This window comes from Microcoleus sp. LAD1_D3 (genome assembly GCF_036702135.1).
Classification (GTDB): domain Bacteria; phylum Cyanobacteriota; class Cyanobacteriia; order Cyanobacteriales; family Microcoleaceae; genus Microcoleus.
The window spans coordinates 56,917-111,135 of record NZ_JAUBSB010000018.1; the positions used below are offsets into that span (position 1 = coordinate 56,917).

Sequence of the window (54,219 nt, forward strand, 5' to 3'; positions counted from 1 at the left end):
TCCAAGGCTTTTCTGGTATAATCACAAAAACTTCAACTTCTTCGCCCACCGATCCAGGCGGCACTTGAATTTCAAGTTTATTTCCTGCCAGAACTTTGGTTGTAATCCGTATTGCTGACTGCATACTTCCTCCTTTGCGACGATTAATTTTCCACAGCCCCTAAAGCTTTGAGCGTGGCTTTCTCAACTTCAGTTAAACCCGTAACGCCCGTGATATTCATCTCCTCATAAGGTCTATCACTTTTAAGTATTTTGAGGCACTCACCCGTCTCAACATCCCAAAGTATAATTGTGCCATCCCGACTACAAGCAGCAATAATTTTTTCATTTGAACTGAAGGCAACTGAGTTAATTCTACTGGTATGACCTTGCAAAATTTTTAGACATTCACCTGTACGGATATCCCATATTCTTACCGTTCCATCTACACTTCCACTAGCAACTATTTCACCAGAATAACTAAAGGCAACTGAACGTATCCAATCAGTATGCCCATGCAAGATTTGGAAACATTCACCACTGCGGACATCCCATAGTCTTATTGTTCGATCGATACCTCCACTGGCAAGTATTTCACCGTTATGGCTAAAGGCGATCGCCCGCGCCCAACCCGTATGCCCCTGTAAGATGTGGAGGCATTCACCAGTATGGATATCCCACAGCCTCACCGTTCCGTCAAAACCTGCACTGGCAAATATCTCGCCCAAAGGACTGAAAGCAGCCGAGTGTACAGAATTGTTATGCCCGTGCAACGTTTTGAGGCATTCGCCAGTACCGATATCCCACAGCTTCACCGTTTGGTCATAACCTGCACTGGCAAGTATTTCACCATTTGGACTGAAGGCTATCGATCGTGTTTCATTGCCAAATTCTGGCAAAGTATGAAGGCATTCACCACTGCGAATATCCCACAGTTTCAGTGTTTGGTCATAACTAGCGCTGGCAAGTATTTGACCCGAAGGATTGAAGGCAACTAAGTTTACCCGATCGAGATGCCCGTGCAAAATTTGGAGGCACTCACCGCTGCTGACATCCCACAGCTTGACTGTTTGCGCGTCATCGCCGCTGGCCAGCCTTTCACCGTTGGGACTGAAGGCGATCCACCTTACTTGATTGCTATGCCCTTGCAGTGTATTCAAGCATTCACCGCTGTTGATATCCCACAGCTTCAGCGTTTTATCGTAACTGCCGCTAACAAGTATTTCACCCCCAGGATGGAAGGCAACTGACCCTACTCGATCGTTATGCCCTTGCAAAGTATTCAAGCATTCACCGCTGTTGATATCCCACAGTTTTGCTGTGCGATCGTGACTGCCACTTGCAAGTATTTCGCCATTTGGGCTAAAGGCGATCGACTTTATTTGATCGAAATGTCCCTCCAAAGTTTTGAGACATTCACCGCTACCAATATTCCACAGCTTCACTGTTTTGTCGCCGCTGCCACTAGCAAGTATTTCACTAGCAGGATGGAAAGCTATTGAAAACACGGTTTTAGTATGACCGTGCAAAATTTTGAGGCATTCACCAGTACCGACATTCCACAGCCTTACTGTATTGTCGCCGCTGCCACTGGCAAGCATTTCATCAACAGGATGGAAAGCAACTGAACATACAACTTTAGTATGACCCTGCAAAATTTTGAGGCATTCACCGGTGCGGATATCCCATAACCTTATCGTGCGATCGAAACTCCCGCTAGCGAGTATATTTCCATCGGGATTGAAGGTGACTGACATTACTGATTCGGTATGTCCCTGGAAAACTTTTAAACATTCACCAGTCTTGACATCCCATAACTCGATCGTTTTGTCATAACTGGCGCTAGCAAGTATTTTGCCGTCAGGACTGAAGGCGACTGACTCCACCACGTTGGTATGTCCTTTACAGGTCAATATTTCTCTGCAACTGCTAGCTTCCCACAAGCGAACTATGCTATCAGTATCACCTGTAGCTAACAGTTTCCCATCAGGGCTAAATATGACCGATCGCACGCTGCTGAAGATTTTAGTAAAATCAGAATTAGCCAAATTAGCTTCAGCAAAGTTGACGCGACGCAGCGTCGCATTTGTAAAATCAGCGCCTAAAATAACCGCACGAGAAAGGTCTTTTGCTTCTAACGCAGTGCGATCGATTTTCACCAACAGCGTCGCCGCATTCCCTCCCACATAACCTACCTCACTTTCTGTTTTTCCCCGCGTTGCTTCCACAATTTCCAATAATTTCTCCGTAGCTGCCCCTACATCGAGGCAGGGCCGGCACGAGGACACCGCCCCTACCATTGGTAACAACAAATCCATCACTGCTTTTGTCAGCGGCGCGTGTCCAAAACTCTGACGGAGTTGCCCTACATCTTCAGCAACAAATCCCTGCAAAGCTGCTATAAGTTCACCCTTATTTCTCTTCTGGGCTTGCAATGGACAATAATTAGACCAAGTGTATTCTTGAGGCGCTGCATTAGCATCTAAACAAGACTGTTCCGGCGCAACTAATTCGGTAAAATCTGCGGCCAAAACTCCCAATTCCGCTGCAAATTTATAAGCGACAAAAAACTCTAACAACGAACGGTGCGCCGGAGCATAATCGCCATCTGCATTGCGGATTAGCATCGTTTGACCCATCATGTCGTAGTGCCAGTGGTCTAAGTCTTTTTCCTCTTGTACGACGGAACCAAACAGGCCTCGAATGCGATCGGGAAAACTGCGATAATTGATACTCATTTGGTTGGTAGACAGCATTTCCCAAGACAGTTCGCACAAAAAGTAAAGCTTATCTGCTACAGAAGTAAAAGTACGTTCTGCTTTGATATCTCTCTCTATCTTCCGCCGCACCGCATACAGATAAATCCGCGACATATCGACTGGTTTTCCAGCTTCAATATCGGGCAATGCTTCCAAAATTAACTCGGTCATCACCGGGCGACGCGCTAAATCCAATAACTGCGGGTTTCCCATCACTTTTTCGACAGTCGCGGCTTCTGTTTGAAATGACAGCGCTTGCCCAATTTGCTCGTCGTTAAATTTCTCTAATTCTAAGACTTCAAATTGGGGAGTTTCGCCCGTTAAAATGGTTGTTGATGCTTGCAGTTCTGCATTGAACAATGCCCGTCCTTCCTTGCCTTCAGGAAAGTGTTCGGTACGGCAAGTGAGGATGACTTTTGCGCCGGGAACGACGGCTTTTGCTAGTTCCCAGAAGTTGTTGATGGTTTCCTGCCGATCGCACTTGGCGGCCATTTCATCAAAACCATCGAAAATTAGTAGAAATTTGCCCATGCGATTCAGTTGTTCAAAAGCCGAATAACCCGCTAAAGGTATCTCGTGTTTCCGAAAGAAAAACTCGGAAAACAGCGACTCGACACTAACTGCTTTGGCGTAATCTCGCAAAGGAATTACTAACGGTAAACGCGGACGTTCTAAACCGCGCTTTTGAGCCTCTCGATAGCGTTGCAATGCCATCCAAGCATAGTGCATCGCAAACCAAGTTTTCCCGGTTCCAAATTCTCCTAAAACTGAAATATGTTCTTTTACTGGGTCATTCAACCAGAGGTCAATATAACCTTCAATCCAGCCATCTCGCCCGTCATAATGACTCACGCCTATCTTGCGGTGAGTATCGGGGTCAATTTCTTCTTTTGTACAGGCTAGCGGCACATATTTGGTATCAATTTCTCGGCTGGTAATTTCTGTTTCTAGCCAATCCAGATAAGCGGTAAAATCGGCATCTTGGTCGAGTAATTCATCAAACGTATAGCAAGCTAAATTACGATTTTCGGCTTTCTCTACCTCATCCCGCGCGGCGCGACTGATGCGGCGGGCTGTGACTAACCACCCTTCATCGGTGCGCTGTTTTTCCACCGAGTCGCGCAAGGCTGAGATGTCTCTGAGTCCCGCTTCTCCAGCAATTCCGCGCACTAAAATGCGATCGTACCGATTGCGTCTAACCGGGACATTGATAATCCATTCAAAATAGTTATCTTCCGAGATTTGATAGGTTTCAAACTTATAACTTAATGTTTCAAACCAACCACGAACTTGTTGTGATAAAATAAAAGCTTGAGACTTTTGAATATTCGTTGATGCTGCGGGAAGTGCGGGATAATCTTCAGCTTCCAACCGCGCAAATTCGGTGCGAATTCCTTCGATAGTGGGGAGGCGTTCGATGCGATCCATTACCATAGATAGGCGTTTTTGCAAAGAGGCGATCGAATTTCCCATCATCACATCTCCCAGCGTCCGCGTCCGCTTTGCTACTTCCATAAACACGGCCGCAAATGCCATGAATTCCCGTCTGGGGTCAATGCCTAAATCTCGAATTTCTTTGCCTAAAGCACTCTCATTCAGATATTCATCGCCTGCTTTAATTAAAATGGCTGGGCTATCGGACTCGAAGGCTTTGCGAAATGCTGATTCAATCTCTTTTTGGCGAAACAGTTCTAAAATCTGCTTGGGTTTGCCAGCGCCGTATTCTACTAAAGTATAAACATAAACTCCGCTAAAATCTGCGGGCGGAGCATCGGGGTCAAGGTTAAATTTTTTTAAGATTTTGATGACAGTTTCGTTGCGTTGAAACTTGTCTTTGATAGTGCCGAAGGGAATTGTAGTCAGGAGGCTGATAACTAAGTCGAGACTAATTAACATGATTTAGGCTTTCCTGTTTTTCCGGGGAAGTAATGCTCAAATCTAGAATCGGTAGGCTGTGTCCCTGAAATGCGCTGCGGGCGATCGCAAACTGCTCTATTTTTATGTTAACAGGATTTACGCGCTCCGACTAAAGAAACCGGGTTTTTACCGAATCTGCTGGTAGGAGCGAAGTATTTTCCTAAAAAACCCGGTTTCTGACCCACCCTTGGTAAGTTATATCTAGTTAATTAACTTAGCATATTTTAGAAAAATTGACAACTATAAAACACCGAAAAAACCGACACATATGGTAGTATAAATAGCTCTAAAATTAGTTGTTATATCATAGTGCAAAAGTTAAAATATAGATAACTAACAAATAAATTTTGCGGTCTATGAAAATACAATCTTCTGTCTTAGTCCACCTGGGATTTGGCAAATATGTACGCTCCGATCGAGTAACAGCAGTAATACCAATTGAAGATGAACGGGGGCCTGGTAGGCGCACTTTTGTGCATATAGACGGCGAAGCAGACCCGATCGTTGCTTCGCGTGGTGAAGATACGATCGTGCGCGATTTGGTGCAGGAACCGCGCGAAATAACTCAAGCTCGGCAGCAACAAGAAATTCTGCAAGATTTGCTGGCAGATTTGAGCAATGTTAACGTCACCGTGCGCCGCATCAGCCGCGATGAAGGCGGACTCGATCTCGAACTTTTAGAGCGCCGAATTCGCCAAATTTTAGACGCATAAAAATTAAAGACCGCCCGGGCGGTCTTTCTTATTTTTTGGGTCGCTAAAAGTTTTAAGTTACGGGTTTCAATGTAATTTCGATGTCCGCTAAACCAGTGAGTTTTTCTACCACGGGCTCTTCTTCAACTCGCGGTACAAAAATAGTTAAACCTCCCGGAATGCACTCAATAGAAACCGGAGTCATGCCGAAGATTTCCCCGTCTACAACCACTTTTTGAGGCGGATCGGCACTAATAGTTACTTTTTTTGCCCGTAAATAACCGATGTCGTCGCGATCGGTAGGATTGCCGCTCAAAGCTGTTTGCAATAGATGATAAGAAGCTGCGATCGCCCCAGCTTTATTCTGAGGCGCCACCAGCGTCACATCCAGCAAGCCGTCATCAACAATAATCCCGGCAGGCCCTTGAGCTAAAATGGAAGTAGCCGGCGCTGCATTCGCCACCGTCACCGCCACAGCAGTAACGCTGATAATTTTATCTTCGGTTTCGATTTCCGCTTCAAACCTTTCTAAATTGTTTAACTGTTTAATTCCCGATAAAATGTAAGCCAGCATTCCCCAGCGATTCTTCATTTCGCGATCGGCTAGTTCGACAGTTTCCGCCTCAAAACCCACTCCAGCCAACAAAACCATCGGCATTTTACCGTTGCAAATCGCCGCATCTACCACCCGCGTCAACCCTCCCAAAATAGTTTCGCAGGCGGTGTCAATAGTATTGGGAATGTCTAAAGCATTAGCAAAAGCATTAGCAGTTCCCCGCGAAATAATTCCTAAAGGAATATTTGTGCTGACAATCGCCCCAGCGACCGCGGATAATGTGCCGTCGCCCCCGGAAGCAATAATTGCCTCAACTCCCCTAGCAACTGCTTCACGGGCGATTTGATCGGCGTCTAATTCTGGGGTTGTCAGCCGAATGTCTAAGTCAATAAAAGGCTCTAAAAGTTCCTGAATTCTAGCTAAGTCTTGGTCGGGGTCGCTGTTGCCGGCGACGGGATTAAAAATTAGGCAAGCTGAACGTTTCATATTTGGTAATAGGTAATTGGTAATGGGTAATGGCTGAACTGAAACCCTCGATTTTTTTTCGTTGGTATCGAAGTTTCGATCCCCCTAAATCTCCATTAATAAGGGGAGTAGGGGTTGACTGTGAGTGTTCTTGTCCCCCCCTTATTAAGGGGGGTTAGGGGGGATCAAGACTCAACTATAACCCTGATTTAGACATGGTTGTAACCTTAAGTTTACACACGTGCAAGGCCCGCCAAACTCCGACAACAACCCTCACCTATTTTTCAAAGGCTTAATTAAGACTTGACAAAAGTCCACTCTAAGACTTCGCGCGGAGCTTTGTGCAGCGCTTCTTTGATTTCCTCGTTGCTGTCGAACTGGACTCGATCCAAATGGCACGCTTCGACGTTCACAGTAAACTTATCTTCTTCAAAAGGCCAAGGAGTTACAGTCACGAGTTCGTTGCTGTTCTGTACAATATCGTAGCGCTTGCCGTCGGGGCCGACACTAATTTCTAAAGCTCGTTCGCCGGCGGGTAACTCGCGGCTGCAAAGAATTAATGATAGCCGATCGCACCACTGGAAAAAAGCATAAGCTGATTCGGCCTCTTCTTTATAAATCTTCAACTCCTCGCGCCATTTTTTTTGATTTTCCAGTTGTTCGTCCAAAAACTCGTCGAGTTCCTTCGACTCTCCCCGCTTTCCTTCAGTGAGAAAGCTCATGTGCATAGAAATCAGCATTGCTACCCACCTACCGCGATATAGCGCATTCTGCGTCATGGCTTTAATTTTCGGCAGAGACGTTTCCGTCTGCAAGGTAAAATCTAAGGGCGCGCCCGCTTCAGTCAATATATGTTCTTCCCACTCTTTCTCCAAATCGTCGTGATGCGAAATCGCCGCTATGGTTTCGTACAAGCGAATAGGAGATTTCGAGCGCTTCCAGTGTCCGCCAAGTTGGGCCGCGAGCAAAGCGTGGGCGCGGTGGTAAATAATTTCCCAGCCAGTAGGGGTTAAGTTAGCAATCATTGAATTTTTGTCCTGAATTAAGTTGATACGAGTATTTTGTGCGAGCATTCGGCTTTCGATCTCCCCCAGCCTAAAAAAGGGGGGAACCGGAATCGGTCAAAGTCCACCTTTTTAAGGGCGATCGAGACTTACAGAAAAACGAAAGTTAAATCACAAAAGGTTCGATCGAGATCTCCTGCCATTTCCCCTCAAATCGTTCGACAACCAAAGGTCTGACTCTAAATTTGGGGGGACACCCGTCGAGAACATCAATCCGCAAACACGAATAAGGACGGCGTTTGTGGGAACCTTGGCCGCTGCGGCCGACAAATAACAAAGATTCCGCTATCCGCCGATCGCCTTTTTGCGATCGCCCGCCCTCACGCGCCAACCGATAAGCTTCTGGACTCGATGGTTCCTCCAACACCGGCCCTTCCGGGCGCTGGCGGCGGAGACTGTGGCCGCTTCCCCCGCAGACAATCCAATTAATCCCAGAGTCGCCGTGGCCCGTATCCCCAGTCCGCAGGTATTCCAAACAGTGAGCGTGGCCAGTCAGTACCAAATCTACTAGCGGACGACCGCGCGCCGCCCCCCCAATGGCATCGGCCACCCCGTCGAGCACCTCGCGCAATCGCAACCGAACCGCCAAAGTTTGAGCTTGATTCCACTTTGTCGCCTCGGTCACGTAGGGGGGATGGTGCAGGTAAATTACCCGCCCCCGCACCTCGGAATCGCGCCAAGAGTCAATCAGTCTTTTTTTCAGCCATTCGAGCTGTTCAACGTCAGTGGCGGCTGTTTTGTGGGACGACAGTTGTTTGTCAATATCCATCAACATTTCGTCAACTTGCTCTAACTTGGCGGCCAAGTCGTCTAGCTGTTCGGCTTCCTCGGGAATTTCGGGGTTGAGCCGATCGCACATTTCGAGCATTGCCAATTTTTCTTGTTCCAACTTCTGCCGATCAAATTCCAAATTCTGGCGGCGAATGTCGCCCTGTTTGGTTTTCGGGATCGGTAAGGGCTCGTTGAAGGTGTTGGAGTCGAGGGCGAAAAAGTCGATGCCGCCGCTGCGGAACGTGTAATAGCGGTTGGGTAAGCGGGTAAAACGTCCGGGTTGGTAGCGGATGCAGCGGCCTGTGCTGGTGCTGGCGGTGTAGTGGGCGTCTAGGTGGCGATCGAGCTCTCCCGGCATTTTGTGAGCTTTGAGGTAGTCCAGAAAGGCTTTGGCGTAGGTATTTCCGCGATCGGAACCGTGCCAGCCGACATCGAGATCCAACTTGGCACCCAACAGCCGCCGCAGCGGCAAAGCTGTCGCTGAGAGAAGGCCGTAGACTATCGGCAAGTCGTAATAGTCGTGGTTTCCTGGTACGGGCAAAAACGGAAAATTAAACACCATGCGATCGTAGGCAATCCGAGAGGGATGCTCGCCCCCGACTATAAATTCTCGGTAGGGGCGAATAAAGTTTTGCAAGTAATATTCGCTGGAACCTACGAGATAAACGACATCGCCGGTGTGGAGGACAAAACGGCAATTTTCGCGCTCGGAGACCATCTGTTCGGCAATCTGCCGCTGGGGATTGTGCCCGCGGTGGTTGCCCGTGCCGCTGTCGCCTACGACTAAAAACGAAAACTCTGCAGAGTCGGTGGTTGGAGATGCCAAAACTATCCGAGTTTGGTCGATTCCCCGATCGACGATCGACTGTTCTTGCCACCGCACCCGCTCGTTCATTTTGCGGATTTTGACTTTTATTTGCGGGTCGGAAACGAATTTCAATTCACCTCTTCTCCAAAATTGCTGAGTTCCTAGTTAATAGTGTAGCGATCGGTCGAGTTTTTACATCTCTCTAAAAGCTGAAAATCGACGCACGGGTGGTCAGAAACCGGGTTTTTGACGACAATACTGCCTGACAACTGACATATTACACGATTCTCAATCAGCCTGTTATGGGCGGGTTCTGGGGTTCACCCCACAATAAAATTCACTCTTTGTGGAACAGGTCGTCGGGCCTTTTAAGCGAGAATGGTGCAATATGTGAGACGATCGCACTCTCCGACTCCAAGCGCGATCGAACCCTACACCCTGCCCCAAGTGGGCAACATCAGATAGAACGCAGTAAACAAATATAAAATGGAAGCAATACAACTGTCTTTGTTCTCAAATGAGTCAGAACCAATTCCTGCCAAAAAGCAGAAGAAAGCAAAATTAGGGCGTTACGAACGCATCCAACGCGAACTAGAAGCAAATGACTGCGACCCCTACAAGATATTCATTGATGTTGAATCTCAGTCACTGCCAAAATCAGACTATACATTTGTCGATCTTTTTTGCGGTGCGGGCGGCATGAGCCAAGGTTTATTGCAAGCAGGTTTTCGACCAGTAGCAAGTGTTGAAATTAATGCGATCGCCTCGGCAACTCATACAAAAAACTTTCCCGATTGCCATCACTTGTGCGACGATATAAAAAACTTAAATCCCCAAAAGTTGCTCGCTGAAATTGGTTCGCCAGAAGTTCATGTTGTTGTAGGCGGGCCGCCGTGTCAAGGCTTCTCAGTTGCAGGAAAACGCGACCCCAACGACCCTCGAAATCGCCTATTTAGAGAGTTTGTCCGCGGAGTCTCTGAAATACGTCCTTGGTATGTTGTCATGGAAAACGTACCCGGAATATTGACTATACAAAAAGGAGCTGTTAAGCAAGCCATTTGCGAGGCTTTTCAGGAAATTGGCTATCCCCATATGTCCGTTGCTGTTCTGGAATCACCCGCGTATGGAATCCCACAAATCCGCCCGCGAGCCATTTTTATTGCCAATAGATTTGGGCTGCCAAACCCCTATCCCAAGCCGCAATTGTTACCAGAACAATACAAAGCGATTGAGTCAGCAATTGATGATTTAACAGAGTATACTCCCATAGCAGAAATTAACCACGAATGGACTCGTCATTCTGTTGAGTACATGGAAAGACTTGCTCAAGTTCCACCAGGCGGTTCTTTGTATGAAAGCTACGCCGATGCTTTCAAGCGACAGTATCCGGGAAAACCGAGTATGACTGTTAAGGAAAATCACGGCGGCACTCATATTCATCCTTATCTCAACCGCGTTATTTCAGCTCGTGAAATGGCTAGATTGCAAACTTTCCCGGATTCATTTATTTTTGAAGGTTCTATGAAAAAGGCAATGTGGCAAATTGGAAATGCCGTGCCACCCCGTTTAGCAGAGTGTATCGGCTTGGCACTTATTCCATATTTGGCCGATATTACTTTGAACAAAGCTAGCAAAGTTACTATGAAATTAGCCTTTTAATTAGCTTGTTGCTCATCAATCTGATTGATTGTTAATTCTTCGTCCAATCGTTGAGCAAATATTTGGAATAATTTGATATCTTCCGCTGAAATATCACCCTCAATTTCCTCATTTTGAACTAACAGAATTTCTCCTCTACCGTCTTTAGCAGTAATTCTTATAATTTGCCCTTTCATCCAGAGCCGATATTTTTCTCCTTCATAACATCGACCGCCTTCTGGTGCAGGTTCTCCTATTTTTTGCACGGCTTTTTTCGCAGTTTCTATTACAAAATCACAGTATTCATAGAAACGAACTTTACTAGCGAATTCGTGTACCCTATTATTTTTCTCTAATCTTTCAATAATTTCGGCAACATTATGAGGAGGGTTTTTTAGATCCTCAACCTGCTGCCGAATTACTTCGACCATCGACTCGGGATCGTTATCGAAAAGCTCAGTTAGAAATACATCCGGGTGCTGTGCCTCAATGCCATAAGGTTCCAAAGCCTCCTTTGGGAAATGTTTGAGGTTATCTGTAACGATGACCTTAGCATTTGCTACAATCGCAGCAGCTACAACATGACGATCGCCCGGATGATTTGTCATTGCTTCCACCAAACTTGCAGGCACTTCGATAATTCCTTCAGGAAAGGTGTTCTTTATCACCTCCTGAAAACGTGCTGCTTTGACCTCTGTCATTCTTCCTTTTTTTACCAGATTGCGGGTAGCACCATCTAAAATTTCTTGTGAAAAGTGAACCTCGTATAACTCAGCCTCAGCAGCACGTAGTAGTGTATCGCATAAAGGCATAGGGAAGATGACACAGGAGTCTAGAATAACGGATACGACTTCCATTCTACTCCTGAGTTATTGGGTCAACACCAGCTTCGTAAAACCCCTCATCCTGAATAAATTGGGTTAATTCCTTTAGTCCTTGGCGACGTTTCACTTGACGCTGTTCTTTGTAGTTAATTACATCTTGAAAAAGGACACGCCGATGTTTTCCTACTTTACTACAAGGAATTTCTCCCCGATCTAGTAACTTGACGAGAAATGGTCGCGATACATTAAGGATATTAGCTGCCTCCTGCGTTGTCAACTCGCAATTGTGAGGCATCAGAGAAATAGCTTGACCTGATGCCATTGCACCTACAATCTGACGCAAAAAGTTGTAGACTGATTCGGGAAGCAGGATCTCTTCTCCGTTACTTCCGACTAATTTTGGCTGTGCAGACTCTCTGCTCAGTATTTGCTCTAACTGAGCTATTGATTCCTTTTCTTGTTCTTGAACCAAAACTGACTCAAGTGATGTTTTTTGGTTCAACATAATTAATCTCTTGTTTGATGTGATTGTTTTTGAAGCACAGAGTAAATATGGTGGTATAAGTTGGTATAATCAGCGGTTTAAACCGCTGATTATACCAGACCCCGTTTTATTGGTCAGCAGACAGAATCTGCGATCGGGCAAAACCTGTGCACCCATTACTGGAAGGGTATGTAAGTATTGGGCCGGCATATACTTGGTTGTTTCCTTCACGATAACACTTACCGTGCCATAAACGCAATATCCGAAACAAACGAAATATTCAAATTCCCCAAAGGGACAGTTCGATCGCCCGAAATTCCCCATCCCGACTGAAGACGGATGCCTCGCAGAGGTACAATAGGACGATCGCATTCCCCAACTCCCACCGTGATAGAGCGCTACACTTTGCCCGAAATGGGCAACATCTGGACTGAAACCGCCAAGCTTAAAACCTGGCTGCAAGTAGAAATCGCTGTCTGCGAAGCTCAAGCCGAACTCGGCTACATCCCCGCCGCCGCAGTCGAAGAAATCAAAGCTAAGGCTAATTTTGACCCCAAACGAGTCCTCGAAATTGAAGCCGAAGTCCGCCACGACATGATCGCCTTCTTGACAAATGTCAACGAATATGTAGGCGATGCCGGCCGCTACATTCACCTCGGCTTAACCAGTTCCGATGTGCTCGATACTGCTTTGGCGCTGCAATTAGTCGCTAGCGTCAATATCTTGTTAGAACGTGTCGAAGAATTGAGTCAAGCTATTCGCTATCAGGCTCAACAGCATCGCAATACCGTCATGGTGGGCCGATCGCACGGAATTCACGCCGAACCCATCACCTTTGGCTTTAAACTAGCAGGATGGCTGGCAGAAGTCTTTCGCAACCGCGCCCGATTGGTGAATTTGCGATCGTCCATTGCAGTCGGCAAAATCTCCGGCGCAGTCGGAACCTATGCTAATATCGATCCGCGAATTGAAGCGATCGCCTGTCAAAACCTCGGACTCGAACCGGATACTGCATCCACTCAAGTCATTTCGCGCGATCGACACGCCGAATACGTCCAAACCTTAGCACTCTTAGCAGCATCGATCGAGCGTTTTGCAGTAGAAATCCGCAACCTGCAACGCACCGACGTTCTCGAAGTCGAAGAATTCTTTTCCAAAGGGCAAAAAGGCTCATCCGCCATGCCGCACAAACGCAACCCGATTCGATCGGAAAGACTGACAGGAATGGCGAGAATCGTCCGCGCCAACGCCGTCGCAGCCTTAGAAAACGTGGCGCTTTGGCACGAAAGAGACATCTCTCACAGTTCCGTAGAACGGATGATTTTGCCCGACAGTTCCACTGTCACCCACTTCATGTTAGTAGAAACCACAGACTTAGTAAAACACCTGCTAGTCTATCCCGAAAACATGAAGCAAAACATGAATCTTTACGGCGGAGTCATCTTCAGCCAGCGCGTGATGTTAGCCTTAGTAGAAAAAGGCACGAGTCGCGAAGACGCCTACAAAATTGTGCAATCTTGTGCTCACGAAGCTTGGAACAAACCGGGCGGCAATTTCTACAATTTAATTGCTAAGGACGATCGGGTAACAGCTAAGATGACGACCAAAGAAATTGATGATTGTTTCGATCCGCAGTATCAATTGAGGCACTTAGATTTAGTGTATCAGCGGTTGGGAATTTAAAAATCTTTTGAATTTCCGACTTTGGATCTGGATAGTGTAGGTTGGGTTGAGGAACGAAACCCAACTCTTCTAACTAAAATAAGGTGTTGGGCTCTAGCGTTGCGTAGGGTTCGCTTACACTCAACCCAACCTACCCAACTCAATAAGACTAAAATAAAGCGATCGGTGATATGGTGCTTTGGGATGAGAGTTTTAATAACTGGCTTTGAGCCAAATGATGATGGTTTGAATGCCTCAGAGTTGGTTGTGGTGTCGTTACGCGACAATCCTACTCAGGAGATCGGTCAGTACGTTGATTGCATTGACTTCAAGATTCTGCCTGGTAATACCAACACCCTCGGACACGTAGTTGATGAAACTCTCAAAGCATTTTCACCGGATATTTGTATTGGGATCGGTCAGGCGCGGGATTACAACAAAATAGCTATTGAGCGAATGGCAAAGAATTTAAGATATTTTGTGACTTTGGATGCAGCAGGAAACGCACCCAAGGGAAAGCCGATTGTCCCCAATGCTCCTATTGCCTATTGGGATTGTCTAGCAGATCCCGAAGATTTGGTTTCCCTGTTAGAAAGCCACAACATTCCAACTAGGATTTCAAATGATTGTGGAACTCATCTATGCAATCAAGTTTTTTATCACTTTCTTCATTGGAAGGAGATTCATAATTCTGATATGAAGGTTGGTTTTATTCACATTCCAGCATTGCCGGAGCAAGTCATTAAATACTGGTCAGAGTCACCATTTATGCCAATAGAAATGACCCGTAAAGCTCTGTCCCTAATTATTAGTAGGCAAATTCAGTCTGTCGATCCAAGTCTATACGTGGGTTAATAAAGCCCATGCACGCCGACCGCCGAAAGTTTTTTTGTCTAGTAGCAATTTCAATAGCCGAACCCGGACTTGGTATTACCAATCCTCATGCGGTAAGGACATAAATTGCATCTTTGCCAAGACAGGATCTAGTTCAGAGGACTCTTCAGAATAGACTTGATTTAGTTTGCTCAAAATTCGAGATCGGTTGTGTCGCTGCAGATACGCCTGCAATGCTTTTGTATAAAGCTCACTGCGCGATAACCCTAACTGACTAGCCAAAGCCTCGGCTTCTTCAAAAACTAAATCTGGAAGTGAAATTGCAGTTTTCATAGCTCCCCTTGCTGTCACGGTGACATCATAACATTGGTTATAGCATAGAACAACGACCTCAATCTACTTTTTAACACTCACAATCAGAACAGCTATGAAATTTAAACGTTTTGGAAAATACCCGATCGCATTTATGCTAGTGTTGCTATGTGCGATCGGTCTGCACCATACAACATTTGTCCGCGCCCAGGAGCCGCCACAAGTGCAAATTACCCAACCAGGAACAAACCCAGTAGTACCTGAAAGTATTTTCATGAGTCAACTTCCCAGTGGGGCGCGACTGGTTGATATCCGCACCGTAAATCCCAACATTCGCCTCGATATCCGATACGCCACTACTAACAACTTTTTGAAACGAAAACTTTACCCTATATCGAAATGCGCCTTGAGAAGTTCTGTTGCTCAAAAGTTAGCGCTAGTTCAAACAGATTTGGAAAAAATCGGATTGGGTTTAAAAGTTTACGATTGCTACAGACCTTTCTCAGTGACTAAGCAAATGTGGGAAGTTTGGCCAGATCCGCGCTATGTTGCTAATCCTGCTAGAGGTTCGCGGCACAATCGCGGTGCTGCTATTGATTTGACTTTAGTCGATCGCACTGGCAAAGAATTAGAAATGCCCACACCTTACGATGATTTTACCGAAAAAGCTCACGCAGATTATCAAGGTGGCAGCGCCGAATCTCGGAAAAATCGTCAAGTGCTTAAGAATGCGATGAAAAAACACGGATTTATGGGTATCACAACCGAATGGTGGCACTTTGATTCGGAAGATTGGCAGAAGTTTGCAATTCTTGATATATCGCTTGGGGCGATTCCTTAATTCTACTATTTATTAAAACTCGCCGATAGGGGGAAGACAAGGCACTGCTGTATCCCTAAAGATGTCAGGAAAATTATCGCAATTCAACAGAAAACTCGTAGTCGTATCCCCGGAAATTGGAGTCTAATTGTAATGTGTAATTGCCTGTTACTGGCACTTTTCCCGTCCACTCTGTTTCATTGCCTTGATAAGGATCTCCGGCTAAAAGTTTGCCACGAGGAGTTATAATTTGCGGGAAAACCTCTTTCCGAGTCCTAACAGTCATTGTTTGACCTTTTCTGGCGCGAATCCGGTAAGAGTGGCTGCCGCCGCCGATGATTCGACCTTTGACGATCGCCTCATCTCCTCCCGGCAGAAAATTAATCTGCTGGTTGACGTTAGAACAACTGCTTTCGGTGCGTTTTTTCGCAACCCAACCGGGGGGATCGGTAATTCGCAGCCAACCGTTTTGTTCTTCGGCGACTGAAACAAAGGTATTATTTTTAAGTTTTCCTACTATGTTGCTGCCCCTTACTTGCGGGTTCGATCGCACATTTAGCGGTGGATTCGGATCGCTGACTACAGCTTGGGTGATTTTGCAACCCGAATTTGGCGGTGTGACAACTACTGGCTCAACTTTTCGCGGAGAGACTCCTGAAACTCGCGAGGATTGAAGTGCTGGGGTTTTGGCTGGTTGAGATTGAGATGGGGGAGATTCTGCGGCTTGGGTTTGTGCTGGCAGAGGTTCTGGTTGCCGAGATTCAGGGTTGTTCGTCGGCCCTGCAATCTGGTTTCTGGTGGATGCCGGGGATTCTGCAAGAGGAGGATTGGATTGTTTCATCGCACCCGACTGTATAGTTGCAGCAGCCACTCCCACCGCTGTTGCCAGTCCTGCTAAGCTTACCGTGATGATTTGAGCTTTCGTAAATGACATAAAAAACCCTCTCTGTATCTATATTGATAATTTTTATTTGGGAGTTGGGGCGATCGCCAGTTAATTTATAGTGGAAATACCTAGTGCGGGCCACAGGGTCAGGATTTTTAGATAAAATTTCAGATCCATAATTGTCGCAATAATTTGAGTCAATATATACTGGACACCTATACTGATGGTAATCTTGCTCTGGGTTATTTGCGCGCAAATTTGCGAAGGTAAGCGTTCAGCGCGAGGTATATAAAATGTCAAAATTGATTCCTCTAAGATTACAACCGCCTCGCGATCGATTATTGGAGGAGGTGAAGCAGGAAGTCCAAGCAGGACGATCGCAGTCTTTGCACGCCGCTGTGCTGGCTAACCTCAGCCAAGACTCGCCGCCTGTTGGTGTTAACCGCTGTTGGGATGTGGAAGTGAAAGCCGGCAACCGTCCGAGTTTTCGGCTTCCTCCCAAAGCAAGCGTTGCTAAAGTGTTCGATCGCAGCGGCGGCAAATTGGTAATTTTGGGAGCCACGGGTGCAGGCAAAACTACGACGCTGCTAGAATTAGCTCGCGTGTTAGTTTCCCGCGCCCAAAAAGATGCTAGTTTGCCAGTACCAGTGCTGTTTGAACTCGGATCGTGGAAAGCAGAATCCGGGGCGATCGCCGATTGGTTAATTGCTCAACTTCAGTTCAAATACGGCATCTCTCCTGCTGTCGGCAAAAAATGGCTCGCCGAACAAAAATTGCTGCCTCTCCTCGACGGCTTGGACGAAGTGGAAACCCACCGCCAAAATATCTGCATTCAAGCAATTAATCAATTTGTTGAAAGCGAATTTAAACCCAAACATTTAGTAGCTTGCAGCAGTTTTGAAGCTTACAAAAACTGCGAGACTAGATTTCGCCTGCAAGCAGCGGTTTTATTGAAACCTTTAACAGAAACTAAAATCCAAAATTATTTGCTAGAAGCCCGAAGCCGCGAACTTTGGTACAGCATTGAGCATGAGCCGGAGTTGTTGAAATTGGCAAAAGCTCCCTTGCTTTTGAGCATGATGGCTCTGGCTTACGACGATATTTTAATTGAAGCTTGGAAGCGCATAAGTTCTGCAGAAGAACAGCGCAAATATCTGTTAACTGCCTATATTCGCCACCAAATGACCGGGCAAGTCAAGCAGTATCCCAGAGGTAAGGAACTGCGGCCGGAACAAATTCGCCACTGGCTGGGATGGTTGGCCAGAAGGATGGAACAGCAAGGAATTCAAGAATTTTACCTCGATCGCATACCGTCTAGCTGGCTGCAAACAGAGGAGCAACGGCGCAAGTATCAGCTTGGAGTTAAGCTGGTTGGCGGGCTGATTTGGGTGCTTTTGGGATTAATTGCCAGCCTAGTCTCCGGGTCAATTTGGGGATTAATGGCCGGTGCTGTTGCTGGGGTAATTAGTGCTTTGTTGCCGGGAATTCCGGGGATTGAAAGGTTTATATTGCACGTCGTGCTGTGGTCGAAGGGCTACATTCCTTGGGATTACAGGCGTTTTCTTGATGCTGCGGGCGATCGCTTGTTGCTGCAAAAAACTGGCGATCGGCGTTATCGATTTATTCACGATTTATTGCAAAAACATTTTTCCGAGATATAAATGCCGGAACTTGACAAAATTAAATAATTATGATATATGTCTTGCCAATTCTGCCTGGTTCAATTGCCGAATTTGCGATCGCATCCTCATCCACACCCCCAAAAGGTTAAGATTCTAATCTGACCCTCCTGCAATCATTGCTTCACCTACTATGGCAGAAACCTTATTGTTCAACGCCCTTCGCGAGGCGTTAGACGAAGAAATGGCCCGCGACTCCGCCGTATTCGTACTCGGCGAAGACGTAGGTCAATACGGCGGTTCCTATAAAGTCACCAAAGACCTCTACAACAAATACGGCGAACTTAGAGTGCTCGACACCCCGATCGCCGAAAATAGCTTTACAGGCATGGCAGTAGGCGCAGCAATGACGGGATTGCGGCCGGTCATCGAAGGCATGAACATGGGGTTTTTGCTGCTGGCCTTCAACCAAATTTCCAACAACGCCGGAATGCTGCGCTACACATCAGGCGGCAACTTCAAAATGCCAATGGTAATTCGCGGGCCAGGCGGCGTGGGCCGGCAACTCGGCGCGGAACACTCCCAGCGGTTAGAAGCATATTTCCAAGCAGTACCGGGTTTGAAAATAGTCGCCTGTTCGACTCCCTACAACGCCAAAGGACTCTTAAAATCAGCGATCCGCGACGATAACCCCGTTCTGTTTTTCGAGCACGTCCTTCTTTACAACCTCAAAGAAAATTTGCCAGAAACAGAATATTTAGTGCCGCTGGACAAAGCAGAAATCGTGCGATCGGGCAAAGATGTCACTATCGTGACTTATTCCCGGATGCGGCACCACGTCATGCAAGCCGTGCCCGCCCTGGTAAAAGAAGGTTACGATCCAGAAGTAATCGACCTAATTTCTCTCAAACCCCTGGACATGGAGACCATCGGCGCATCCATTCGCAAAACTCACAAAGTAATTATTGTAGAGGAGTGCATGAAAACAGGAGGCATCGGTGCCGAACTAATTGCTTCGATTAGCGATCGATTTTTTGATGAACTCGACGCACCGGTTTTGCGGCTGTCTTCACAAGATATTCCCACACCTTACAACGGTAATTTAGAAAGACTGACAATTGTTCAGCCCACTCAAATTGTCGAAGCCGTCCAAAAAATGGTAGCATTGCGAGTATAAATAGTCATCAGTCATTAGCCATTAGTCATTAGTTATCACTCTTTGGTTGTTCTCTAAAACTAACGATATCTGCCAGCAGGACATTAATGCTAAAACACGGATGCACAGATTGATTATTTCTTCCACCTAACTACTGACAAATGACTAATGGCTAATGATTAATGATTAATGACTAATAATTAAGTATGCAAAAACAACGTTCAATATTAGCCCTAATTTTTGTTTTAATCATCGCCGCCATTACTGTAATAGTAACCATTCCGACGCGGCTGGGATTAGACTTGCAAGGAGGGTCGCAACTCACCATTCAGGTAAAAACTACCCCCACAATTCCTAAAATAGACCAGGGAATGTTAGAAGCAGTGCGGCGGATTGTCGAAAACCGCGTCAACGGTTTGGGTGTTTCCGAAGCATTAGTGCAAACAGTAGGAGAAGACCAAATTCTCGTGCAGTTGCCCGGAGTAAATGACCCGCAGCAAGCAGAACGAGTTTTGGGCGGCACCGCCAAGCTAGAATTTCAGGAACAACTGCCCGGAACAGAAGCACAATTAGGCATTGAAAGGCAGTTGCAGCAGGAATTGCTGGTCAAACAAGAAGAATTGAAAATTAACCCGAATGAGGCTGCTATTAAAGAAAATCAGGCTGCTTTGAAAAGAAGTAATGAGGCGATCGCCAAACTATTCAAAAGCAGCGGCCTCGGCGGCGAAAACCTCAAAGACGCTCAACCTCAACCCTTGGCGGCTGGGAACAACTGGAACGTTGCTCTCGTTTTCGATACCCAAGGAGGCGAACTCTTTGCCCAACTCACTAAAAATTTAGCCGGCACCGGACGCAGTATCGGTATTTTCCTAGACGACAGAATGATCAGTTCTCCAGTCGTCGGCGTTGAATTTGCCCAAGCAGGAATTACTGGTGGGAGTGCCGTGATTCAAGGCAACTTTACAACGCAAGAAGCTAACGATTTGGCAGTGCAATTGCGGGGCGGCGCTTTGCCGGTGCCTGTCGAAATTGTAGAAAACCGCACGATCGGCGCTAGCTTGGGTAGAGACAGCATTCAAAGCAGTATTAACGCAGGTATCGGCGGCTTAATTTTGGTCTTGATTTTCATGGTTGCCTACTATCGACTCCCTGGCGTAATTGCTAATATTGCTCTGTTAATTTATGCTCTGTTAACTTGGGCAGCTTTCGTGCTTTTGGGAGTGACATTAACGCTGCCGGGAATTGCTGGTTTTGTGCTCAGCATCGGGATGGCCGTGGATGCTAACGTGCTGATTTTTGAGCGCACGCGGGAAGAGTTGCGGGCGGGGAAATCGCTTTATCGATCTGTAGAATCGGGTTTTTACCGCGCTTTTTCCAGCATTTTAGACGGTAACGTCACAACAGTTATTGCTTGTGCTGCTTTGTTTTGGTTGGGGGCAGGTTTAGTTAAAGGGTTTGCTGTAACTCTGGCATTGGGCGTAGTAGTGAGTATGTTTACTGCTATTACTTGCAGCCGCACTCTGCTGTTCGTAGTATTGAGCTTTCCAGCATTGCGGAAACCTCAGTGGTTCTGTCCTAATTTGTCGAAAACTGCTAATAGTTAACAGTTAACAGTTAGCTGTTGACTGTTAACTGTTGACAGTTGACTGTTAACTTCTTCCTTCCTTCCTTCTTACATCCGTTACACAATCCGTTGCCGAACTTCCCTATTCCTTCAAATTATGAAATTCAGTGTAATCAAATATCGATCGCTCTGGTGGAGTATTTCCGCGGCTATAATCCTCGCAGGTATAGTGTCGATGGCGATTTCTTGGACTCGTCCCGACATCCGCGCACCACTGCGCCCCAGTTTAGATTTTATCGGTGGCACTCGCCTGCAATTTGAACTCGACTGCACGAAACCGGAAAATTGTAAACCCATCGATCTTGCTGCTGTGCGTGAAGTCCTGGACACCCAAGGTTTAGGTGGCAGCAGCATTCAAGTTATCGGCCAAGAACAGCGCGGTTTGTCGCTGCGAACAAAAACTTTGGATGTCGAACAGCGGACTAATCTGCAAACAGCTTTGAGCGAAAAGATAGGCGCTTTTGCTCCTCAATCTACTCAAATTGATACGGTTGGGCCTACCCTCGGCAAACAGTTGTTTACTTCGGGTTTGCTGGCTTTGTTGCTTTCTTTTGCTGGAATTACTGCTTATCTGACATTCCGATTTCAGTTGGATTATGCCTTTTTTGCTTTTGTGGCTGTGTTTCACGACGTGTTGGTCACGCTTGGTGTTTTCTCGTTTTTGGGTTTAGTTCAAGGAGTGGAAGTTGACAGTTTATTTGTGGTAGCGCTTTTGACGCTTATCGGTTTTTCTGTTAATGATACTGTGGTAATTTACGATCGCGTGCGAGAAGTAATCAAGCTAAATCCGGGACAGTCGATCGATCAAATTGTCGATGATGCTGTCATGCAGACGCTGGGAAGGTCAATTAACACAACGTTTACCACGCTGCTGACATTGTTTTCAATCTTTTTGTTTGGCGGCGAAACCCTCAAATACTTTGCTTTAGCTTTGATTATCGGTTTTATTGCTGGTTCGTATTCGAGTATTTTCGTTGCCAGTACGCTGCTAGCTTGGTGGCGCAGTCGCACCGGCCACTCCATCCCCGTCCCCGCAGAAGGAATCAACCAGTCAGAGGAAGTTTAATTGACTGTTGACGGTTAACTGTTGACGGTTAACTGTTGACTGACTAATAATAAATCATCAATAACCAATAACCAATGACAAATGACAAATGACAAATGACAAATGACAAATAACCAATGACTACTGACGAAACTTTTCAAATTGAAGTCCAAAGGCTTCACAAACTAACAGTTTATGGCCGCTGGTTAACTGTAATATTGCTGTGGATTAGCGTCGGTTCTTTGAGCATTTGGGGTTTGCGCCGCGAAATAGCTTTGTGGTTAGAACACTTCACTTGGGCGGCGGTGCGCTACGGTTTATCTTTTCATCGCTGGCCGACTCTTGGTTTAGGTTTGTGCTTGGGAATGACTTTAGCTGTGCTAACTTGGCAAAGTCGCAATAGGGTGCGAGGATTGCCCCTGCGGGAAAAACAGGGTTTGGAACAACAAGTTCGCCGCATTCGCCAACAGGGGCCGAGTCATCCTTTGTGGAAGTGGGTTTGCAAAGGTTCGCGGTAGCTGACGGGCTTTATTCTTTAGTCTCAAGCGAGAGGAACGAAAGTTTGACAAGAAGCAGTTTCAACAGCCGAGTCCCTAACTTTTATTGATTCTTCCTCCTTCCTTCTTCCTTCTTCCATTTTCCATCTTCCTGACATCCGTTACAAAATCTGTTGCCGAACTTCCTTCTTCCTGACATCCGTTACATCCGTTACAAAATCCGTTGCCGAACTTCCTTCTTCCTTCTGCTATATCACGCAAAGCGAGGCAACATCTGTGCTAGGGAAGACTGTTGAAGGGGAATTTCGATCGCAAATTCTGCACCTTTTCCCGGTTCCGAAAAGCACTTCAATGCGCCGCGGTGTTGGTTGACAACAATTTCATAGCTAATCGACAGTCCCAAACCCGTTCCTTGGCCGACCGGCTTAGTAGTAAAGAAAGGGTCAAACAACCGCTTCCGAACATCTTCTGTCATCCCCGGGCCGTTGTCAGAAATTTTAATTACTACCTTTTTTTTCTCAATTAACTCCGTGCGAATCCGAATCGTAGGAATCAGGCGGGTAGACTTAGAAACTGATGATTGAGTCTTTGTAAAAGACTGCTTTTGCTCGCCTGATTGCGACTTCTGCGGGCTTTCTTTATCAACATTTTCGTATTTATTAGACTCAACAAGAGCGTAAATTGCATTAAGTAAAATATTCATAAATACCTGATTGAGCTGTCCGGGATAGCACTGTACCAGTGGCAAGTCGCTGTATTCTTTGTAAATTTCGATCGCCTCCTGCCCCGGTTTCCCTATAAGCTGGCTTTGCAACAGCATAATCGTGTTGTTGATACCGTCGTGAATGTTGACCTGCTTCATTTGAGCTTCGTCTAATCTGCAAAAATTCCGCAGCGACAAAACGATGTCGCGCACTCTTTCTGCACCTTTCTGCATAGAATTTAACACTTTCGGCAAGTCTTCTAGCAAATAATCGAGTTCGATTTTTTCTGCTTCCGCTTCAATTGCTGCGATGGGTTCGGGACAGTGCTGTCGGTAGATGTCGAGCATCCGCATTAAACCTTGCGTGTACTCTTTAGCGTGGTGCAAATTGCTATAAATAAAGCCGATCGGATTGTTGATTTCGTGAGCTACTCCTGCTACTAACTGCCCCACAGAAGACATTTTCTCTGTTTGAATTAGTTGAGTTTGAGTGCGCTGAAGTTCCAGCAGGGCAAGTTCGAGCTGTTGGGCTTGATGTCTCAATTGCGCTTGCGACTCGCGCATCACCACGGTTGATAACTCGTGAATTTGCAACTGAGAAAGCAGCAGTTGGTGTACGTCTAAAAGTTTGTAAGTTTCCGGTTCTACTTGTACTACAATTGGTTCGTGGATTAGTTCAGGCGATCGCTCCAACGACTGCCGCACTGCCGTCATAATTGAGGTTTCGCGATCGAGAACCAACATATCCGTTTTAGTAAAGCGGTAGAGTATAAACAAAGGCTGTTGAGAAAATAACTCCAAACTGTAGGGGCGGCTCATGTGTTCAAAATAACGCCGCCGCGAAATCATCCCTATAAACTTTCCTTGCTGAGTGATGATGATGCCGGGAACTAAAGGGTTTGCTTGAAAAATTTTAGCAACTTCGTTCCCCGGGCACTCAGATTCTAGGAGAAAGTCGTACAGGGTTAATTCCTGTAGAGTCGATCGCAAACCAAGCGGTGATTTCAGGGGACTCAACCCGTCATTTTCATACACTGCTCCCTCCTTTGGTAATTGACCGTAGCGGTTTGCTGCTGGAGTATTGCTTACTATTTGTACTGCATTTTCTATTTTTTTATAGCTATGAAATCAACTCTACTTTGCTCACTCAAATTGAGTTAATTCAGCAGAATTTTTTGGATTTTAAATCGTGCGGGTCTCACCCGAAACGCTATTGCAGGTTAGATTAATTTAACAGCAGACACTCCTTTGAAACCTAATTATGTAGTAAATTTGACCGATCCAAGATTCTACTAATCCGAATATAACAGTCATAACTATTTTTAATGTTTGATGACATTAATTTGGTTCAGATGGATAGACATCTGGGACCTGTGGTAGTACATTTGGTATTACCCCTTGCGTAAAATTATATTACAATAAGACAAGAATAGCGACAAATCGGCAGCCGATCGCCTATTTGACAATTCAGGCAAAATCGGTGTCGGCGAATTGCCAAGAAATGTCAATTGTCAGTTTTTTCGCACAAATGCCGATCGCACTCAACCCGAAGATTGTATTGTAGGTAGTCTCCGAGCTACGGACAGCCGATTGCGAGCAATTTGTCAAGTTCGGCAGTTTCTACTTTAGCCACATCGAGACTCCAAAGCTTCACCGACGAAATTTTTCTCGGCAGATGCTAAAGTTGTGCGATCGCAACTAAAACTCACATTCCACACATCCGCTTGATGTGCCTTAAAAGTTTCCCGAAAAGTACCGTCGGGGCACCAACTGGAGATTCAAATTCTGTCGCTGGCCAATCGGACACGGAGAATCAAGAGGAAGCAGAAGCAAATAATTCTATTTTACCCGCATTTTCCCCAACTTCAACTTCAATTTGAGGAAGTTGGTTTAGTTGCGATAATATTTCGATCATTATTACTTCTCCTCCCCCTTGATTTTAGGCAATTCTCATTAGAAACTCTAAGATGTTGATTTGAGGAAGATCGGGGGATGGGGTTTGGTTGGGCGATCGCACTGAGCTAAATTGAAATGACATTTGAGGAAAGTAAGCGACGGTTTCCATGTGCGGTTTCCCGAACGAGAGGTGGTAATTGTATACACGGCGGGACGATCGTACTTTCAGTACAATGTCAGTATTTCAACCTGTACACCTATTGAGTCTGAGTCTCTGAGAGTGTGAAAGTCGCTTTTATCCTTTCGTTGTCTGGATTGGAAGTTTTTCAAGGGTGGGGCGTTGCGAGGGCCAGAAGCAGACAGTTAACTAAACGGCACAAGGAGATAGGGACAGATAGGATAAGCCCAGAAGCGAGAGAGTGAGGGAATTTTCATTATCATACCTTCAGAAAATCACGACAGCAGCAGCAAGATCACCCAAAAGAATGATTGATTCAAAAAAAGTTGCGTGTTATATTTCAATATAATTCTATACAAAAATACTTTTACCTAAAAGGAGAACAAAAAATGGACACACCTACAGATCGCGTACAAGAACCAGTCGGGACAAGAGATCTCGAATCAATACCTGTATCTGAAAAAGTTTCGGCCCAAAAAGTTGCTGAGGTTAATTTTGAAACGACTCCTTTCCAAACCCCTGCTTATACTCAGGAAAAAGTTAGCGTCGAGGAGGTAAAAATTAACGGAGACGATTTGGTTGCTAAAGTTAAAGAACTGATTCACGAAGGAAATATCCGCCGCATCATTATCAAAAATGAAGAGGGACGGATATTAGTAGAAGTTCCTCTGACGGTGGGAGTAGTCGGTGGAGTCATCGGTGCGGCCTTGTTTCCAGTCATTGCAGCAGTAGGAGCGATAGGTGCATTAGTCGCTCACATGACAATTATCATTGAAAGAACAGAATAACAGAAACTCAGTTGTTAGTAATTTTCCTGTCCGGTTAATATCCCGTAATCAAGCTTGTTGGTAGTGAGTACGACCATCCTCTCTTGATGGATGAGAAAAAAGTGGCGTTTATTACTACTAACTTAATTGTGGTTATCTAACCGGACTTAAAGAAATTTCAAGCACAAACTGGCTTTATAAATAGATAGCTAGTAACTGTTATTACTCCCTTCTCTTTGTTCCCCATTTCTCTGATGTATTGCCTTGCCACTCCGGCAGTAAAGTTGCCATTTTTAAGGGTGCCATAAATTATCTATGATGAGGTTAAATCCTTGGCTGATCGTGATTTGATGACACTGATTCATTATCTCCAAGTGGCGTTGATTCCTTTCGCTGGATGACCAAGGCGCTGCGCTTAAAAAAGGGTGTAATTTGTGGTAAGTTACTCGGACGGCGTGTGCCACCATCGGCGAGAGGTGGTTTGGCTCGCTTTCTCCCAATAATTCGCTTAAATAGTTCCTAAACTCCCGTTTTTGGGGTTGATGACGAAAGATATCGTCAAATCTTGGATCAAATTAATCACAACAGCGGGGCAGCGCGGCGGGGGGTGTCTATTTCATTACTCATCTTTTCAGCTTATATGCTTGCAGAGCAAGCATTATAAATAACTCATTTAGCCCGTATTCTTTGTTGAAGTCCGGCTAATTTTATTCTTTTGGGGACTCGGAAAATCACTCTGAGGGTAGAGCCTGGTTAATACCTCGGCGAGTTAGACTGGATACAAATGAAGGAAAAACCAAAAGTTCTCTAAACTCCCTAAGCAGAAAGCTGTTAAGTATTTAAACTGGGTATGAGCAAAACGCCCAACGTTTACACCTGAATCTTGTCTCAACCTTGACAGTGAGTTGAAATAAGTGATTCAAATGGTCAACAGCTTAGCTCAAGTTTTCAAACCAGAGCATCTCCTACATACAAATATTTTTTGAATAGTTGTGCCGAAGATAATTATGAAACCTAACGAAGAAAATAGCTCTAGCCGTGAAATTCATCAAGAAGTTCACACCGATGCAACTAACGGTCACGTCAGTACAACGCGAACTACTACAAGTGTTCCGAGTACAACGGGGAAAGCTTCTAAAGAAGCAGCTCATCACCAAGGTTATGTACAGGGTGAAATGGCCGAAAACCAGCGCCAAGTTGGAGTCCAAGAAGTCCGCGATAATGAGAATGCGGGTCGCGGGTTACTGTTAGGGATTCTTCTTGCTTCTTTGGTAGGCTTAGTTCTGGGCAGTGTATATTACTTCAATCGGGGTGAGGAGGCTCCTACTCCTACTGCTGCTCCTGTGATTGTTGTACCGAAAGCGAATCAGCCTTCAGCAACACCAGCTCCGACTCGGACTATAGAGAGAGAAAAAACGATCATTCAAAAGATTGTTCCGGTTCCGGTTCAACCAAGTCCAGCTCAAAACGCAACTCCGGCTCCTCAACCAAGTCCAGCTCAAAACGCAACTCCGGCTCCTCAAGCAAATCCGGCTCCCAATATCAATATTACGCTTCCAAATTCACAGCAGCAAGATGCACCCGCTCAGCAAGCAGCGCCGGCTCCATCTTCGCCGTCAAATAATACCAATACTACGGTTCCGACTCCGCAGAATGAGCCAGCTTCCCCTCCGCCAACTCCAGCACCTGAGAGTTCAATTACTCCATCTCCAACTCAAGATGATGGTGCTTCTGGAGCAGGTACGAGCGGCGAAACTAATACGGAAAGCCAGAGCGATTCTAATCCTACGGATACGGGTGTACCTGATAGCAAATCCGGCGCAGAGGGTGCGGCTGGTTCACCGCAATAGAAGTTGGATGTCGAATTAGTCCGCCAGGGGTTCAAACCCCAGACTCATCGCTAAAGTCCTTTAAAGCTCATATGTTGCACCATTCTCAATTAGCCTTTTATGAACAGGCAAGATGCCTGTTCCACAAAGAGTAGATTTTCATGTGGGGTGGGCTTCTAGCCCGCCCAACCCCTACTCCCCACAAAAAAACTCATTCTTTGTGGAACAGGCCCGAAAGCCTGTTAAGCGAGAATGGTGCAACATCTCAAACTAACCGGACATTGTGGCTGAACTCAAGAAACTTGGTTTCTGCAATGGAAAACGTTTTAAGATTGTGCCAACCTATCCTAAGAAACGGTTTGGTGAACTAATTTAACTTTCCCTAAAGCCGTCTTTCTGCTGTCAAAGAGTTTCATCACGCCGGAGGAGATGGTCTCGATGACATCGGGAGCGCAGTAAGAGAGAAACTCTTCCGAGGAAATATGACCGGCAAAAAACTCTTGAGCTTTCTTCAAAAAGTTTTCAGTTTCAGCAAAGCCGATAGATTTGATAATAAACGTAGAAACCGGGGAGTTTTTAATATCATAACGCGATTCTTGATTGCGTCCTATTTCTAGCAGGTCTAACACTTCTCTTTGCAACTGACTTTCTAATGGGTAGGCGATCTGTTTGTTGGGCAAGTAATCCTCCAAAACCGATGTTTGAAATCCGGGTGCGCGCAATTCTCCCATCATAGTTGAAAGCGGAATATCGCGCCCCAAGCGGTAGGAAAGAGCTTCTAAAATGGCGATGGTAATTAGCTTGATAGCCAGATAAAGTTTAGCAACTTCGATATTTCTTCGAGTTCGGGCAATCCGGTTAGCGTAGGTTGCATCGTCCGGCTCTTGCCTAAACTGCTGGAAAACCAGTTCTGGTTTGAGGAACTTCAAAAATCCTTCCATTTTTTGTAGAGACCTGCGATATTCGACAACAGTATAGGTATTAGCCTGGCTCAATTCGTGGTTGGTTTCTGGCATCAAGTTCCAGGTATTGTCTAAGAAATTAGAGGAATTTCCAGAGGCAAAATTCTCGACATCTCTATTTGCTAACCTGACAGCACGCTTGACAAGTCCTACAATTTCTCCAGGGTTCCATCCCAAGTTAAAATCGCAATTTATACTTACCAAACGCTCGTGCAAAAGTTCGATCGCGCTCAAACCACTGGGCGAAACCGGACGAAAAGGAATAGTAGCCTCAATGCAAGCTGTTATCTCAGCGATCGTACTAGCTGGCAAAAAAGGCTCCAAAGATTTGGCAGCAATAACGGCACTCAAAAATTCGTTTTGGCCGGCAAACGGAGAGAGAGTCTTGCCGGGAATAAACCCAAAGACTGAGGCCACTAGGTGATACATGGCATCGTCGGGCAGTTCGGTTTCATCTCTAATAACTAACTGCGATCGCACTTCTTTGACAAAAGGACAAAGGGCGCTGCTAATATTGAAACTAACGCCCTGATCAACTTGCACGTACACGAGGTCGTGAAACAGCGCAGCCAGCACCTCGATCGGATCGACTGACCCCCCGACCTCAAAAATGTGTTCCGACGTGTGAAAGTAGCGCCAAGGCCCTCTCATCGTTTGAATGATTAGCTCAGCTATCTGCTCCAGCTTGGGAATGTCTACTCGACCTCCCAATTGCTTGATCGAGCTTACCAAGCAATCCAAGCACCGTTTTTGTTCTGCCAAAAGCTCCATTTACACACCTCCAGTGCATTCCCTGATTGTCTTGCGCTTGATTGCATGGTATCAAAACGCGCTGCGATCGTGCCATGATTTGTCACTCAAAAATTTTAAATTTTAGGGTGAAACAGCGAGAGGAGGCCAGGAAAATAGGAAGAGAGAGGAAGAGGGAGGGAGAAGGAGGGAAAGGGAGAGCGAGAAATTAAATATTAAAAATTCCGCCGTTGTGGAGATTAGGGCAACTTGGGTGATCGGTATCATAAATTACAGTAAAAATGACAACAAGTGGCTAAAAACTTGATGAATTTTTGATTAAATTATGAGGAATTTTTGACAAAAGCTGTGGGTGGGTGGCATTGACACCAGCTTCAAGCTGCGGTGGTATAAATACTGCGTGTGGCCTCAGAATAAGATTCCTAGACGTGCTGATAAACATCTTAATAGTTGCGCTGATACACTTCAGTTGATTAGCTTTCGGGCAGTTGGTCTAAAGCTTCCGCGATCGCCACTTTAACCGCTGCCTTGGTTTGCTGTCGCCTCCCCTAATCTAACACTAACCGAACTTACGCAACTGTCACAAGTGATCCTGGCACCATGCAGCACAAAATCAGACAATAAACATGGGAAGATCGGGGCGTTTCACTGGCTCAATTAAATAATTGGACAACATCAATCGAGCTTAAATACCCCCTTAATCCCTTAGTCCCCTCTGCTGGGACTTCGTATGTTTAGAAGCGATTTAAATCGCCGAATCAACTGTTAGATACCCAACTTCTTTAAGAAGTCGGGGTTCGGGGGGATTATGTCTTTTGAGCCGTTGCTGACTTACTGCATCCGATCGATCGTCCGATACTGCACCGCCTCCCCCACATGATTCGTTTTCAAGCTTTCATCCCCCGACAAATCAGCAATAGTTCTAGCAACCTTCAAAATGCGATCGCTAGCCCTCGCCGACAGCCCCAACTTCCGAATCGCCATCTCCAATAAATTCCGAGAAGCCTCATCCAACTGACACCATTTGTTAATGTGACTGCTTTGCATTTCCGCATTACAGCGCAAACTAGATTCCGACTGAAAACGGCGAGTTGCGAGCTCTCGCGCCCGCTGCACCCTCACCCGCACCGGTTCCGACTCTTCCCCCGTCGGCTGTCGCGTAATTTCCTCGGGTTTCAAACGATTAACCGCCACTTGTAAATCGATCCGATCCATCAAAGGCCCCGAAAGTTTAGCCCAATATTGCTCCCTCTTTTGTGGCGAACAAGTACACTGTTGAATCGAATCGCCGTAATAACCGCAAGCGCAAGGATTTGTACTCGCAACTAAAGTGAATTGCGCCGGAAACATCACCGATTGTCTAGTTCTAGAAATCGTCACATAACCATCTTCCAGCGGTTGTCGCAAAAACTCCAAAACATCTCTTTTAAACTCAGTTAATTCATCCAGAAAAAGAATGCCGCGATGTGCTAAAGAAATTTCACCCGGACGCGGAAAACTGCCGCCACCTACCAAAGAAGGGCCTGATGCCGAATGGTGAGGACTGCGAAAAGGTCGATCGCCCACCAAGCTTCCCTTATCCTTCAATAACCCAGCCACCGAATGAATTTGAGTCACATCCAAAGCTTCCTCAAAAGTCAGCGGCGGCAAAATACCCGGCAAACGCCTCGCCAGCATAGTCTTACCGCTTCCAGGCGGCCCCACAAAAATTAAATTGTGTCCCCCCGCCGCCGCAATTTCCAAAGCCCGCCGCGCGTGAATTTGCCCCTTTACATCCTTTAAATCTAAACCCGGAAACCGCGTTTTTGCTAACTCTTCTCGACCGTTTACTTCTACAGGCGAATAAACTTCAGGATTGTTCAAAAAATCAGTAACAGCAAAAATATTCTCAAAACCATAAACAGATATTCCGTGTACCAAAGCTGCTTCCTGCGCGTTACCAGCCGGTACAACCAACCCCGAAATACCCATTTTGGCAGCAGCAGCGGCGATCGGCAAAACCCCAGCCACAGCCCGCAAACTTCCATCTAAAGAGAGTTCCCCTAAAAACAAATGATCTCCCAAAAGTTCAGCGCTGACTTGTTCGGATGCTGCTAAAATGCCAATGGCGATCGGCAAATCAAAACTCGGCCCTTCCTTCCGCAAATCTGCCGGCGTCAAATTAATCACAATACTCCGCATCGGAAAACCATATCCCGAATTTTTTAGCGTAGCCTTAACCCTTTCTTTAGCTTCTTGCACCGCAGAATCGGGCAATCCCACAACCACGATTTTCGGTAGCCCCCCTGACACATCAGCCTCAACACCAACCTTTACCGCGTCAATTCCAACGATCGATGCACTCCAAACCCTAGCAAGCATTTTTCTTTATCCTTAATTTGCCTGTCCTTGATTCATCATCTATTATGATTAACAATGACTAATGAATATCGGAAGAGGCAAGAAAAACTTTTCCTTGCCTCTTCCTTTTCTCCTCTTGCTTCTCTCCTGCTGGGTCTTCCATCTTCCCTTGAACCCTTCGGCCTTCCATCTTCCGTCAAAATTGATTTGTTAAATCTAACATCTTGCACCATTCTCAAGAACAGGCAAGATGCCTGTTCCACAAAGAGTGTATTTCTTGTGAGGTGGGCATTCTGCCATAAAAGGCTTATTGACAATGGTACAACATTTCAGTTAAATCCCGTACACTGCTTCGTTGCCGAACTTCGTTAACACCCATGACAACTCAAGAAACGCTTTTTAGCAAAATCATCCGCAAAGAGATTCCCGCAGACATCGTTTATGAAGACGACTTGGCCCTCGCGTTCCGAGATATCCATCCGCAAGCACCCGTCCACATCCTCGTCATTCCCAAACAGCCTATTGCCAAATTAGCCGATGCCGAGTCGGAAGATCATGCTCTCATGGGACACCTGCTGCTGACTGTCAAGCGCGTAGCAGAGCAACTCGGACTTAGCAACGGCTATCGCGTCGTCATTAATAGCGGCAGCGACGGCGGCCAAACTGTAGACCACCTGCACCTTCACATTCTCGGCGGACGGCAGATGAAGTGGCCCCCAGGCTAAAGCCTAATTTTTACGCCCAACTTGCGGACTCATCCTCAGAAACCCGATTGATTTCTATTGCCCAGCGCCTCAGAAACCGGGTTTCTTTTTTCGTCAAACCGGCTTGATTCGAGATTATTGAGAATGCAGCCCGATCTCACTAAAAACCAGCTTTTCAGTATTCTCCCGATAAAAATTTCCCCTCGCAAGAGCCACCAGTTATATGTTAATAAATATTAAAAATTATCTCTTCAAGACCTAATTAACAGATATTTAGATAGAAACAGAATCGACCTGAACAAAAATAATTTGCTCAAACTGGTGAACCCATCTACAGCCAATAGATTCAGTTCTTCAGATCGCTATATTTAACGTGTTAGGTGGGTAATATTACTTTGTAAAAAACTATAAATATTTACCAAGAATCCAATTTTTGTAAATGTTTGTAAAATATTTAAATTGTCACCAGTAATCCCTTGGCAAACTTTAGTGAATGGTGTTACTAATATAAGCGTGGGGCATCCCCACAACGAACCTTGAAAATTCAATTAAGCAATCATAAACCAAATGACAACAACCGTACAGCGTCGCGAAAGCGGCAACGTTTGGGAACGGTTCTGCGAGTGGGTAACTAGCACCGATAACCGGATTTATATCGGTTGGTTCGGCGTCTTGATGATTCCCACCTTGCTGAGCGCCACCATCTGCTACATTATCGCCTTCATCGCTGCTCCTCCTGTGGACATCGACGGCATCCGCGAACCAGTTGCTGGTTCTTTGATGTACGGCAACAATATCATTAGTGGTGCTGTTGTGCCTTCATCGAATGCGATCGGGCTTCACTTCTATCCCATCTGGGAAGCAGCTTCCCTCGATGAGTGGTTGTACAACGGCGGCCCTTACCAATTGGTAGTTTTTCACTTCCTGATTGGCATTTTCTGCTACATGGGTCGTGAATGGGAATTGTCTTACCGCTTAGGTATGCGTCCTTGGATCTGCGTCGCTTACTCTGCACCAGTTGCAGCAGCAACCGCAGTATTCTTGATTTACCCGATCGGACAAGGCAGCTTTTCTGACGGTATGCCCTTGGGGATCAGCGGCACATTCAACTTCATGATCGTGTTCCAAGCTGAGCACAACATCCTGATGCACCCCTTCCATATGTTGGGAGTTGCTGGTGTCTTCGGCGGTGCTCTGTTCTCCGCCATGCACGGTTCCTTGGTAACATCTTCCTTGGTTCGCGAAACAACCGAAACTGAATCTTTGAACTACGGTTACAAATTCGGTCAAGAAGAAGAAACCTACAACATCGTTGCAGCCCACGGCTACTTCGGTCGTTTGATTTTCCAATACGCGAGCTTTAACAACAGCCGTTCTTTGCACTTCTTGTTAGGTGCATGGCCAGTTGTCGGTATCTGGTTTACCTCTTTGGGTATTTCCACGATGGCGTTTAACTTGAACGGTTTCAACTTCAACCAATCGGTTATCGACTCGCAAGGTCGCGTCATCAACACTTGGGCTGATGTCATCAACCGCGCTAACCTGGGTATGGAAGTAATGCACGAGCGCAACGCTCACAACTTCCCCCTCGACTTGGCCGCCGGTGAAGTCACCCCAGTAGCAATGGTTGCTCCTTCCATCAACGGCTAAATTTAGCTTTTGATTTAACAAAAAGCGCTCCTAGAAATAGGGGCGCTTTTTGTTTTGGCAAGTAGAATTGGATAGATTTTTTTCTGTTAAATTCGTTAAATCCCATACACTGCTCGTTGCCAAACTCCCTTCTTCCTGATTAATTTGATATATTAATTAGGAATTATTATTTTTGGCAATCATCAAAGTGGCGATATTTAACAGGCACAAATTTGAAAAACTCGTGGTTCATAAATCCAAAACAGTAGCCTGGGCGATCGCATTTTTTAGCGGCATTTTGATGGCATTGACAACCGCACCAGTAAATGCTTGGCTATTGGCTTGGGTAGCCCTAGTTCCTCTCTGGATTTTGGTTGTTAGTTATGAAAAGCCAAAGCAAGAAGTAAAACAACAAAAATTCTTCCTTCTGACTTCTGACTTCTTCCTTCTTCCTTCACTCTGGGGAATTGGCTATCACGGATTAGCTTTATCTTGGATTATGGGAATTCACCCGATGACTTGGTTGGGAGTTCCTTGGTGGCCGAGTTTGGCGATCGCACTTTTTTGCTGGGCCTTCATCACCCTCTGGGGAGCTGCCTTAGTCGCCGTTTGGGCGTGGCTATTGGTAATTCTCAACTCCCTAACTTTACCAGGCAAAAATCCTATTCTTATTCTTAACTCCCCCCCTTTACAAAGGGGGGCTGGGGGGGGTAAAACTCAATTTTCAGCATTAACTCGCGTTTTAATTGGCACAGCTTTGTGGTGCGCCTTAGAAAGTATTTGGAGTACAGGTTCGCTGTGGTGGACATCCCTATCATATACGCAAAGCCCGCACAATTTAGCAATATTGCACCTCGGTCAACTCTCCGGGCCCAGCGCAGTAACAGCCGCTATTGTAGCAGTAAATGGCTTAATTGCAGAAGCTTGGCTCGAAGGAAGAAGGAAGAAAGAAGAAGTCAAAACGAAGAATTGGATTCCTTATATTTTGCCTGCGAGTTTGTGTTTAGTTTTGCATATTGCAGGATGGAGTTTATACAACCGCCCTTTGAATCAACAAGCTGCAACCGCTTTAAAAATTGGCATTATTCAAGGCAATATTCCTAACGAGATTAAGTTTGACTCAGCGGGTTGGGGGCGTGCTTTAGAAGGTTACACCACTGGATACAAACAGTTAGCAGACAGACAAGTCGATGCTGTGTTAATTCCAGAGACGGCTTTGCCTTTTATCTGGACAAACGAGTATCAACGTTCTACTCTTTCTTTTTACCAAGCTATTCTCGAACGCGGCGTTGTGGCTTGGGTTGGAGGATTCGGACAGCAAGAGAATAGTATCACTAACAGCTTATTGGCGATCGATCGCACTGGAGAAATTATCGGCCGCTACGATAAACTAAAGCTAGTGCCTTTAGGCGAATATATCCCTTTTTACGAAATCTTAGGCGGGATTATTAATCGGCTTTCGCCCTTAGATGCTCATTTAGTACCCGGTAATTCTAAACAATTGTTTGATACGCCGTTTGGCCGCGCCATTGTCGGAATTTGTTACGATTCCGCGTTTGCGGAAATTTTCCGATATCAGGCGGCGAATGGAGGCGAATTTATGCTCACAGCTTCCAACAATGCCCATTACAAACCGCCCATGTTGGATCAACATCATGCTCTAGATGTGATGCGGGCAATTGAGACGGATAGATGGGCAGTTATCGCAACTAATACGGGTTACTCTGCTTTTGTAAATCCTCGCGGCGAGACGGTTTGGAAGTCGGGAATTAATACCTATGAAGTCCGAGATGCTACTATTTATCGGCGGCAAACTCGGACTTTGTACGTGCGCTGGGGAGATTGGCTGACGCCTTTATTGTTAGTATTGGCTGGGTTAATGCGGTTTATTGTTAGAAATTAACGTTAGTAAAGAATTTTCGGGTGGGGCGGGGGCGGGTTTATTAAATCTGTTTGCACTGTGAGGATTATTGGTGAACCCGCCCCTACAGTTCACTAATGACTAATGACCAATGATTAATGACTCTACTTATCTTTAACGTGTTCATGAACGCTAGGAGATAAAGTAATTAAATCATCGATATTGCGCTGCATGGTAGCACAAATATTGGTCAAAGGCAAATCATTGGCATCGTGCCCGAAAGGATTTTCTATTTCAATGCCGATTTCTTCGATGCCGAACAAAGTAAAACTAATTAAAGCTACAATTGGACCGGTTCCCCAAGTCAAATCGTTCACCATTTGAAAGGGCAGTGCCAAACAGTAAAGCAACAATAGTTGTTTCAGGTGAATCGCGTAAGCCAAAGGGATAGGGGTCTTCAAAATCCGCTCGCAGCCCCCTAATACATCAATCATAGAGTTGAGCAACTCCTTCATAGCAGTTAACTGATAGACATCAACGCAATTGCCCTCATACTGCTCGTGCAAGTAATCCTCAATCCAAAAGGCAATTTCTAGAGGCGGATTGTTCATCGACTTGAGCTTTTGGTAGTGCGCTGGAGACATTAACGGCTCCAATTCGGGATTTACAGATTCTTGCCGCAAGTGCAGTTTCAGGGCCACTGCAAAGGCGGGTAACAGGCGCAGGACTGACTTTTTGAGTTCGATATCCTGCGGTTTTTTTTCCTCAATTGCTACCCAGATTTGGCGCGCCAAATTGCGGACGTTGTTGATTAACGTGCCCCAAAATTTTCGACCTTCCCAAAATCTTTCGTAGGCTGTATTTGTCCGAAAAACTAACAGTAGACCCAGGACAATACTCGGTACAATACTCGACAAAATTGGTAATGAAACCGGCCACTTTAAAAAGTGCAGCAGGGAAATAAGAACTCCAAAGCCGCCGCACAGCAAAACGCGGGGCAAAATTGAGGGAATGACAGACCCCTGAACCTGTAATGCAATTTTAAACCAAGGTGGTCGATCGCCACTCATGCAAGTCTCCTCATTAAATTAGTAGTCTGCGCCCTAGGGCGGGCAGCGCAAATGCCTGCTGCACTTCGTTTTTCGGCTCCCGCGAGTCGATTTGAGATTCGAGATTTTAGATTGACTCCACAGATAAATTTGGGGGGTTTGAACTTTGGTCTAAAATTTTTTGGCCTCCACCACTGCTGGCGGGGGCTTGTATCCCTATTTGGGTGCGGTGAGAGCTTCCGAAAAAAGCTTTCCTACAAACAACCTTTGGATTTTACCCAAAAAACTCATCTTTAGGCTCAATCTAAAACCTAAAATCTAAAATCTAAAATCTAAAATTGATTGACTGATGCACTTAATTCAGTAAAATTAACTATGTATCTTTAGACCTCAGCTTCCGTGCAAGAGCGAACGACATCTGTGCCCCCGCATTTTCACCGATTGCCAAACCAACGGTGGCAAATTTATTCGCCTCAACCACAGCAAGCCGAACAGTTTGCCACCGAAATCGGTTTGTCGCCCTTGCTGGCACAGGTGCTGATTAACCGGGGCATCGACTCTCTGAAAGAAGTGCAAGGGTTTATCGAACCGGAATCTCTGGTTTTGCCCGCGCCAATGGATGAGTTTCCCGATTTGGCTACGAGTGTCAAACTTTTGCGGGAGGCGATTTCGCGAGGGGAAAAAATTGCGATTTGCGGCGACTACGATGCTGACGGGATGACGAGCACGGCTTTGTTGCTGCGAGCTCTGAGGCTGCTGGGGGCGAATGTGGATTATGCTATTCCCAGCCGGATGCGAGAAGGTTATGGGATTAACGATCGCATTGTAGAAGAATTTCACTCGGAAGGTGTCGCTCTCATTCTCACGGTTGACAACGGAATTGCAGCCTACGGCCCGGTTGCCAGAGCGCGAGAACTCGGTGTCAAAGTTATTATTACAGACCACCACGATTTACCCCCAAAACTGCCACCGGCTGATGCTATTCTCAACCCGAAATTAATTGCAGAACCTTCGCCTTATCGCGGTTTGGCTGGCGTAGGCGTTGCTTATGTTTTGGCTATTACTTTGGCTCAGGATATGCAGAAACTGGGCGGGTTGGTGAATCCCCTGCTGGAGTTATTTACTTTAGGAACTATTGCGGATTTAGCACCTTTGACAGGAGTTAATCGGCGCTGGGTGAAGCGGGGTTTGCGACTGTTGCCTCACTCGCAATTGGCGGGTATTCAGGCTTTGATTCAGGTGGCTGGAGTGCAGCCGGGAAGTGCGGAAAGTTTACCTCTTCTGAATTCAAAAAGCCAAGCTAGCAATACGTTAAAGCCTGAAGATATTGGTTTTAGGCTTGGGCCCCGGATTAATGCTGTGGGGCGACTGGCTGATCCTCAAATTGTGATAGAGTTGCTGACTACGGACGATCGCGAATTGGCTCTCAAAAACGCGATGCAGTGCGAACAAATCAATCAGCGCAGGCAGGAGTTATGCCAGGAAATTGAGCAGGAAGCCATCGCTTGGTGCGAGAAAAGTGAACTCGACTTGCAGCAAGAACGAGTTTTAGTTGTCGTGCAGCCCGGTTGGCACCACGGGGTGATCGGGATTGTGGCTTCTCGATTAGTGGAACGCTACGGCGTACCGGTGTTTATTGGTACTTTTGAGGATGAGGCTGTAGGGGCGGTTGCCCATAAAATTATCAGGGGTTCGGCGAGGGGAATTCCTGAGTTTAATGTATTTGACGGGCTGAATTTTTGCGCGGATTTATTAACTAAATTTGGCGGACACAAAGCGGCTGGCGGTTTTTCTATGCCGGCCCAGAATCTAGAACAATTCCGCAATCAACTGTCAATTTTTGCTAATCAATGTTTGCAGCCGGAACATCTAAAACCGCTGGTTTCAGTAGATGTGCGGGCAGATTTGGCAGAGATTAATCTCGACCTTTACCGACAAATTGATGCTCTGGAACCTTGCGGGATTGAAAACAAGGCTCCTGTATTTTGGACGCCTAATGTTTGCATAACGGAACAGAAAATTGTTGGTAAAGGAGGTCACGTTAAACTAACTGCAACTCAAGATGGAAATGTATCGGCTAGTGTGAAGGCGATTGCTTGGCGTTGGGGGGAATATTTTCCTTTGCCTCGGCGGGTTGATATTGCTTACCGATTGCGGGAAAATAGTTTTAATGGCAAGACCTCGGTTGAGTTAGAATTGTTGGGCGTTCGGCTACCCGCAAATGCTGCTAGTTCCAGGCCGCCGATGTTTGGAAAAGTTGAGTTTGATTACTGCGATCGCACTTATTCTTGCAGTCTGTCTCCTGCAGGCTCGATCGAGGAATTGAGAATTCGCAACTCTCAAGGACAAGTTTTGGCTGTTGCACCCGGACAAAACATTGGTTTGTTAGGCAACTCTCGCAAAGATGCTAGAGAAGTCGATGTATCTCTACCTTTTTTTGAGAATTTGATTCAAACTGCTAAACACGCCCTCGGTATTTGATAACTCGGTATTTGATAACAAAGCAGGTGCAGCAGGGAAAATTGGCGATCGAGCGTTGTGAATTTTGCATAATTTAAAACTCAAAACTCCCAACTCTCGATCGCCCCACAGCGTGCTATAATTACAGGTCGCCGCCTTTAGCTGCCAAGAGAAAAATCACGATCGGGCCCGAAAGCACGACGGCTGCGAGTAAAGCTACCTGAACAATGAGTTGGTAGTCTACACCAGCCATACCACTGAAAAGATCGGTTATAAAGTCCATGTGTCCTCCTGACTGTAGTGATTAAGTCTAGATTGTTGAATTAGAAAATCCGCTTCTGATTTTACCGGGCTATCGTCCCTATTTTTTAAGGAACTTTACAAAATTCAACAAAATGTAAACTACGATCGACCTCCCAGTGACAGGGAACCGGGGACTTGATGCCTCTTCCGGGAAAGTGCTCCGAATCTAAAATCTAAAATCTAAAATCGAACGAACTATGGCGAATTGGCGTTGCGTAAAGCAGTGCGGTGCTTGTTGTTACCTAGAACCAGCAGAACGCCCTGACTTAGACGAGTATTTATCTGAAGACGAATTAGCGCTCTATTTGAGCTTAGTCGGAGATGACGGTTGGTGTATCAATTTTGACCGATCGACCCGAGAGTGCGGAATTTATGCCGATCGACCGCGCTTTTGTCGGGTAGACTCAGAAGTGTTTCAGGAAATGTACGGTGTTGAGCCGGCTGAGTTGAACGATTTCGCGATCGACTGCTGCTTGGAACACATTGAAGACCTTTATGGCGATCGATCTTTGGAAATGATCCGCTTCAGCTCTGAAGTCGGAATTCTCGCCTTACCTGACAACTAACAATCTCCCAGTGTCTCACCGGGAGAGTGTCAAAATAAACAAATCAAAGAAATATCGCGCAGTTGAGTTGAGCTATGAGCAATCGAGAGGGTTTTACAGGCGGATTTATTGCCGGAGCTGCAGTTGGCGGCTTGGTGGGTGCTGTTTTGGGCGCAGTGCTGTCGCGGCGCGCTGCTGAAGCTTTGCTGAGTGAACCTTCAGACGCAAAAACTAGAAAAATCCGCCAGAGGAAAGCCAGCCAACTCGAAGCCGAAGGGATGGAAGTAGCAAGGCTGAGTTTAGAAGATAAAATTGCCCAGCTAAATCAGGCAATAGATGACGTGCGACTGCAACTCGGCGACGTAAACGGCAACGCGCTGCCGCACAACAGCGAGGGTTCGATCGCTCAAGACTCCTAACTCCATTTAAGATTTTAGATTAGTCGGGCAGATCAATGCGGGCTACTCACATCTTGCACCATTCTCGCTTCACAGACCCGAAAGGTCTGTGAAGCGAGTGATTTTTATTATGGGCCGTTGCTCTTCTAGCCCGCCCGCAAATAGCCTGATGCTCCCCCTCTCCCCCACCTATGCTAAACTTTAAGCTAAAGTGTCTGTAAACTTTACTCAAACTTCAACGAGAATATATGAGTTATTCCATAGGCCTTTTGGCAACCACGCTGTCCACATTTCTGCAAATCTATGTAGCCCTAATGATTTTTAGGGTGCTGTTAAGCTGGTTCCCCAATATCAATTGGTACGACCCCCCGTTTTCGATTTTGAGTCAGTTAACAGACCCTTACCTGAATCTATTCCGATCTATTATCCCCCCCTTAGGAGGGATTGACTTTTCTCCGCTGATTGCGTTTTTTGTACTTCAGTTCGGCTCGGAATTCTTGATCGGTCTTTTGACCAACTTGCAAACAGCCTTGTAGTTAGAAAAGCTTAATTTTTTAAGCATCAAGTGTAAATTGTTTGGCAGACATAGCTGCCGGCAACTAAATTTTAGATTTGAGATTTTTAGATGAACTCCCCGGTTGAAAAGCTGGGGAGTTCATCGTACACGAGAAATGAGAAATTGCCAGCCACTCAACAATCTCAAATCTAAAATCTACAATCGAAAACTGCATCGCGGTTTCACGGGCAGCCAACCCAAAATCTCAAATCAGCAATCTAAAATCTCAAATAGTTTTGTTAACGGCGAACCACGCCAGTAAAACCTGTAGCTTTAAATTGCTTGAGCTTCAAAGGTGTTCGTTGATTGGCCGCAACGGAAATTCTGAGCTGAAAATCGCTAACTCCGGGAGGAACTTCTTCTATAGAACCCAAGCGAGTGCGATTTTGCATCACCGGATTGTCGTCGGCATCATAAATGCGGCCGAAAATATCGGCATTGACAACTGGTTTGCCGGTGCTATTTTCAGCTTTCCCAGTAATCAAAAAGCAGGTAGCTTCCATAGAACTGCCGCTGGTGACTGTTCCTTCTCCCATTTCGGCAGGACATTCGCGATAAGAAAGGTCGGAAAGTTTAATCTGCGTCAGAGCCCAAGCAGGTGGAGTGTATACCAAACTAAAAATTCCGATTAGGCAAGTAGCAAAAAAAAGGCTGATAGCTCGAAATTTCATAAATGGCGGCGCAAGTATATTTTAATTCTCAGCTTAGCGCGAATTCAGCCTCAAATTCCTACTTATAGGAATTCTGAAAACTACAGCTACTTTTTCCCGAAATGGCATTAATCTAGACCTAAATGCTGTCGCAAGGCTTGGCGCATCACATCTACTGGGACGGATTCTTTATCCAGCCAAATTTTTAAGGCGGCTGCTCCTTGTTGAACTAGCATTTCGAGTCCGTCAATAGCTCGCGCTCCCCGAAGCTGTGCATCTTTGAGAAACTGGGTAGGATTAGGGGTGTAAATTAAATCATAGACGATCGCACCTGCTGAAATTCGATCAATCTCACCAGCCGCAACTGGCGACTTTTCCCCCTGCGGATACATCCCCACTGGCGTCGTGTTCACCAGCAAATCTGCCTGCGAGATTAACATTGACAAATTATCCCAAGTATGAACCTGCAAATTCTGCACGGGCATCGGAGAATTGACCCAACTCTGCTGAAATTCCGCTAAATTTTGTTCGCTGCGGCCGACAACGTGAATCTCTGCACATCCCAATTGAGCGCATCCAGCCACAACAGCCCTCGCCGCCCCGCCATTCCCCAAAATTACTGCTACTTTCTGACTCCAATCGGAACCCCCCCTAGCCCCCCCTTGGTAAGGGGGGGGACAGGATTCGACAGCCGTATTGCCCCTTTCTAAGGGAGAAGTCGCCTCTTTAGCCCCCCCTTGGTAAGGGGGGGTTGGGGGGGTGTGCAGCGGCGCGAGAAAGCCTTCAACGTCAGTATTTGTGCCGCACCAACCTTTGTCAGTTAGGTATACGGTATTGACGGCGCCGATCGCTCGGGCGATCGGGGAAACTTCCGACAGCAACGGTAAGATTGCTTGTTTGTGCGGAATTGTGATGCTAAATCCCCGAACGCCGATCGCCGCAAATCCTGCAATAGCAGCTTTTAAATCCCCTGGTTTTACCGGAAACGGCAAGTAAATAAAATCGACTCCCAAGTGGGAAATAGCAGCATTGTGCATCGCCGGCGACAGAGAATGTTCGACGGGATGACCAATTACTCCCAACAGTTTAGTAGTGCCTTTAATCATTTTTGTTAGTTGACTGTTGACTGTTGACTGTTAACGGTTGACTGTTGAGTTTTGTTAGTTTTCATACCAGATCCTGCTACAGTTGGGCCCTTATTTTTTAGTCGGCGAGGAGTGAAGTTCGTTGGTTCAGAAGCGATTTTCCTCGCCGAGTGACTGTAAACCGTCAACTGTTAACTCTCAACTGTTTGCCGAAACTCTTTGGCGTCAGCCAAAATCGGATTGACATCAAACCAATAATCTTCGCCGTAACGGTATTCAAACACCCAGAGACTCCGCAGCAATATTTGGTATTTAGTTTCCCCACTCACAGTTTTGGTAGCGGATACTTGGCGCAGCAATTGCCACTCATCAGGTTCGATCGCCAAAGTAAGCTGGTGGCGGCGCTGCACAATCACATTTTCCAAAGTTTCCCGCGACAGAGGAGGGTCTTGTTTCTGCAGACAGCCATACAGTAGTTGCAGCAAATTGCGGACATGACCACCGCTGACTCGACACAGGCGATCGAGAGTTTCCGCAGAGTCGAAAACTTTGCCTACCAAAGCATAGCGTTGTGAAGGATGCACCGTCGGAAAAGCCCGCGCCAGAACCATCTGCCGCAGCAATTCCAGACCCTCAGAGCACTCAGAACCGTCGCTAAACTGCACCGGCACCATCGGCAAAACCTTCGGATCTACCCCAAATCGATTGGTCAACTGGCCCAAATCGTTAGAGAAAATCAGCACCAAAGGAATTGTATACACGACGTGACAATTTAGTCTTGCCAACTGTTCGCCGCGATCGACAAACAGGTATTCCGGCTGCAGCCGCCCCGTCGGTTTCGCGCACAGGTGTATGCGATCGAGATTGTCGATAATTACTACAAGTCCTTGTTTCCCTTGGCGTTTGAGTTCTTGATTAGCCGGTTCTAGCAACTCTTTATTAAGCGCATCTAAAATTACATTAGTTCGCGGCTCCAAATATTGCCTCAACTCCGATCGCAAATTCGGAGCATCTTTCGCCTTAGCAGTAATTTTGCCAATTCCCAGCGCCAGAGAAAACTCTCCCTCCGTGCTGGCATTTATTTCCCCCAAACCAGGGACATTAGCTTCAGCCCTCAAGTCTATTTGAGTTTGAAAAACATCAGCAACCCCTTTGAGCAAAGCTTTAAAACCCGTCGGTTGCAGCTTGATTTTCATTTTCTCGATGCTTTCGCTCACCTGACGAGCAACGCTCAACAAAATATCAGTGATATCTACATCTGCCATGTCTAAGTCTTTACTCGACTCAAAGTAAACAACATGAAATCCTTGTTGCTGCAATTGAGCTTGCAGCCGCAGCAATTCAGTTGATTTACCAGAGCCGATGTGACCGGTGAATAATTGACAGGTAGGTGCATCCGGGGACAGACGGCTGATGGTGCGCTCCAATTGTTCTACGATTGTGCCACCCCGCACTGAAGAGAAATCGATATAGTATTGTCGGTCTTTTTGATTTGCTACTGCCAGGGTGTAGCTGGGATTGCAGGTGCTATAAAATTTCTGTAAATTTAGTTCCATACCCTGTTCCATCTTTCACAACATTATGCCCTAATACCTTATTCGTTTCGCTACTTTACTAATCAGAAAAAGTTGCCCGTTTATTCTGCTGTTTTATTTTGCGGTCAATATCTTGATGTAGCTCATAAAATTTTAGATTTTAAATTTTAGATTTTAAATTTTAAATTGGTAATGACTCATCACTATCGGGGTTGGCTTCTTCCCTCCCTGGCTATTTTTTTTTAACTTTTATCATAATACGCGCTAACCAATTATACCTAATTTTTACATACAGGGAATGAAGGGAAGTCACTAATACCCGATAGCTAGGCAATCGCTCTGTCTCGATCGCGATTTTGTATATTGAAATCAATGACGAAGAGTGGGCCGTAATGTTCTCGCCTCAAAGTGGCTATTTTAGTACGGTTAACCGAATATATAATGTGCGGGAACTTGCACCCGCCCCGATGCGGTTATCAAGTCAAGATCAACTCAAATCTGAAACCTCAAATTTAATTGCTTCAGCCAATCCCGTGGTAGATTTAACACTGTTAGCTGCACCGATTCGGCAGATTGGATATTGCCCAAAAACGGATGCTAGAATCCTACCATTTTAATGAAACTAGGACTTCCCCACGCTTTCTTCAGAAACCCGGTTTTTTTTATATTTCTCCTTACTAAATCTCTTATTTTCGTAAAAAACGGCTTTCTTAGCACACTCTCTCTTCCCTAACTCTAAGCTTTTTGCGCCCTCTGCGGTTATTTCAAAAAGTCTTTATCCAACTAAAATAAAACTTTTATATCCTCTTTATCTGCGGTTAGAAATCCCCAAATTATACAAAAAAAAGGGCTGGCAATTACGCCAGCCCTTCAACTAATTTTAGATATTAAATTATTGCTAATTTAACATCTAAAACCTCTAATCAATCTAGCTTCTGTCAGTAGCAGCTACTGGCTCAAAGCTTGGAACCACCAACTCATCATTCTGCTTAGTGAGTTGATTGTACAGCCGTTCGGTATTCGGGAAATTCGCAGCCGGTAGAGTTGGGAAGCGACGATAAGGAACAGTATCCTCACCAAAAGCCTCAGCATATTCAACGCTGTTCAACATCGCGTTGATAAAGCCCTTAATCCCTTTACTTGCCAAGATTTGGTTGTACGTCCGAATCTCCGCTTGATTGCGGGGAGCGCGGCCCAAGAAGTGCTTGGTTCCCAACTCAATCACCTTAGTATTGGGATAAGGTGCGTAGAACTGTTTGACGTACAGCGACGAGCAGCCCAAAGCCTCAATGAACTCCTTGAGATTGATTTCATTGTTGCCAAGTTTGCTTTCCAGCGCTGTGAATTCATTCTTCACAACATAGGGGTTGATGTCGCGCTCAAAAATTTGACGGTAAGCAGCTTGAATTAAAGTTTTCAAAGCTACTTTGTCCGAAGTAGTCGTCAGCTTGAACACCTTAGTTTGTTCGCGCCGCTTGCTGACACCTTGAGCGAGGCTATTTTGTAACTCGAAATCGCCCCGATCGAGCGCAGTGCCGAGTTCAATAAATCGAGGAGTTTCGGGCGTCTGAGCTTGGACATTTTGCTCAGCGACGGAACCCGATCGCATCGTCCGCATCGACAAACCACCGGGAGTCACATAGCGCTCGTAGGGCACTGTATCTTCCCCAAAAGCTTCGTTGTACTCCGTGCTGTCCAGGATGCTATCAACCAGCGCGTAGAAACCCTTCTTGGCGCAAATGTCAAAGTAAGCGTTCATTTCCTGGCGGCCATAGGTAGGGCGTCCCAGGAGTCGGCGGTGAATGTACTCGATCGCCTTACAAACGTACAGCTTGCTCCAGTACATATTGCGGAACACGTCAGACTTCGCCAACATCCGAATAAACTCGCGCATCGGAATGTCGCCGTTTTCGAGCTTAATTTCCGCCACCTTTTGGCGCTGGCCGTCGAACACGTCGCGACCGAACACTTGCAGGTAAGCTGCCCGAATCACCGCTTGGGTGGAACTTTCGGTAAATTTGACACTGGAAGCACTGCTGTAGCCGCTGCCTACAGAAGCACCGCGGCCAGTGGTTTTTCTCGGAGCACTGTAGCCACCCGGCAACTGGTCTAATTTAAAGACCTTGGGGCCAAGAGAGCCGGGAGCCTTGCCGCGGGCTTGCGGGTTGCTCAATTGGTTTTCAATCCCCGCACCTTGACGGATCAGGATGCGGCGGGTGTCCTTGCCGAAGGGAGCGGGACGGCTCTTGGGGTTGCGAGTTTCTTGCGGGAAAATCGCGCCGAACTGAATTTCTAAGGGGTCATTGCCAACACCGTAAACGTGCTGGTCTGGTAGCGGCTGAGTGTAGCCTGCGAACAAAGTGATGAACTGAGGAACCTTGCGGAACGGAGCGCTGAAATTGAACAAATCAATTTGCGGGCCCCAGTTGCGACATTCCTGAGCTTCTTGGCCCAAACCACGTAGGTAAGGCACTGTTTCTTCGCCGAAGTAATCGGAATACTCCTGGGAATAAACCATTGCGTCTACGAGGGCTGCCAGGCCGCCTTTGCTGACGATCGCAAAATACTTGCTAAATTCCTCCCGCGAGCTCAAACCGCGACCTAGGAAGTGACGAGCGGCAAGTTCTACAGCACGGCTGTTGACAAACGGCTCGTAGAATTGCTGACGGTACAGAGGAGATTTACCAAGGCGGCGAATAAACTCTTTCATGGAGATTTCGCCATTTTTGACCTTGGATTCCAAGTCAGAAATGCTTTGGCTGTATGCGCGGGTAATATCGCGCTCGAATACTTGGCGGTAAGCTGCTTTGATTACTTCTAGCTTTTCCCCCCCAGACAGGCCGGTTTTCATGACGAATTTTGATCGTCGCTCGGCTGCGTTGAAGTAGATTTGAGGCAGTTGCAGGCCTTGCTGGTCGTTGCTTTCGCGCTGCCGCACCTTGTCTGAAGGTGTGGGAGCTTTGAATTCGGTAATTGCTACGTCGAAATACTGTCCGACGATCGCACTTGCCTCTGCATTGTTTCTGAAATAGCCCAAAGATGCTGCCTTCATTTCCTGCATTGCCACAATTGTGGCCGCCGAAGAGCAAGCATTTTCGATGATTTCCCGCAATCCGCGCACGTTCACCGAAATAATGTTCGGGTCGCCCGCGACAATTGCGTAAGTGATGTAGCGCAAAAACCAGCTCAAATCCCGCAGAGATTTGGTCATGTTGCCCGGGCCGTAGCGCGAGACATTGATCGGCTGAAATCCTGCGGGGATTGGGCCGCTGTAGCCGCCACCGTTGCCAGAAAATAGATTTCCTAGCCCCAAGAAACCACCGCCGCCACCGCCGTTGCCGCCAGCGCGGCTTTCTACGTAGGTGACATTTCCCAGTTTCATGCCTTCAGAGACATTCGCCGAGCCGCCGCGAGCCGCACCTGCTACAGCCATCGCAGGTTCTTGTGGTCTTTCCAAAAATGCCAGCGGGGAACCGCCGGTAAAAATCCGGTTGGCTGCGCGGGATACTATCAGTTCCGAATTTTTGGTCAGCGTCGCAGAGATATCGATCCGAAGAGCCCCTGAACTGAAATAACTTGCCAGTTCGCTGAGTTCGCCCCGCTGTAGAAAGCGGTCTTGCTGTTCTGCTTGCGAAATTGTTGCGACCGGTACAGTTTGATATAGTTGCGGACGCGCAACCGAGCTTCCACCACTTGCCTTTACAGTCATTAGACTCCTTCGCTCCCTATCTAAATCGTTGTAGCATTTACCCAGACTAACCCTGCCTTCTCATGCAGGGCAAAGTAGGTATTTTTGCTTTGTTTACTTTTTGCCTTTACCCGTCACGAGGTTCGGGCGCGCTTACTTTCTTAGATTAAAATGTTTTGGTTTCATCTTTCTGCCTGCCGGGAAATGTCCGGTCAGAAGGCAGGCACGGGGTACTCCCTCCGCTGCGCTCCGCCCGTACACCCGTGAAAAAAAAGACTTGGCAGGATATTTGACGAGTGGGCGATCGCAGTAAGTGCCGTCAATTAAGGGAAAAGAAAATCAAAAATTTTCTTCTGCCTTTTTCTCTTGCCTTTAACTTTCTGCTTAAAGACGCCTCCGCTTTACCCGAAAGCTCAGCGGTAGCGGTGGGTTATTGACAGTCCTCGTTTGTTAAAAAGCCTGTCGAGATTTATTGTATAGATTTAAGAGAGCGTATATGAGAAAAAATGATAAGTTTTATTACGCCGAAGCTGTCAGGGCTTGGCAGTCATGGGTTAGTCGATCGCCCGATCCCTCTGTTTCAGGCTTCCCAACTTGGCGAAACGCCACTTTTGTTGCGATTAACGAAGCATTAGAAGTGCATGGCCTAGCGCTGTTACCCCCTAGCTACTGACAACGAATCTCAAAACCCACGCACTATTACCTCACCTATGGATACTACGCCTGATATCAGCGCTGCCGTGCGGCGGCTGTACGATACTTTCCCTTTCCCGCCCGATCCTTTGTCCGATGAACCGCCCCCTGGGTACAACTGGCGCTGGAGTTGGCCTGATGCTTACAATTTTTGCACCGGCCAAAAGCCGCCAAAACTGGATATTCGGATTTTAGATGCTGGCTGCGGCACTGGTTCGAGCACCGATTATCTGATTCACCTCAATCCTGAAGCTTCGGTGACGGCGATCGACCTGAGTGAAGGTGCTTTGAAAGTAGCACAAGAACGCTGTCGGCGATCGGGAGCGCGCGAAGCTGATTTTCGCCACCTCAGCCTGTACGATGCCGCGGAGTTAGAGGGCGAGTTTGATTTGATCAACTGCGTCGGCGTGCTGCACCACTTACCCGATCCGATCCGGGGCATTCAAGCGCTGGCGGCGAAGTTGGCAGAGGGCGGTTTGATGCACGTTTTTGTGTATGCTGAGCTCGGACGCTGGGAAATTCAACTCATGCAAAGGGCGATCGCCCTTCTCCAAGGCCCGCAAAAAGGTGACTATCCCGATGGTGTGAAAGTCGGTCGTCAAATCTTTGCTTCTTTACCAGAAAACAACCGTCTTGTCAAGTACGAAAAACAGCGTTGGGCAGGAGAAAATCAGCGAGACGAATGTTTTGCTGATATGTACGTTCACCCGCAGGAAATTGACTACAATATTGAGACTTTGTTCGAGTTAATTGACGCTTCGGGGTTGGAATTTATCGGTTTCTCAAATCCGGGATATTGGCAGTTAGAACGACTGTTAGGGAAAGCACCGGATTTGATAGAAAGAGCTCAGGGTTTGACGGAAAGAGAGCTTTATCGATTAATTGAATTGTTGGATACGGAAATCACTCATTACGAGTTTTTCTTGGGCAAAAAGCCTGTTAATAAAATTGATTGGTCGGACGATAAGGCACTTTTGGCGGCAATTCCAGAGTTGAGTAGTTGTATGCACGGTTGGCCGAGTCAACAAGTGTTTGATTGCAACTACCAATTGATCAATTTGTCAAGTGCTGAATTTGAGTTTTTGCAAGGTTGCAATACCAAAACTGTGGGAGAGATTTTGGCGGATGTGGAGATGGGATTGGATGAAGTGCGATCGATCTTATCAAAACAGCTAATTTTGCTCACACCCGGTAAAATCTAAGGGCGGGCAATATGCTTAACTCCTACTCCCCACAATCAAATTAGCTTTTTGTGGAACAGGCATCTTGCCTGTTCTTTGCTCGGAGTATAATTTATGTTAAATTCCCAATTAATCAAGGTTTTACCGTTGGAGGATTAACAGCCGTAATTTGTGAATAACGAGCGAAATCAGCAATGTTAAAAGTTAGGATATGAGTTAAACCATGAACTAGCATAGCAGCAACTAGCCGCGCATCATGAACGTTAACACCTACAACCTTATACGTTATCACCAGTCGCTCCCATTCTTGATAAATTGCTTCGGTATCCAACAACAGAGGAAAAAGCTGTTTTAAGCGATTAATTTCTGCCTCTGCTTCTGTTGCAGTACGCCCTAATCCATTTCTCTGGATCGGGCGCGTGCAAACGTTCCAAAACTCGATCAAATTTTGGGGTACGATATAAAGTTGTTCCCCGCGATCGCGCAGAGTAATCACGGCATTAACGGCATCAGGATTCATTGGGTGTGCTGTATCGATGCTACGCAGCAGTATATTTGTATCTACGAGAAACGGCATTTAACCTCTGTCTCCATAAATGCTCTCTCTGCTAATAGCTTCATCTGAAAGAGTGGGGAGATTTAGGGTACGATGACTGTCAACCCATTCTTGAAATGCTATTGACCATTCTGTTGGGGTAGCTGTTTCATAAAATGGAGGTTGTTGAGGTTCAATTAGCTGTTTGAGCATCGCATCTAGTAATGGTTTAATCTGATCCGCCGTGCGGCTGGTGATTTTTTCCAAAACTTGAGTAATCGTCTGTATCTCTTGTTCGTGAGATTGCTGAAGATTGTGCAGCATAATTATCCTTGAGTGCAAGTTTTTGGGCTGATGATAGCGGGGTCGATCGCACTTTTTAAATTGATTTTAATATTATAACTGTAGCGCAAAGCCTAGGAAGTAGGCGATTGCTCGTTCCCAGGCTCTAGGCTGGGAACCAGTTAATCCTGGATGCACGTACTAGGATTTTCTGTCATTGCGAACGTAGTGAAGCAATCTCAAAGCTGACGCACCTTTCCCAAATCCCAAATCCCAAATGGATTGACACAGGCCCCCGTCTGCGGCTACGCTTTGAAGTTAGAGGTTGCTTTGCTTGTAGAGGAAGTAGCCGGCGTCGCCCAAAAATCTAGTTGCACTGCCCAAAGCTGCTGGTAACAGCAATGGACAGCTAACCGCCAAACTGATCACAGCAGTCTGGAGGCTAACGGAGTATCTTAACATCCTCTGTAGCCGCCCTGCTATGTGTTGAAATGCGGGGCGGCTGGGTTTTTGGGTTTTTCTAGAAAACCCAAAACCAGGAGAACATAATTATGTCACAGGAATTCTTGCCTGACGACAACAAATTCGCTCGGCCAAATGACGACTCAGCAGCAGAATCGGAACAGGATGTGGTGTGTGTAACGGTGACAGGTTCGCAATCGGGTGTCAGGGAAACCATACTCACTTTGTACCGCCTGGGATTTGCCCAAGTGGGCGATTGGAGTCCCCTACAACGTGCAGCTAATCCGAAGCAAGTGATGAGTGTGCTGATTCGCCGTCGGAAGCGCAAAGTGTAGGTGTTTGCTCGTTCCCAGGCTCTAGCCTGGGAACACATTCCATGAGCATCTGCCTCCTGTTTTTGTTTTTATCCGCTAGCGAGGCAGAGCCTCTGGATCTCGGTTTCCAGGCTAGAGCCTGGGAACCAGTTAATAAGACCAACAAATATCAGGCACGTTACTTTACTAAATCAGGATAAGAGCATATCCTAATTTAGAGCCTCAAACATCTATAAATCAAGCTAGGCAGGGTAACGCACATTTCCCCGCCTAAGTCCTGTAACCTTTGTAGAATCGCTAGTTTGATATATAAAAACTTTATGTGTTATGTTAAAAACTTACTAAATTATTACAATCTACTGAGGTAACAAAATGTCTTCTGAAAATAAACTGTTAGAAACAGAATACTTAGAAACAGAATACTTAGAAATCGAACATATAGAATGGTGGGAAAACATTCCCGATTATGCCGAAGACACTTTTACAATCAAAACTAGAAAGGAAAGTCATAATATTGATGCCAAAGAATATGATAATAATATTATGAAAATAATTAATGAATATTCAATAAAGGGTTGGGTAGTAGTTAGCGTCACAGATTCATTTGTTCGCACTAATAGACGTAACGTATTAGAAAGAAAACATGATGTATTACATAGAAGTAGATGCTATTTATTAAGTAGAAATTGTGAAAAACTCACAAACAGCCCCGCGCTGTAACCGCTCCAATCGCCCCGACCGTAGCAAGCGCTAACACACATTTCCCCACCTAAGCCCTTTAACCCTTGCACTATAGAAAAAACGGTATGTAAAAAAAAATTATATTTTTTCATAACTTTTAGATTAACTTCTTTTCAACCTCTGTCGAATTCTTGTCAAATCTTCTTCCTTTTCAACATCTACAAAATATTCAACGTTAAATGTAAACTCTTCATCATGGTATGTTTCAATCGCTTGTTGTTCTATAGTTTTTAATTTATTTACAACCTTTACATTGAAAATATATCCTTTCTCTAGAAAACTGAGATTACTAATTTGAATTACTTCCCCTACTTCTAAACCTAAGTCAAAAGAAAATCTACATAAAGGTATAAAACTACAAATATCGTTAGAATTCTCTTTAAAAACAGACATTATTATTTTTGATGTAATCATACAGATTTTTCTCAAATTAAGATAAAGTATTTTAACACAAAATATTTTAAAAACATAACCATTTAAAGGTGTGACGCGACAAAGCTATACCGCCCCGCGCTGTGACCGCTCTGTGTGTGCCACCGCTCCCATACCATCCTAGTTTTTAAAAAAGCTGTACGTTCTCAGTCGTGACTGTGACGCAAAAAAGCTAGACCGCCACCGCTCCATTCCGATCGCTCCAACCGTGGCAACCTTGCCAGACGTTAGACCCACGCTAGACCCGCAAACTTTGCCTGTGATGCAACTCTGCCAGCCTTGCTACTGCCACAGGTGGAATCATCCCAAAACCCGCTAGACCCCGCCAGATGGTGCATTTTGTACCCTTGCCTGTGGTGACGGGGCGATCGACTTGACACGGGGCGATCGGACAGTGCTACCCAGCTTGTTAATTCAATGAAAATCACTGCGACCGCCGCTTCCCTCGGATGTGTAAACATTTTAATAACCATAGCAATCCTGGAAGGTAAAAGATGACACAAGCCCACAAACAGAAACTTACCTTTGAAGAGTACCTCACCTATGAGGACGACACCGACAACCGCTACGAATTAATTGATGGAGAGTTAGTAACATTGCCGCCAGAATCCGAACCCAACACTGCCATTGCTAACTATCTACTATTCACTCTGGCTAGTAGCGGGTTCATCCCACTGAGGCTGATCAGAACACATATCTGCGAAATCCAAGTTCCGATCGTGCGGGAGGGCGACGCAGCTAACCGCTACCCAGATTTGGTGGTTTTGCGCCCGGAACACATCTTGCTGACAGCAACCAGGCTAACCATCACCCAAACTATGCCACCTCCTCAGTTGGTTGTCGAGGTTGTTAGTCCAGGTAGAGTTGGGCGCGATCGCGATTACATTAGTAAACGAGCTCAATATGCAGGGCGGGGTATCCCTGAATATTGGATTGTTGACCCTCAAGAGGAGATAGTAGCGGTACTACGACTAGAATCAGGTGAGTATGTCGAAGTTGGGGTTTTTCAAGGGGAACAAGGGCTGATATCGCCGACTTTTCCGCAGTTGAACTTGACGGCCCAACAAGTCTTGAAAGGAGAGTTTTAGCCGCCGATTTGAGACATTGTGCGGCTGTAATTGCCCTTCCCTAATTTATCGCACGTTTAAGAATTTGACCGACAACTCCGTACCTGTCGCCTGTCAATCCATCCAATTCGTGTTGGGAGTATGTCACTTTTGTAGTGAGTAATTATACTTATGTAGCTTTTCCCTGATTTCCAATTAACCCGTTCAAGTAA

General features: G+C 46.1%; 49 protein-coding genes (1 of these 49 only partly in view). 24 read left to right on the plus strand and 25 right to left on the minus strand.

What is annotated here, in order from left to right:
• Both QUA74_RS13140 and QUA74_RS13145 read right to left on the minus strand, forming a co-directional pair.
• Positions 1–124: the 5' portion of a hypothetical protein gene (locus tag QUA74_RS13140; RefSeq protein WP_333329233.1), read on the minus strand. It extends 92 nt beyond the left edge of the window; the window shows 124 of its 216 coding nt (coding positions 1–124); its start codon is at positions 122–124; its stop codon lies beyond the left edge, outside the window.
• A gap of 19 nt (positions 125–143) precedes the next feature.
• Positions 144–4,634, minus strand: a complete 4,491-nt coding sequence (locus tag QUA74_RS13145) for a WD40 domain-containing protein (RefSeq protein WP_333329236.1) — start codon at positions 4,632–4,634, stop codon at positions 144–146.
• 377 nt (positions 4,635–5,011) lie between these two features.
• On the opposite strand from QUA74_RS13145, the gene QUA74_RS13150 reads away from it, so the two are divergent.
• Positions 5,012–5,368, plus strand: a complete 357-nt coding sequence (locus QUA74_RS13150; RefSeq protein WP_333329239.1) for a hypothetical protein — start codon at positions 5,012–5,014, stop codon at positions 5,366–5,368.
• A gap of 52 nt (positions 5,369–5,420) precedes the next feature.
• Here QUA74_RS13150 and QUA74_RS13155 read toward each other — a convergent pair whose 3' ends face one another.
• From QUA74_RS13155 to QUA74_RS13165, 3 genes are all read right to left on the minus strand, one after another.
• A complete protein-coding gene (locus tag QUA74_RS13155; RefSeq protein WP_333329242.1) occupies positions 5,421–6,389 on the minus strand; it encodes a YegS/Rv2252/BmrU family lipid kinase in 969 nt (322 codons plus the stop codon).
• A 275-nt stretch (positions 6,390–6,664) separates the two neighbouring features.
• Positions 6,665–7,393 (minus strand): DUF3891 family protein, encoded by a 729-nt coding sequence (locus QUA74_RS13160; protein WP_333329245.1) that lies wholly within the window; start codon positions 7,391–7,393, stop codon positions 6,665–6,667.
• 145 nt (positions 7,394–7,538) lie between these two features.
• Positions 7,539–9,143 (minus strand): metallophosphoesterase, encoded by a 1,605-nt coding sequence (locus QUA74_RS13165; protein WP_333329248.1) that lies wholly within the window; start codon positions 9,141–9,143, stop codon positions 7,539–7,541.
• 354 nt (positions 9,144–9,497) lie between these two features.
• On the opposite strand from QUA74_RS13165, the gene QUA74_RS13170 reads away from it, so the two are divergent.
• Entirely contained in the window at positions 9,498–10,670 is a 1,173-nt protein-coding gene (locus QUA74_RS13170; protein ID WP_333329251.1) for a DNA cytosine methyltransferase, read from the plus strand.
• Here QUA74_RS13170 and QUA74_RS13175 read toward each other — a convergent pair.
• Together QUA74_RS13175 and QUA74_RS13180 are read right to left on the minus strand one after the other, a co-directional pair.
• Positions 10,667–11,506, minus strand: coding sequence for a PIN domain-containing protein (locus QUA74_RS13175; protein WP_333329254.1), 840 nt, complete (start codon positions 11,504–11,506; stop codon positions 10,667–10,669). The genes QUA74_RS13170 and QUA74_RS13175 overlap by 4 nt on opposite strands.
• A gap of 1 nt (position 11,507) precedes the next feature.
• Positions 11,508–11,978, minus strand: coding sequence for a helix-turn-helix domain-containing protein (locus tag QUA74_RS13180; protein ID WP_333329256.1), 471 nt, complete (start codon positions 11,976–11,978; stop codon positions 11,508–11,510).
• A 366-nt stretch (positions 11,979–12,344) separates the two neighbouring features.
• Between QUA74_RS13180 and purB the strand changes: the two genes are divergently transcribed.
• Together purB and QUA74_RS13190 are read left to right on the plus strand one after the other, a co-directional pair.
• Positions 12,345–13,640, plus strand: coding sequence for an adenylosuccinate lyase (gene purB, locus QUA74_RS13185; RefSeq protein ID WP_242725653.1), 1,296 nt, complete (start codon positions 12,345–12,347; stop codon positions 13,638–13,640).
• A gap of 183 nt (positions 13,641–13,823) precedes the next feature.
• Positions 13,824–14,474, plus strand: coding sequence for a pyroglutamyl-peptidase I family protein (locus QUA74_RS13190; protein ID WP_333329258.1), 651 nt, complete (start codon positions 13,824–13,826; stop codon positions 14,472–14,474).
• Positions 14,475–14,549: 75 nt separating this feature from the next.
• On the opposite strand, the gene QUA74_RS13195 is transcribed toward QUA74_RS13190, so the two are convergent.
• Complete coding sequence (locus QUA74_RS13195) at positions 14,550–14,786, minus strand: hypothetical protein (RefSeq protein ID WP_333329261.1); 237 nt, start codon at positions 14,784–14,786, stop codon at positions 14,550–14,552.
• Between the two features lie 94 nt (positions 14,787–14,880).
• Here QUA74_RS13195 and QUA74_RS13200 point away from each other — a divergent pair, with 94 nt between their 5' ends.
• On the plus strand, positions 14,881–15,606 hold the full coding sequence (locus tag QUA74_RS13200; protein ID WP_333329264.1) for a M15 family metallopeptidase: 726 nt from the start codon (positions 14,881–14,883) through the stop codon (positions 15,604–15,606).
• Positions 15,607–15,679: 73 nt separating this feature from the next.
• On the opposite strand, the gene QUA74_RS13205 is transcribed toward QUA74_RS13200, so the two are convergent.
• Positions 15,680–16,519 carry an SH3 domain-containing protein gene (locus QUA74_RS13205; RefSeq protein WP_333329267.1) on the minus strand — a complete coding sequence of 280 codons (840 nt, stop codon included), beginning with the start codon at positions 16,517–16,519 and terminating at the stop codon, positions 15,680–15,682.
• Between the two features lie 245 nt (positions 16,520–16,764).
• Here QUA74_RS13205 and QUA74_RS13210 point away from each other — a divergent pair, with 245 nt between their 5' ends.
• The 5 genes from QUA74_RS13210 to QUA74_RS13230 all read left to right on the plus strand — a co-directional run bounded on the left by QUA74_RS13210 (position 16,765) and on the right by QUA74_RS13230 (position 22,433).
• Entirely contained in the window at positions 16,765–18,132 is a 1,368-nt protein-coding gene (locus QUA74_RS13210) for an NACHT domain-containing protein (RefSeq protein WP_333329270.1), read from the plus strand.
• 151 nt (positions 18,133–18,283) lie between these two features.
• A complete protein-coding gene (locus QUA74_RS13215; RefSeq protein ID WP_190740298.1) occupies positions 18,284–19,267 on the plus strand; it encodes an alpha-ketoacid dehydrogenase subunit beta in 984 nt (327 codons plus the stop codon).
• A 185-nt stretch (positions 19,268–19,452) separates the two neighbouring features.
• Complete coding sequence (secD, locus tag QUA74_RS13220; protein WP_333329273.1) at positions 19,453–20,850, plus strand: protein translocase subunit SecD; 1,398 nt, start codon at positions 19,453–19,455, stop codon at positions 20,848–20,850.
• A 117-nt stretch (positions 20,851–20,967) separates the two neighbouring features.
• Entirely contained in the window at positions 20,968–21,936 is a 969-nt protein-coding gene (gene secF, locus QUA74_RS13225; protein ID WP_333329276.1) for a protein translocase subunit SecF, read from the plus strand.
• 116 nt (positions 21,937–22,052) lie between these two features.
• Complete coding sequence (locus QUA74_RS13230) at positions 22,053–22,433, plus strand: hypothetical protein (protein WP_333329279.1); 381 nt, start codon at positions 22,053–22,055, stop codon at positions 22,431–22,433.
• Positions 22,434–22,508: 75 nt separating this feature from the next.
• Here the strand turns inward: QUA74_RS13230 and QUA74_RS13235 are convergent, their stop codons facing one another.
• The 3 genes from QUA74_RS13235 to QUA74_RS13245 all read right to left on the minus strand — a co-directional run bounded on the left by QUA74_RS13235 (position 22,509) and on the right by QUA74_RS13245 (position 25,180).
• On the minus strand, positions 22,509–22,673 hold the full coding sequence (locus QUA74_RS13235) for a hypothetical protein (RefSeq protein WP_333329282.1): 165 nt from the start codon (positions 22,671–22,673) through the stop codon (positions 22,509–22,511).
• Positions 22,666–24,150: an ATP-binding protein gene (locus QUA74_RS13240; protein WP_333329284.1), complete on the minus strand. Its 1,485-nt coding sequence runs from the start codon at positions 24,148–24,150 to the stop codon at positions 22,666–22,668. Before QUA74_RS13240 ends, QUA74_RS13235 begins: the two co-directional genes overlap by 8 nt.
• Positions 24,151–25,054: 904 nt before the next feature.
• Positions 25,055–25,180: a hypothetical protein gene (locus tag QUA74_RS13245; RefSeq protein ID WP_333329287.1), complete on the minus strand. Its 126-nt coding sequence runs from the start codon at positions 25,178–25,180 to the stop codon at positions 25,055–25,057.
• A gap of 398 nt (positions 25,181–25,578) precedes the next feature.
• On the opposite strand from QUA74_RS13245, the gene QUA74_RS13250 reads away from it, so the two are divergent.
• A complete protein-coding gene (locus QUA74_RS13250) occupies positions 25,579–25,977 on the plus strand; it encodes a DUF4342 domain-containing protein (RefSeq protein WP_333329290.1) in 399 nt (132 codons plus the stop codon).
• Positions 25,978–26,963: 986 nt separating this feature from the next.
• Positions 26,964–27,806 carry a hypothetical protein gene (locus tag QUA74_RS13255; protein WP_333329293.1) on the plus strand — a complete coding sequence of 281 codons (843 nt, stop codon included), beginning with the start codon at positions 26,964–26,966 and terminating at the stop codon, positions 27,804–27,806.
• Between the two features lie 326 nt (positions 27,807–28,132).
• On the opposite strand, the gene QUA74_RS13260 is transcribed toward QUA74_RS13255, so the two are convergent.
• Both QUA74_RS13260 and QUA74_RS13265 read right to left on the minus strand, forming a co-directional pair.
• On the minus strand, positions 28,133–29,518 hold the full coding sequence (locus tag QUA74_RS13260; RefSeq protein WP_333329296.1) for a hypothetical protein: 1,386 nt from the start codon (positions 29,516–29,518) through the stop codon (positions 28,133–28,135).
• An 810-nt stretch (positions 29,519–30,328) separates the two neighbouring features.
• Positions 30,329–31,858 (minus strand): YifB family Mg chelatase-like AAA ATPase, encoded by a 1,530-nt coding sequence (locus QUA74_RS13265; protein ID WP_333329298.1) that lies wholly within the window; start codon positions 31,856–31,858, stop codon positions 30,329–30,331.
• Positions 31,859–32,214: 356 nt separating this feature from the next.
• Here QUA74_RS13265 and QUA74_RS13270 point away from each other — a divergent pair, with 356 nt between their 5' ends.
• From QUA74_RS13270 to lnt, 3 genes are all read left to right on the plus strand, one after another.
• A complete protein-coding gene (locus QUA74_RS13270) occupies positions 32,215–32,562 on the plus strand; it encodes a histidine triad nucleotide-binding protein (RefSeq protein WP_172188364.1) in 348 nt (115 codons plus the stop codon).
• 546 nt (positions 32,563–33,108) lie between these two features.
• Positions 33,109–34,191: a photosystem II q(b) protein gene (psbA, locus tag QUA74_RS13275; protein ID WP_333329301.1), complete on the plus strand. Its 1,083-nt coding sequence runs from the start codon at positions 33,109–33,111 to the stop codon at positions 34,189–34,191.
• 187 nt (positions 34,192–34,378) lie between these two features.
• Complete coding sequence (lnt, locus tag QUA74_RS13280; protein ID WP_445302146.1) at positions 34,379–36,073, plus strand: apolipoprotein N-acyltransferase; 1,695 nt, start codon at positions 34,379–34,381, stop codon at positions 36,071–36,073.
• Between the two features lie 122 nt (positions 36,074–36,195).
• On the opposite strand, the gene QUA74_RS13285 is transcribed toward lnt, so the two are convergent.
• Positions 36,196–37,101, minus strand: a complete 906-nt coding sequence (locus QUA74_RS13285; RefSeq protein WP_333329304.1) for a bestrophin family ion channel — start codon at positions 37,099–37,101, stop codon at positions 36,196–36,198.
• Between the two features lie 378 nt (positions 37,102–37,479).
• Here QUA74_RS13285 and recJ point away from each other — a divergent pair, with 378 nt between their 5' ends.
• The gene (gene recJ, locus QUA74_RS13290) at positions 37,480–39,561 is read left to right on the plus strand and encodes a single-stranded-DNA-specific exonuclease RecJ (RefSeq protein ID WP_333329307.1); all 2,082 of its coding nucleotides are present in this window, start codon (positions 37,480–37,482) and stop codon (positions 39,559–39,561) included.
• Between the two features lie 121 nt (positions 39,562–39,682).
• On the opposite strand, the gene psb30 is transcribed toward recJ, so the two are convergent.
• A complete protein-coding gene (gene psb30, locus QUA74_RS13295; protein ID WP_190740284.1) occupies positions 39,683–39,823 on the minus strand; it encodes a photosystem II reaction center protein Ycf12/Psb30 in 141 nt (46 codons plus the stop codon).
• A gap of 217 nt (positions 39,824–40,040) precedes the next feature.
• Between psb30 and QUA74_RS13300 the strand changes: the two genes are divergently transcribed.
• From QUA74_RS13300 to QUA74_RS13310, 3 genes are all read left to right on the plus strand, one after another.
• Complete coding sequence (locus QUA74_RS13300; RefSeq protein WP_333329311.1) at positions 40,041–40,409, plus strand: YkgJ family cysteine cluster protein; 369 nt, start codon at positions 40,041–40,043, stop codon at positions 40,407–40,409.
• Between the two features lie 74 nt (positions 40,410–40,483).
• Positions 40,484–40,807: a hypothetical protein gene (locus tag QUA74_RS13305; RefSeq protein ID WP_333329314.1), complete on the plus strand. Its 324-nt coding sequence runs from the start codon at positions 40,484–40,486 to the stop codon at positions 40,805–40,807.
• Between the two features lie 227 nt (positions 40,808–41,034).
• Positions 41,035–41,322: a YggT family protein gene (locus tag QUA74_RS13310; RefSeq protein ID WP_333329317.1), complete on the plus strand. Its 288-nt coding sequence runs from the start codon at positions 41,035–41,037 to the stop codon at positions 41,320–41,322.
• A 259-nt stretch (positions 41,323–41,581) separates the two neighbouring features.
• On the opposite strand, the gene QUA74_RS13315 is transcribed toward QUA74_RS13310, so the two are convergent.
• The 4 genes from QUA74_RS13315 to QUA74_RS13330 form a co-directional block, all read right to left on the minus strand.
• Positions 41,582–42,013, minus strand: coding sequence for a hypothetical protein (locus QUA74_RS13315; RefSeq protein WP_333083661.1), 432 nt, complete (start codon positions 42,011–42,013; stop codon positions 41,582–41,584).
• Between the two features lie 107 nt (positions 42,014–42,120).
• Positions 42,121–43,098, minus strand: a complete 978-nt coding sequence (locus QUA74_RS13320) for a shikimate dehydrogenase (RefSeq protein WP_333329320.1) — start codon at positions 43,096–43,098, stop codon at positions 42,121–42,123.
• A 170-nt stretch (positions 43,099–43,268) separates the two neighbouring features.
• On the minus strand, positions 43,269–44,633 hold the full coding sequence (locus tag QUA74_RS13325; protein ID WP_333329323.1) for a P-loop NTPase fold protein: 1,365 nt from the start codon (positions 44,631–44,633) through the stop codon (positions 43,269–43,271).
• Between the two features lie 907 nt (positions 44,634–45,540).
• The gene (locus QUA74_RS13330) at positions 45,541–48,321 is read right to left on the minus strand and encodes a phycobilisome rod-core linker polypeptide (protein WP_333329325.1); all 2,781 of its coding nucleotides are present in this window, start codon (positions 48,319–48,321) and stop codon (positions 45,541–45,543) included.
• 475 nt (positions 48,322–48,796) lie between these two features.
• Between QUA74_RS13330 and QUA74_RS13335 the strand changes: the two genes are divergently transcribed.
• The gene (locus tag QUA74_RS13335; protein ID WP_333329328.1) at positions 48,797–48,973 is read left to right on the plus strand and encodes a hypothetical protein; all 177 of its coding nucleotides are present in this window, start codon (positions 48,797–48,799) and stop codon (positions 48,971–48,973) included.
• Positions 48,974–49,010: 37 nt separating this feature from the next.
• A complete protein-coding gene (locus QUA74_RS13340) occupies positions 49,011–50,195 on the plus strand; it encodes a class I SAM-dependent methyltransferase (RefSeq protein ID WP_333329331.1) in 1,185 nt (394 codons plus the stop codon).
• A gap of 112 nt (positions 50,196–50,307) precedes the next feature.
• Here QUA74_RS13340 and QUA74_RS13345 read toward each other — a convergent pair whose 3' ends face one another.
• The 3 genes from QUA74_RS13345 to QUA74_RS13355 form a co-directional block, all read right to left on the minus strand.
• Positions 50,308–50,751 carry a PIN domain-containing protein gene (locus QUA74_RS13345; RefSeq protein WP_333329334.1) on the minus strand — a complete coding sequence of 148 codons (444 nt, stop codon included), beginning with the start codon at positions 50,749–50,751 and terminating at the stop codon, positions 50,308–50,310.
• On the minus strand, positions 50,752–51,033 hold the full coding sequence (locus QUA74_RS13350; protein WP_333329337.1) for a hypothetical protein: 282 nt from the start codon (positions 51,031–51,033) through the stop codon (positions 50,752–50,754). It abuts the gene before it with no gap.
• Positions 51,034–51,309: 276 nt separating this feature from the next.
• Complete coding sequence (locus QUA74_RS13355; protein ID WP_242717095.1) at positions 51,310–51,453, minus strand: hypothetical protein; 144 nt, start codon at positions 51,451–51,453, stop codon at positions 51,310–51,312.
• Positions 51,454–51,542: 89 nt separating this feature from the next.
• Between QUA74_RS13355 and QUA74_RS13360 the strand changes: the two genes are divergently transcribed.
• Positions 51,543–51,788, plus strand: a complete 246-nt coding sequence (locus QUA74_RS13360) for a hypothetical protein (RefSeq protein WP_333329339.1) — start codon at positions 51,543–51,545, stop codon at positions 51,786–51,788.
• Positions 51,789–52,139: 351 nt separating this feature from the next.
• The gene (locus QUA74_RS13365; RefSeq protein WP_333329342.1) at positions 52,140–52,487 is read left to right on the plus strand and encodes a hypothetical protein; all 348 of its coding nucleotides are present in this window, start codon (positions 52,140–52,142) and stop codon (positions 52,485–52,487) included.
• 123 nt (positions 52,488–52,610) lie between these two features.
• Here the strand turns inward: QUA74_RS13365 and QUA74_RS13370 are convergent, their stop codons facing one another.
• Both QUA74_RS13370 and QUA74_RS13375 read right to left on the minus strand, forming a co-directional pair.
• Positions 52,611–52,901, minus strand: coding sequence for a hypothetical protein (locus QUA74_RS13370; RefSeq protein WP_333329345.1), 291 nt, complete (start codon positions 52,899–52,901; stop codon positions 52,611–52,613).
• A 266-nt stretch (positions 52,902–53,167) separates the two neighbouring features.
• Positions 53,168–53,413: a hypothetical protein gene (locus tag QUA74_RS13375; RefSeq protein ID WP_333329348.1), complete on the minus strand. Its 246-nt coding sequence runs from the start codon at positions 53,411–53,413 to the stop codon at positions 53,168–53,170.
• Between the two features lie 21 nt (positions 53,414–53,434).
• On the opposite strand from QUA74_RS13375, the gene QUA74_RS13380 reads away from it, so the two are divergent.
• Complete coding sequence (locus tag QUA74_RS13380) at positions 53,435–54,028, plus strand: Uma2 family endonuclease (protein WP_333329353.1); 594 nt, start codon at positions 53,435–53,437, stop codon at positions 54,026–54,028.
• Positions 54,029–54,219: the final 191 nt, after the last annotated feature.

Excerpts from the sequence above, each read along its gene's own strand:
- QUA74_RS13145 (WP_333329236.1), bottom strand. The coding sequence starts at position 4,634 with ATGTTAATTAGTCTCGACTTAGTTATCAGCCTCCTGACTACAATTCCC.
- QUA74_RS13150 (WP_333329239.1), top strand. The coding sequence starts at position 5,012 with ATGAAAATACAATCTTCTGTCTTAGTCCACCTGGGATTTGGCAAATAT.
- QUA74_RS13155 (WP_333329242.1), bottom strand. The coding sequence starts at position 6,389 with ATGAAACGTTCAGCTTGCCTAATTTTTAATCCCGTCGCCGGCAACAGC.
- QUA74_RS13160 (WP_333329245.1), bottom strand. The coding sequence starts at position 7,393 with ATGATTGCTAACTTAACCCCTACTGGCTGGGAAATTATTTACCACCGC.
- QUA74_RS13170 (WP_333329251.1), top strand. The coding sequence starts at position 9,498 with ATGGAAGCAATACAACTGTCTTTGTTCTCAAATGAGTCAGAACCAATT.
- QUA74_RS13175 (WP_333329254.1), bottom strand. The coding sequence starts at position 11,506 with ATGGAAGTCGTATCCGTTATTCTAGACTCCTGTGTCATCTTCCCTATG.
- QUA74_RS13180 (WP_333329256.1), bottom strand. The coding sequence starts at position 11,978 with ATGTTGAACCAAAAAACATCACTTGAGTCAGTTTTGGTTCAAGAACAA.
- QUA74_RS13190 (WP_333329258.1), top strand. The coding sequence starts at position 13,824 with ATGAGAGTTTTAATAACTGGCTTTGAGCCAAATGATGATGGTTTGAAT.
- QUA74_RS13195 (WP_333329261.1), bottom strand. The coding sequence starts at position 14,786 with ATGAAAACTGCAATTTCACTTCCAGATTTAGTTTTTGAAGAAGCCGAG.
- QUA74_RS13200 (WP_333329264.1), top strand. The coding sequence starts at position 14,881 with ATGAAATTTAAACGTTTTGGAAAATACCCGATCGCATTTATGCTAGTG.
- QUA74_RS13205 (WP_333329267.1), bottom strand. The coding sequence starts at position 16,519 with ATGTCATTTACGAAAGCTCAAATCATCACGGTAAGCTTAGCAGGACTG.
- QUA74_RS13210 (WP_333329270.1), top strand. The coding sequence starts at position 16,765 with ATGTCAAAATTGATTCCTCTAAGATTACAACCGCCTCGCGATCGATTA.
- QUA74_RS13215 (WP_190740298.1), top strand. The coding sequence starts at position 18,284 with ATGGCAGAAACCTTATTGTTCAACGCCCTTCGCGAGGCGTTAGACGAA.
- secD (WP_333329273.1), top strand. The coding sequence starts at position 19,453 with ATGCAAAAACAACGTTCAATATTAGCCCTAATTTTTGTTTTAATCATC.
- secF (WP_333329276.1), top strand. The coding sequence starts at position 20,968 with ATGAAATTCAGTGTAATCAAATATCGATCGCTCTGGTGGAGTATTTCC.
- QUA74_RS13230 (WP_333329279.1), top strand. The coding sequence starts at position 22,053 with ATGACTACTGACGAAACTTTTCAAATTGAAGTCCAAAGGCTTCACAAA.
- QUA74_RS13245 (WP_333329287.1), bottom strand. The coding sequence starts at position 25,180 with ATGGAAACCGTCGCTTACTTTCCTCAAATGTCATTTCAATTTAGCTCA.
- QUA74_RS13250 (WP_333329290.1), top strand. The coding sequence starts at position 25,579 with ATGGACACACCTACAGATCGCGTACAAGAACCAGTCGGGACAAGAGAT.
- QUA74_RS13255 (WP_333329293.1), top strand. The coding sequence starts at position 26,964 with ATGAAACCTAACGAAGAAAATAGCTCTAGCCGTGAAATTCATCAAGAA.
- QUA74_RS13260 (WP_333329296.1), bottom strand. The coding sequence starts at position 29,518 with ATGGAGCTTTTGGCAGAACAAAAACGGTGCTTGGATTGCTTGGTAAGC.
- QUA74_RS13265 (WP_333329298.1), bottom strand. The coding sequence starts at position 31,858 with ATGCTTGCTAGGGTTTGGAGTGCATCGATCGTTGGAATTGACGCGGTA.
- QUA74_RS13270 (WP_172188364.1), top strand. The coding sequence starts at position 32,215 with ATGACAACTCAAGAAACGCTTTTTAGCAAAATCATCCGCAAAGAGATT.
- psbA (WP_333329301.1), top strand. The coding sequence starts at position 33,109 with ATGACAACAACCGTACAGCGTCGCGAAAGCGGCAACGTTTGGGAACGG.
- QUA74_RS13285 (WP_333329304.1), bottom strand. The coding sequence starts at position 37,101 with ATGAGTGGCGATCGACCACCTTGGTTTAAAATTGCATTACAGGTTCAG.
- psb30 (WP_190740284.1), bottom strand. The coding sequence starts at position 39,823 with ATGGACTTTATAACCGATCTTTTCAGTGGTATGGCTGGTGTAGACTAC.
- QUA74_RS13300 (WP_333329311.1), top strand. The coding sequence starts at position 40,041 with ATGGCGAATTGGCGTTGCGTAAAGCAGTGCGGTGCTTGTTGTTACCTA.
- QUA74_RS13305 (WP_333329314.1), top strand. The coding sequence starts at position 40,484 with ATGAGCAATCGAGAGGGTTTTACAGGCGGATTTATTGCCGGAGCTGCA.
- QUA74_RS13310 (WP_333329317.1), top strand. The coding sequence starts at position 41,035 with ATGAGTTATTCCATAGGCCTTTTGGCAACCACGCTGTCCACATTTCTG.
- QUA74_RS13315 (WP_333083661.1), bottom strand. The coding sequence starts at position 42,013 with ATGAAATTTCGAGCTATCAGCCTTTTTTTTGCTACTTGCCTAATCGGA.
- QUA74_RS13320 (WP_333329320.1), bottom strand. The coding sequence starts at position 43,098 with ATGATTAAAGGCACTACTAAACTGTTGGGAGTAATTGGTCATCCCGTC.
- QUA74_RS13325 (WP_333329323.1), bottom strand. The coding sequence starts at position 44,633 with ATGGAACTAAATTTACAGAAATTTTATAGCACCTGCAATCCCAGCTAC.
- QUA74_RS13330 (WP_333329325.1), bottom strand. The coding sequence starts at position 48,321 with ATGACTGTAAAGGCAAGTGGTGGAAGCTCGGTTGCGCGTCCGCAACTA.
- QUA74_RS13335 (WP_333329328.1), top strand. The coding sequence starts at position 48,797 with ATGAGAAAAAATGATAAGTTTTATTACGCCGAAGCTGTCAGGGCTTGG.
- QUA74_RS13340 (WP_333329331.1), top strand. The coding sequence starts at position 49,011 with ATGGATACTACGCCTGATATCAGCGCTGCCGTGCGGCGGCTGTACGAT.
- QUA74_RS13345 (WP_333329334.1), bottom strand. The coding sequence starts at position 50,751 with ATGCCGTTTCTCGTAGATACAAATATACTGCTGCGTAGCATCGATACA.
- QUA74_RS13350 (WP_333329337.1), bottom strand. The coding sequence starts at position 51,033 with ATGCTGCACAATCTTCAGCAATCTCACGAACAAGAGATACAGACGATT.
- QUA74_RS13355 (WP_242717095.1), bottom strand. The coding sequence starts at position 51,453 with ATGTTAAGATACTCCGTTAGCCTCCAGACTGCTGTGATCAGTTTGGCG.
- QUA74_RS13360 (WP_333329339.1), top strand. The coding sequence starts at position 51,543 with ATGTCACAGGAATTCTTGCCTGACGACAACAAATTCGCTCGGCCAAAT.
- QUA74_RS13365 (WP_333329342.1), top strand. The coding sequence starts at position 52,140 with ATGTCTTCTGAAAATAAACTGTTAGAAACAGAATACTTAGAAACAGAA.
- QUA74_RS13370 (WP_333329345.1), bottom strand. The coding sequence starts at position 52,901 with ATGTCTGTTTTTAAAGAGAATTCTAACGATATTTGTAGTTTTATACCT.
- QUA74_RS13375 (WP_333329348.1), bottom strand. The coding sequence starts at position 53,413 with ATGGTTATTAAAATGTTTACACATCCGAGGGAAGCGGCGGTCGCAGTG.
- QUA74_RS13380 (WP_333329353.1), top strand. The coding sequence starts at position 53,435 with ATGACACAAGCCCACAAACAGAAACTTACCTTTGAAGAGTACCTCACC.